Consider the following 57059-nt stretch of genomic DNA (forward strand, 5'->3'; position numbering starts at 1 on the left):
CGGAAATATCCACGCCGTTTCGGCTCATCAGGTCCACCGCATGCGGATCCGCCGCGTGCCCGGACAGCGCGCCAAGGCCGGCGGAAACCACCTCTCCGTCGGGCAGCGCCTGCCGGAGCAGCCCCTGTGCCATCGGGCTGCGGCAGATATTGCCGATGCAGACCACGAGTACGGTCTTGATCATTTGACTGCGTTCGCGGTGGAGGTGAAGAAGTTGCCGCTCGGCACCAGCTGGTTGATCACGCGGCTCCAGCGCACCACGCCCGCGGCATCGACATAGACCACGTCGCGCGGCTTCAGCTCGAAGGCCTCGGCCAGGGCAAAGGCGACCGGCGACTTGCCGTCGAGGTGGAACACCTCGGCCTCCCCGTCGGCGGCCTTGCGGATCACGTAGAGCTCCTTGGCGTTGGCCGAATTGGGGTTGAGGCCGCCGGCTTCACCGATCGCTTCGCTGAGCGTGAGCCGGCCGTTGCGCGGCATCACCGGCGTCGGCTTGACGACTTCGCCGGTGACGAAGACCTTGCTGTCCTCGCGCTGCTCCACGCGCACGATGTCGCCGTTGCGCAGCAGGATGCGCGCCGGGTCGATGCCTTGCTGCAGCAGCGCCGGCAGGCTGACGTAATAGATCTTGCCCTCGCGCGAGATGCGGATGCGGCTGTTGTCGCCGGTCAGCACGTTGATGCCGCCGGCGCGGTTGAGCGCCTCGACCAGCGTCATCGGCACGTCGTCGATATTCTGCGGGCCCGGCGTCTTCACTTCGCCGTCGAGGTAAACACGCTTGCTGCGAAACGCCAGCACGCGCACCGTGACCTGCGGCATCGTGACCACCGGCTTGAGCTGGGTGCTGAGCTGCCCGCGGATCTGGTCCGGGGTCTGGCCGAGCACCTTGAGCACGCCGGCATAGGGAAACTGGATGGTGCCCGCCGGACTGACCACATAGCCCGGAATGTTGGCCGCGCCGCTGTAGCTCGGGATCTCGTAGGCGGCGCCGATCGAGTAGGTCTGCGTGGGGAACACCAGCTCCGGGTGATCCCACACCACGATCGAGAGAATGTCGCCGACGCCTACGGTATAGGGCCCGGGCTCGCCGAACAGGGCTTCGACGCCAGCGTTCGCGGGCGGCGTCGCGGCCTTCAGCGTACGCACCAGCGCCGGCGTGATCTGCGTGACCTTGGGCACCGACTGCGGGTCCTCCGGATCCAGCGGGCGCTGCGGGTCGAAGCGCATGCCCGGCGCCAGCGCGCACGATGCCAGCAACGGAACGATCCCCAGGCACATGACGGCCCTGCCAAACCTCAAGCTGCTTGAAAGCTTTAGCACTCTCGATGATTCCCTTGTTTGCAAGAAGACCCGCATGGCCCGCCGCCACCCTGTCGTAACGCACAGTGGTGACCCCGCTGGTTCGGCATGGCACCGGTGGCGCCTGTCCGCTTGTCTGCACGGCTGCGGAACTGAACCTGGCGGTGTTGACTGGTTGTGCCCGGCGCGCTGGGCGCGCTCTTTTCCGCACTGCGTCATCGCCAAATGACGGGCGAAGTTTATGGCTCGCGGGACTACATCTTCAAGGCGCGGCCGGCGTTTTTGCCAAGTTTCCGATCCCCCCATCGGAGTGGAAACAAATTCCGTCCCAACGCGTGAGGGGTACCGCGGGTGGTGCGACGCAGCACAATCGCCGGTGGCACCCCGTGCCGACTTAAGGGTGTAGGCGATTGATTCCCTGTTGCGCCTACACCCTCTTTCTTTGCCGGCGGATGCAGCAGACATCGCCGCCATCGCACCGAGCGTTGCCGAACCTTTGAAGGGAACCACTCAAATGACAAGTCGCGTTAGCAAGGCCGTCTTCCCGGTCGCAGGCCTGGGCACCCGCTTCCTGCCGGCCACCAAGGCCAGCCCCAAGGAAATGCTGCCGGTGGTCGACAAGCCGCTGATCCAGTACGCCGTGGAAGAAGCCATCGCCGCCGGCATCACCGAGATGATCTTCGTCACCGGCCGATCCAAGCGCGCCATCGAGGACCACTTCGACAAGGCCTTCGAGCTGGAGGTGGAACTCGAAGCCAAGAACAAGCGCGCTTTGCTGGACGTGGTGCGCTCGATCAAGCCGGCCAACGTCGAATGCTTCTATGTACGCCAGTCCGAAGCCCTGGGCCTGGGCCACGCGGTGCTGTGCGCAGCCAAGCTGGTGGGCGACGCCCCGTTCGCGGTGATGCTGGCCGACGACCTGATCGACGGCAATCCGCCGGTGATGAAGCAGATGGTCGACGCGTACGACCACTACAACTGCTCGGTGCTGGGCGTCGAAGAGATCCTGCCGGAACAGAGCCGCTCCTACGGCGTGGTCGAGGGCCGCGAGTGGGCCGAGGGCGTGATCAAGGTCTCGGGCATCGTCGAAAAGCCCGCGCCGGAAGAAGCCCCGTCCAATCTCGGCGTGGTCGGCCGCTACATCCTGACGCCGCGCATCTTCGACCACCTGCGCGCACTGAAGCCCGGCGCCGGCGGCGAATTCCAGCTCACCGACGCGATCCAGTCGCTGCTGAGCCAGGAACAGGTGCTGGCCTATCGCTACCAGGGAACGCGCTATGACTGCGGCAGCAAGCTGGGCTATCTGAAGGCGACGGTCGAATACGCGCTCAAGCACCACGAAACCGGCGCGCAGTTCCGCCGCTACCTTGAGGAGCGCGAGCCCCAGCTGCTCCACAGCCTGGCGGCCTGACGGTCCCCCGGCTCCGCGCCCCTTCGAACCGCACCGCAACCACGAGGCAGCCGCCACATGATCGACTGGATCCACCTGGGCAAGGCATTCTTTCTCGGCCTGCTCGAGGGCCTAACGGAATTCCTGCCCATTTCTAGCACCGGGCACCTGATCCTGGTCGGCGACTGGATCGACTTCACCTCGCACGAGGCGCGCGTGTTCGACGTGGTGATCCAGCTGGGCGCGATCCTCGCCGTGTGCTGGCTGTACCGTGCCAAGATCACCGACCTGTGCGAGGGCGTGGTGCGGCGTGATCCCGACGCGTTGCGCTTCGCCACCGCGGTGCTGGTCGCCTTCCTGCCCGCCGCGATCATCGGCGCGCTACTCATCGGTCCCATCAAGCACCATTTGTTCGATCCGGCGGTGGTCGCCGCCGCCCTGATCGCGGGCGGCCTGGTCATCCTCTGGGTCGAGCGCCGCAGCGCCGTGCCGCGCATCCACGCCATCGAAGATTTCGGCTGGAAACAGGCGATCGGCATCGGCTTCGCCCAGTGCGTGGCGATGATCCCCGGCACGTCACGCTCGGGCGCCACCATCATCGGCGGCATGCTGGCAGGCGTATCGCGCCAGGCAGCGACCGAGTTCTCGTTCTTCCTGGCCATCCCCACCATGCTGGGCGCCGCCACCTACGACGCCATGCGGCACTACCACCTGCTCAGCCTGCAGGACATCTGGTCCATTGCCGCCGGCTTCACCGCCGCGTTCCTGTCCGCGCTGTTCGTCGTCAATGCGCTGGTGCGGCTGGTGGCGCGCCATTCGCTGCGGGTATTTGCGTGGTATCGGATCGGGCTGGGGGTGGTGATCGGGGTGGTGAGTCTGGGGTGGTCGGTTTGAGTGGTGGGCACTCGCGACGAATTGCTGCACCCTCTACTACCGGTGCTCCCAGGGGTTGATCACCGTGAGTCCGGCTGCCTCGAACGGGCTGGTATCACGTGTGGCTACGATAAAGCCCCTGGAGGCGGCAATGGCGCCAATATATCCATCAGGCGTCGGAAAACCCTTTCCCGCCGCCCGCGCCTTCACTGCGAGTTCGGCATAATGCCGCACCGCTTCGGTATCGAACATCAACAGGCGCGCGCCGAACAGCTCGATCAGGCCGTCCAAGGCTTCACCGAGGCCCTTCTTGCGCTTGCCGTCCGGCAGCGCGCCGATGCCGAAGAGCAATTCGGCAAGCGTCACGCTGGACAGATACAAAGTTTCCGCCACCTGCGCATTCAACCAGGCGCGTACGGCCGGGTCGGGTTCCGGTTTCATCGCCTCGGAGACGACGTTCGTATCCAGGACGATCATTTGAACTTCATCGGCTTTGCCGGCACCTTGTCACGTAACTGATCCAATTCAGCGAAATCCTCGTTCGTCAGCCCGGCACGGCGACCGACCTCCGCCAACGCATCGCCCATGCGGACGCGCTGGCCGGACTTCACCGCACGCTCAAGAATCTCGCGCACCTCAGCCTCCGTGCTGCGGCCATGCTCGGCGGCACGCAAGCGCAGGGCACGATGTACCTCGTCGGGCACATTTCGTATTGTCAGGATTGGCATAGTCACGATTCCAATTATGCATTCAATGACTGCAAATTTACTAAATTGACAGCATGTATACAAGGGCGCGGGCTCGCATCCGCACAGCGCTGCCGAAATTGAAAAAGGCCCGCGGTGACGCGGGCCTCGAGGCAGTCTTGTGCGCCTTGGCGCCGGACTAGGCCGTACGCGCAATCACTCCCACTCAATCGTCGCCGGCGGCTTCCCCGACACGTCATACACGACCCGGTTCAAACCCCGGACTTCGTTAATGATCCGGTTCGAGCAACGACCCAGCAACGCATACGGCAGGTGCGCCCAGTGCGCGGTCATGAAGTCGGTGGTCTGCACCGCGCGCAGCGCGACCACGTAGTCGTAGGTGCGGCCGTCGCCCATCACGCCGACGGACTTGACCGGCAGGAACACGGCGAAGGCCTGGCTGGTCAGGTCGTACCAGCTCTTGCCGACCTGATCGGGCTCGCACAGCCCGGCGGCGGCGTCGTGTTCGGTGGCGATGGTCTTGCGCAGTTCTTCGATGAAGATGGCATCGGCGCGGCGCAGCAGGTCGGCGTAGTCGCGCTTGACTTCGCCGAGGATGCGCACGCCCAGGCCCGGGCCCGGGAACGGGTGGCGGTAGACCATTTCGGGCGGCAGGCCCAGCTCCACGCCCAGCTCGCGCACTTCGTCCTTGAACAGGTCGCGCAGCGGCTCGAGCAGCTTCAGGCCCAGCGTCTCGGGCAGGCCGCCGACGTTGTGGTGGCTCTTGATGGTGGTGGCCTTCTTGGTCTTGGTGCCGCCCGATTCCACCACATCCGGGTAGATGGTGCCCTGCGCCAGCCACTTGGCGTTGGTCAGCTTGCGCGCCTCGGCCTGGAACACCTCGACGAACTCGCGGCCGATGATCTTGCGCTTCTGTTCGGGATCGGTGACGCCAGCCAGGTGGCCGAGGAACTGCTCGGAGGCGTCGACATGGACCACCTTGGCGTGCAGGCGGCCGACGAACATCTCCATCACCAGCTTGCCTTCGTCCTGGCGCAGCAGGCCGTGGTCGACGAACACGCAGGTCAGCTGGTCGCCGATGGCGCGATGGATCAGCGCCGCGGCCACCGACGAATCGACGCCGCCGGACAGGCCCAGGATGACTTCCTCATCGCCAACCTGCTCGCGGATCTTTGCGACCGCTTCCTCGATATGGTCGCGCATGACCCAGTCAGGCCTGCAGCCGGCGATCTGCAGCACGAAGCGCTCCAGCATCTGGCGGCCCTTGACCGTGTGCGTGACCTCGGGGTGGAACTGCACGGCGTAGTAGTGGCGCGTTTCGTCGGCCATGCCGGCGATCGGGCAGCTCGGCGTGGACGCCATCAGCTTGAAGCCGGGCGGCAGGCCGGTGACCTTGTCGCCATGGCTCATCCATACCTTTAGCATGCCGTGGCCTTCCGGCGTGCGGAAGTCCTCGATGTCCTTGAGCAGCTCGGTATGGCCATGGGCGCGCATCTCGGCGTAGCCGAACTCGCGATGGTCGCTCCACTCGACCTTGCCGCCCAGCTGCACCGCCATGGTCTGCATGCCGTAGCAGATGCCCAGCACCGGCACGCCGAGGTCCCACACCGCCTGCGGCGCGCGCAGCTGGTGGTCTTCATAGGTGCTGGCGTGGCTGCCGGACAGGATGATCGCCTTGGGGGCGAATTCGCGCACGAACGCGTCGCTGACGTCGTTCGGATGGATTTCGCAATAGACGTGCGCCTCGCGGACGCGGCGGGCGATCAGCTGCGTGACCTGCGAGCCGAAATCAAGAATGAGGATTTTGTCGTGCATGATGGGCCGATGGCGTGTCTTCCGGGATGGGCTCGGTCACGACTTCCGTGCCGGGGCCATAGCCCGGCGGCGGCGTGATGACCGGCTCGCGCCGGTATTCTGGGGTATTCATGGGGCGCGCCGCGGGGGCGACGCCGGGTTCCTTCCTGCTTTCCTGTTCCTGCAGCGCGCGTTCCATCTTCCGTTGCTGTTCGCGCACGCGCACGCGCTTGGCCGCCGGGATCTGCACCACGGCAAAGAACAGCAGCACCACCGCCATGGTCGGCAGCCAGATCTTGCCGGCGCCTTCCAGCGGCAGCTCCAGGAACACCATCCAGCCGATGATGAGCACCGCGCTGGCCAGGTTCACATAGCCTGCCGTGCGCGCCACCGGCACAGTCAGCTGGCCGTTGAAGGCGGCCTGCCACAGCAGCACCGACAGTCCCACCAGCGCCACGCCCAGCAGCTGCCCGAACAGCGCAGGCTGCGGCTGCGGCAACTGCAGCGCCGCGTACAGCGTGGTGAACGGGGACATCAGCAGCAGGATGCCCAGCAGCAGGTCCACCAGGGCATCGAAAAACAGCACGGCTCGCAGCAACACCTTCATTGGCGCTCCTCGTCTTGGCCCCGGCCGGTGGTGCGGCGGGCATCAGGACAACGCCTGCATGGCGCGCGGCCAGGTTCGGATGGCATGGCGGATCGGGCGCGGGCACGAGCTGGCGCGCGCCCGCCCGGATGCCGGCGGCCGCGCACCGCCTGCAGGGACGGTGCGCGGCCATGGGGGCATCAGTCGATATGGTAGTTCGGCGCTTCCTTGGTGATCTGCACGTCGTGCACGTGCGATTCACGCATGCCGGCCGCCGTGATCTGGACGAACTGGGCGCTCTCGTGCCAGTCGGCAATCGACTTGCTGCCGCAATAGCCCATCGAAGCCCGCACGCCGCCGGTCAGCTGGTGGATGATGGCCATCACCGAGCCCTTGTACGGCACGCGCCCTTCGATGCCTTCGGGCACCAGCTTGTCGACGTTGGCGGTGTTGTCTTCCTGGAAGTAGCGGTCGGCCGCGCCGTCCTTCATCGCGCCCACCGAACCCATGCCGCGGTAGCTCTTGAACGAGCGGCCCTGGAACAGGAAGGTCTCGCCCGGCGCTTCCTCGGTGCCCGAGAACATGCCGCCCATCATCACGGTGTGCGCGCCGGCCGCAAGTGCCTTGGCCACGTCGCCGGAGTAGCGCACGCCGCCGTCGGCGATCAGCGGCACGCCGGTGCCCTTGAGCGCTTCGGCCACGTTGGAGACGGCGGTGATCTGGGGCACGCCGACGCCGGCAACGATACGCGTGGTGCAGATCGAGCCGGGGCCGATGCCGACCTTGACGCCGTCGGCGCCATGCTCGACCAGCGCGCGCGCGGCGTCGCCGGTGGCGATGTTGCCGCCCACCACCTGCACCTGCGGGAAGTTTTGCTTGACCCAGCGCACGCGGTCCAGCACGCCCTGGCTGTGGCCGTGCGCCGTATCGACCACAATCACGTCGACGCCGGCCTTGACCAGCAGCTCGACGCGCTCGTCGTTGTCCGGGCCCACACCGACCGCGGCGCCGACGCGCAGCTGGCCGTGGTCGTCCTTGCTGGCGAGCGGGTTGTCCACCGCCTTCTGGATGTCCTTCACCGTGATCAGGCCGCGCAGCTCGAAGGCCTGGTTCACCACCAGCACGCGCTCGAGGCGGTGGCGGTTCATCAGCCGCTTGGCTTCTTCCAGCGGCGCGCCCTCGGCCACGGTCACCAGCTTGTCGCGCGGCGTCATCTTGGCGCGCACCGGGGCGTCGAGCTCTTCCTCGAAGCGCAGGTCGCGGTTGGTGATGATGCCGACCACGGCCTTGCCCTCGACCACCGGGAACCCGGAAATGCCGTGCTGCTGCGACAGCGCAATCACATCGCGGATCTTCATGTCCGGCGAAATGGTGATCGGATCACGCAGCACGCCCGACTCATACCGCTTGACGCGCGCGACTTCGCGGGCCTGGTCGGCGGGCTTCAGGTTCTTGTGGATGATGCCGATGCCGCCGGCCTGCGCCATGGAAATCGCCAGGCGCGCTTCCGTCACGGTGTCCATCGCCGCGGACACCAGCGGGATGTTCAGGTCGATGGAGCGGGTCAGGCGGGTGCGGAGGGAAACATCCCGGGGAAGGACGGCCGAATAGGCCGGGACGAGCAGCACGTCATCGAATGTGAGTGCTTTCTGGACAAGACGCATAGCAATTCCTCTAGGCGCAAAACCGAATTATACAGGAATGCGCGATTTGCTGATGCCCGCCAACGGCTTTCCCAGGTGCTGTCTGCTATGCTCGTTGTCTTTTTATCCGGGGCACGGCGAAGTATGGGAATCGGCGTATTGTGCGGGCTGCTGGCTGGTGCGTTCTGGGGCATGGTCTTCATCGCCCCCAAGCTGCTGCCCGCGTTTTCGCCGTGGGAGCTGGCCATCGGCCGCTACCTGGCCTACGGGCTGGTGGCCTGCGTGGCGGCGCTGCCGCTGCTGCGGCGCATCGCGCGCAAGCTGACCCGCGCCGATTGCGTGGCGCTGCTGCGCCAGGCCTTTACCGGCAACCTGCTCTACTACGTGCTGCTCGCCTTCGGCGTGCAGCTGGCCGGGGTCGGCCCGACCTCGCTGATCATCGGCATCCTGCCGATCTCGGTCACCATCATGGGCCGGCGCGACCACGGCGCGGTGCCGCTGTCGCGGCTGCTGTGGCCGCTGCTGGTGGTGGCCGCGGGCATTGCCTGCATCAACATCGACCTGTTCGGCGGCGGCCAGAGTACCCATGCGGCGGCGGCCGGCGCCGTGGCGCGGCCGGTGTGGCAGAAGCTGGCCGGGGTCGCCTGCGCCGCCGGGGCGCTGGTCTGCTGGACCCTCTACGCGGTCGACAACGCGCGCTACCTGCAGCGCAACCCACATTACAGCGGCAATGAATGGTCGGCGCTGTACGGACTGTCGACCGGCGCGGTGTCCGCGGTGCTGGCGCTGGCCGGCTGGCTGATCGCCGGCGACGCCCTGGGCGCCGCCGACAGCGGCCGCGACTGGCAGTGGTTCTGGATGGTCAACGCCGCGGTGGCGCTGGGCGCCTCGCTGATCGGCAACAACCTGTGGAATATCGCCAGCCGGCGCCTGCCGCTGACGCTGTCGGGGCAGATGATCGTGTTCGAAACGCTGTTTGCGCTGGCCTATGGCTTTATCTTCGAGCAGCGCTGGCCGCGCGCGCTGGAAATCGCCGCGATCGTGTTGCTGATGGTCGGCGTGGCGTGGTCGGTGCGCTTGCACGCCACGGACAAGTCTGCGTAGACTAGCGAACCATGGCGCGGGGGTCACACGCGCCAGCTAAAAATACAACCACACCCAGGGTCAAACCGGCGCTACGCATTGCCTTGCATGCGAGGCGCCCAGGCGGTCGCCGCGGTGGTCTGCCGCGGCATCGCCATGCATGCAGCCGGCGGCCCGTGCTTCCAGAGCCACTTTGAGACGTCCCGCCATGCTACGATCGTCCGCGCCGTGCCTGCTTGCCGCCGCCCTTGCCACCGTCCTGGCCGTGCCTGCGCCGGCCCTCGCCTACTGGCAGTGGCGCGACGCCAACGGCCACATGGTGTACAGCGACGTGCCGCTATCGACGGCCGCGGCCAGGGTCCTGCGCGCCCCGGGGCGCCCCGCCGGCGACTTCCAGCCGGTCCAGTCGGCGCAGCCCGCGGACGCCGCCGGCGCCGCACCGGCTCCCGCCAAAGCCTCGGCCAGGCCCGCCGCGCCGACGCCCGAAGAAGCGTTCCAGAAGCGCCGCGAAGCCAGCCTGAAAGCCGCTGCCGAGGAAGCCCGCAGGGAAACCGAGGCGGCCGAGCGCGCCGCGCGCTGCGCGCAGCTGCGCAACTACGCCACCGGACTGCAACAGGGCATGCGCGCCGCGGTCGCCGGCCCGGACGGTTCGCTGCAGCACCTGAACAGCGAGCAGCGCCAGGCGGAACTCCTCAGGACCAGCGCCAACCTGGAAAAGCACTGCAACTGAAGCCACGAAAAACGGGGCCCGGGCCCTGTTTGGCTGGCGGCGAGGCGCGGCTCAGCTGTTGCCGCGCAGCCATTTCTGGCCCTCGCGCGTGCCGCTGGCGCGCTGCTTCTGCACCCGCTTGCGGCGCGCCTGCTTCGGATCCGCCGTCAGCGGCCGGTACACCTCGACGCGATCGCCATCGCGCACCACCGTCTCCGGGGTCTTGAGCTTGCCGAAAATGCCCACGCGCATGGTCGCCGGATCGACCTCCGGGCACGCCTGCTGCAACCCGGAGCCGACGATGGCCGCGGCAATGGTGGTGCCGGCGGGCACGTCGATGTCCTTCAGGAACACGGCATCCGGACGCGCGTAGCAGACCGCGATATGCACCGTGCCGGCGCTGCGTTCAGCTGGTGCCATAGACCACCTCGGCGCGCTTGACGAAGGCATCGACAAAGGTATTGGCGATCATGCTGAAGACCGGGCCGATGAGCTTCTCCAGCAGCAGGCTGGAAAACTCGTAGTGCAGGTGGAACTCGATCTTGCAGGCGTCTTCGCGCAGCGGCGTGAAGCGCCATGAGCCGTTGAAGGTCTTGAACGGCCCGTCGGCAAAGGTCATGTCGATACGGGTGGGGCGCTCCTGGGTATTGCGCGTATGGAAGAACTGCTGGATGCCCTTGAAGTGGATATGGATCTTGGCGTCGAGCCTGGTCTCGGTCTGCTCGAACACCTCCACGCCGCCGCACCATGGCAGGAACTTGGGATAGTCCTCCACGCGGGTGACCAGGTCGTACATCTGCGCGGCGGAGTAACCGAGCAGGACGGATTTATGGACGTCTGCCATGTAAGGGGAAATCTGGCTTGCGGCCATGCCGCGCGCGCTGCGCGGCAGGCATGCGCCTGTGCCGGGGGCTGGTTTGCTAGAATCCCGATTTTAGCCGACCCGCGCGCCCCGCGGCATCCCGCCATGCGGCGCTGCAGCGAACCGGCCAGCATCCACCCTACCGCATCCTACCCGCACGCATGACCATTGCAGACAACAAGAAGGCCTTCTTCGACTATTTCATCGAGGAACGATACGAGGCCGGGATCGTGCTGGAAGGCTGGGAGGTCAAGGCGATCCGCGCCGGCCGCGTACAGATCAAGGAAGGCTACGTGGTCGTGCGCGACGCCGAGATGTTCCTGATCGGCGCCCATATCAGCCCGCTGCAAAGCGCCTCCACCCACGTCAAGCCCGATCCGGTGCGCACGCGCAAGCTGCTGCTCAAGGCCGACGAAATCAAGAAGCTGATCGGCAAGGTCGAGCAGCGCGGCTACACGCTGGTGCCGCTGAACCTGCATTACACGCGCGGCCGCGTGAAATGCGAGATCGGGCTGGCCAAGGGCAAGAAGCAGTTCGACAAGCGCGAGACCGAAAAGCAGCGCGACTGGCAGCGCGAGAAGGCCCGCATCATGAAGGGCGACACCAAGCACTGAGCCGCAGCGCCGCGGCCCCGCTTGCGGCCGCCCTTGATTCCTTGCCCCTTCAAGCGGCCTTCTGCTGCCCCTTCACGATCTGCAGCGCCGTGGCGATCATGCTGCTCATGTCACCCATATTGCCCGGCACGATCAGCGTATTGCCCTGCTTGGCCAGGTTGCCGAACGCGGCCACGTATTCCTCGGCCACCTTCAGGTTGACCGCATCCATGCCGCCCTCGGTGCGGATCGCATTGCCGATCTTCTGGATCGCCTGCGCATTGGCCTCGGCCACCGCCAGGATCGCGCTGGCCTCGCCCTGGGCCTTGTTGATCGCCGCCTGGCGCTCGCCCTCCGACTTCTGGATCGCCGCCTCGCGCGCGCCGGTGGCCAGGTTGATCTGCTCCTGGCGCTTGCCTTCGGAAGCCGCGATCAGCGCGCGCTTTTCGCGCTCGGCGGTGATCTGCGCCTGCATCGCATGCAGGATCTCCTTGGGCGGGGTCAGATCCTTGATCTCGTAGCGCAGCACCTTCACGCCCCAGTTGGACGCGGCTTCGTCTAGCGCGTTGACCACGCTGTGGTTGATGAACTCGCGCTCCTCGAAGGTCTTGTCCAGCTCCAGCTTGCCGATCACCGAGCGCAGCGTGGTCTGCGACAGCTGCGTGATCGCGACCACGAAATTGCTCGAGCCGTACGAAGCCTTCATCGGGTCGGTGACCTGGAAGTACAGCACGCCGTCGACCTGCAGCTGCGTGTTGTCCTTGGTGATGCAGACCTGGCTGGGCACGTCCAGCGGGATTTCCTTGAGCACGTGCTTGTAGGCGACGCGGTCGACGAACGGTACTACGATCGACAACCCCGGCGTCAGGGTCGCGTGATAGCGTCCCAGGCGCTCCAGCACCCAGGCATGCTGCTGCGGCACGATCTTGATGCCCTTGGCAATCAGCACGATAACGGCGATAAGGATGATCAGCGGCAGCAAACCAAGCTGAAAAGCAAGCATGTAACGATCCTCCAGGCAGAACACATCGGTACGGCGCCGCCGGTCGGCGGCAGGCGGAACACACCGCGGCCGCGGCCGCGATGCGCACAAGACTTGGCAGACAGGGCTTCAGCGCGGCGACACCACCAGCGTGCTGCCGCGCACCGCGACGATGCGGTAGCGGCCCGGCGCCAGGGCGCGATCGGGGGGGCAATCGGGCGCCAGCTCGACGGTCCAGTCGGCGCCGCGGTACGGCACGCGCGCGCGCCCGTTGGCGTCCCACGCCGGCACGTCGAGTTCCTGGCCGATATCGAGATTGACGTTGGGATCGGCCGCGGCATTGCCGCGCCGCAGCTTGCCGAAGCGGGTGCGGCGCAGCCCGGCGATCAGCACCGCCGCCACCAGCGCCCCGACCAGGGCCTGCGCCGCGGACGATGCGCCGAGCCAGGCCGCCACCCCGGCGGCGGCCAGGCCCACCGCCACCATCAGCAGATAGAACGTGCCGGTGTTCAGTTCGACGATCACCAGCAGCACCGCTGCCACGAACCAGATGTAGTACGCCATCCAAGCTCCCGTTCGCCTACGGACTTCCCGAAAAAGTAAAAACCCCGCAGCGCCATACAGCGTCTGCGGGGCTTTGTAACACCTGACGCAGGGCCGGTGCCTCCGCCGGCTGCCCGAGGGCGCCGGCAGTCGTTATTGTGACGTCAAAGGCCTCAGGAAGCCAGCTGTTGCCAGGTCTCGACCACCGAGTCCGGATTCAGCGAGATCGACTTGATGCCTTCCTTGGCCAGCCAGGCGGCAAAGTCCGGATGGTCCGAAGGGCCCTGGCCGCAGATGCCGACGTACTTGTCCAGGCGGATGCACGCCGAGATCGCGCGCGACAGCATGAAGCACACCGCCGGGTCGCGCTCGTCGAAGTCCTTGGCCAGCAGCTCCATGCCCGAGTCGCGGTCAAGGCCCAGCGTCAGCTGGGTCAGGTCGTTCGAGCCGATCGAGAAGCCGTCGAAGAACTGCAGGAACTCTTCGGCCAGGATCGCGTTGGACGGCACTTCGCACATCATGATGATGCGCAGGCCGTTCTCGCCGCGCTTCAGGCCGTGCCTGGCCAGCAGCTCGATCACCTTCTCGGCCTGGCCGAGCGTGCGCACGAACGGCACCATGATCTCGACGTTGGTCAGGCCCATTTCGTCGCGCACGCGCTTCATCGCCTTGCACTCCATCTCGAAGGCTTCGGCGAAGTCTTCGGCGATGTAGCGCGAGGCGCCACGGAAGCCCAGCATCGGGTTTTCTTCATCCGGCTCGTAGCGCGAGCCGCCGATCAGCTTCTTGTACTCGTTCGACTTGAAGTCCGACAGGCGCACGATCACGGGCTTCGGGTAGAACGCCGCGCCGATGGTGGCGATGCCCTCGGCCAGCTTGTCGACATAGAACGCGCGCGGGCTGGCATGGCCGCGGGCCACGCTTTCGACGGCCTTCTTCAGGTCGGCGTCGACCTGCGGGTAGTCGAGGATGGCCTTCGGGTGGACGCCGATATTGTTGTTGATGATGAATTCCAGGCGCGCCAGGCCGACGCCGTTGTTCGGGATCTGCGCGAAGTCGAACGCCAGCTGCGGGTTGCCGACGTTCATCATCAGCTTGACGTCGATTTCCGGCATCTCGCCGCGCTGGACCTCGGTCACTTCGGTTTCCAGCAGGCCGTCGTAGATGCGGCCTTCGTCGCCCTCGGCGCACGACACCGTCACCAGTGTGCCGTCCTTGAGCACGTCGGTGGCATCGCCGCAGCCGACCACAGCCGGCACGCCCAGTTCACGCGCGATGATGGCGGCGTGGCAGGTACGGCCGCCACGGTTGGTGACGATGGCCGAGGCGCGCTTCATCACCGGCTCCCAGTTGGGGTCGGTCATGTCGGCCACCAGCACGTCGCCGGGCTGCACGCGTTCCATCTCGGACGGGTCGTTGATCACGCGCACCGGGCCGGTGCCGATCTTCTGGCCGATGGCGCGGCCGCTGGTCAGCACGGGTGCGGTGCCCTTGAGCTTGAAGCGCTGCTCGGCCTTGCCGGCCGACTGGCTCTTCACCGTTTCCGGGCGGGCCTGCAGGATGTAGATCTTGCCGTCCTTGCCGTCCTTGCCCCACTCGATGTCCATCGGGCGGCCATAGTGCTTCTCGATGATCATCGCGTAGCGCGCCAGCTCGGTCACGTCTTCGTCGGTGATCGAGTAGCGGTTGCGCAGTTCGCCGGGCACGTCGACGGTCTTCACGCGGCCGGCTTCGCCCGGCTTGGTGAATTCCATCTTGATCAGCTTGGAGCCGATCGAGCGGCGGATGATCGGGTACTTGCCGGCCTGCAGCGTCGGCTTGAAGACGTAGAACTCGTCCGGGTTGACCGCGCCCTGCACCACGGTTTCGCCCAGGCCATAGCTGGAGGTGATGAAGACCACGTCGGGGAAGCCCGATTCGGTGTCGATGGTGAACATCACGCCGGAAGCGGCCAGGTCCGAGCGCACCATGCGCTGGATGCCGGCGGACAGCGCCACCACGTCATGGGCGAAGCCCTTGTGCACGCGGTAGGAGATGGCGCGGTCGTTGTACAGCGAGGCGAACACGTGCTTGATCTTGTCGAGCACGTCGTCGATGCCGCTGACGTTCAGGTAGGACTCCTGCTGGCCGGCGAACGAGGCGTCGGGCAGGTCTTCTGCCGTGGCCGACGAACGCACCGCGAACGAGGCCTCGGCGCCTTCGCGCTCGGACACGCGGGCATAGAACTCGCGGATTTCCTGTTCCAGGCGCGGCTGGAACGGCGCGGTCGCGACCCAGTCGCGGATCTCGGCGCCGGCCTCGGCCAGGGCCTTGACGTCGTCGACGTTCAGGGTCTTCAGCCGTTGCGAGATGCGCTCGGTCAGGTTGTTGTGGGCAAGGAAGTCGCGGAAGGCGAGCGCGGTGGTGGCAAAGCCGCCCGGAACCCGGACGCCGGCTTCCGCCAGCTGGGAGATCATCTCGCCCAGCGACGAATTCTTGCCGCCGACGATTTCCACGTCAGCCATGCGCAACTGCTCGAACGGCAGCACATAGGCGCCGTTATCTGCCTGGTTAGTCATGAGAGCCTCAAAACAAAGTAGAAAACTGGTTGCGCATGCCCGGTATGTTGTGGATGTTCTGTTCCCGGACGGATCGCTTGGCTAAGCAACCCCGAACTGGCGCTGCGGACCTGGCGCTACGGCTCTCATCGCGTAGCGCGCATTGTCGACAATTCCGGCGCGGTTTGTGGCGTGGGCATGTTGCGGAGCCGGCCACCCTCTGGAATTGCTTAGCGAAAAGATCGCCGCTATTCTACCGTGCTGCGCCGCACTTTTCTGCGGAAGATTCAATCTATTTATTCCACCCTCCCCATGTCCCAGCCAGAAGCGCCCGGAACGGCGACACCCGGGTCCCAGCCTGGAACGCAACCCGAAAGCCCTGCGGCGCCGGCGCCCCAGGCCGCCGAGCGCCCCGCGGTGCGCACCGTGTTCATCGTCTCGGATGGCACCGGCATCACCGCCGAGACCTTCAGCCACTCCATCCTGGCGCAGTTCGAGATGCGCTTCCGCAAGGTGCGCATGCCCTTCGTCGATACCCCGGAAAAGGCACATATCGCCGTCGGCAAGATCAACGAGGCGTTCCACAACGAAGGCGTGCCGCCGATCGTCTTCACTACGCTGGTCAACCAGGAAGCGAACAAGGCGCTGCGCCGCGCCAAGGCGATGATCCTGGACATGTTCCAGACCTTCATCGAGCCGCTCGAGAAGGAACTGGGCCTGAAATCCACCCACGCCATCGGCCGCTTCCACCAGAATGCGGACACCGAGGCCTACAAGAACCGGATCGAGGCGATCAATTTCTCGCTGGCGCATGATGATGGCCAGTCACACAAGAACCTCGAAGAAGCCGATGTGATCCTGGTGGGTGTGTCGCGCAGCGGCAAGACCCCGACCAGCCTCTACCTGGCGATGCAGTACGGGCTGAAGGCCGCCAACTATCCGCTGATTCCCGACGACTTCGAGCGCGGCAGGCTGCCGTCTGCACTCTATGCGTTCAAGCCGAAGATCTTCGGCCTGTCGATCGACCCGCAGCGCCTGACCGAGATCCGCAACGAGCGCCGCCCCGGCAGCAAGTACGCCGCGCTGGAAAACTGCCGCTACGAGGTCAACGAGGCCGAGGCGATGATGCGCCGCGAAGGCATCAAGTGGCTGTCGTCGACGCACAAGTCGATCGAGGAGATCGCGACCACGATCCTGCAGGAGATCAAGGTCGATCGCGACAACTACTGAAGCAGGAAAAAAGCGGCCGCATGGGCCGCTTTTTTTATGGGTCGCGCCGCCGCCCGCGCTCAGCCGGCGCGCCGCTGGCGCACCGCCTCGAACAGGCAGATCGCGGTCGCCGCGGCGACGTTCAGCGACTCCATCCCGCCGGGTTGCGGAATGCCGACCTTGCGGGTCACATGCGCCATCCAGCCGTCGCTGACCCCTGCCCCTTCGTTGCCGACCACCCATGCCACGGGTCCGCGCAGGTCGGTATCGAACACCGCGGCCTCGGCGTGCGAAGAGGTCGCCAGCAGCGGGATCGCCAGCCGCGGCGCCAGCGCCTCGAGCGTGCAATGCTCGACGATGTTCAGGTGGAAGTTCGCGCCCATGCCGGCGCGCAGGGTCTTGACCGACCACGCAAAGGCACAGCCGGTGGCGAGGAAGGCGTCGCGGATGCCCGCCGCGGCCGCGCTGCGCAGGATCGAGCCGACATTGCCCGCGTCCTGCACGCCGTCCAGGATGATGCAGTCCTGCTCGATGCGCGCCGGCAGGTGGCCCGCCGGCGTCTCGATCACCAGCATCAGGTCGATGCCGTTGACCACGCCGCTGATCTGCGTGAACAGCGCATCGGCCAGCACCACCACGCGCTCGCTGTCCACCCGGGCCAGCAGTGGCGCCACTTCGGCGTGGTCGTAGTGGCGCTCCGACACCACGCAGGTCACGGGCTGGCCGCGCGCGGCCACGTAGGCCTGCGCCAGGTGCACGCCGTCGAGCAGCGACTGGCCCGCCTTGCGGCGCTGGTGCGTGGAACCGGCAAGCGCCTTCAGGTGCTTGAACAGCGCGTTGTCGCGCGAGGTGACGTGCTTCACGATGCTTCGGGTGGGAGGAAAGTGCCGCGCTGGGTAGCGGCCTCGGTCGCGGCACCGGCGAAGATGCCGGTGTCAGCGGCCGCGATGTCTTCGGTCACCGGCGCGGCGGCGGCGATGGCGGCAAACACCGGCCGTTGCGCCAGCGCCTCGCGCACCGGCGCGAACGAGCGGCGATGGTGCGGGGTCGCGCCGAACTCGGCCAGCGCCGCCATATGCTGCGGCGTGCCGTAGCCCACGTGCGAATCGAAGCCGTACTGCGGGTAGGCCGCGTGCAGTTCCATCAGGGCGCGGTCGCGCGCCACCTTGGCCAGGATCGACGCGGCCGAGATCGCCTTGACCAGCGCATCGCCCTTGACGATGGCTTCGACCGGGTACGCAACCTGCGGGCAGCGGTTGCCGTCGACCTGCACCAGGTCCGGCACCACGCCGCTGGCGGCCAGGCCCTGCACGGCACGCTGCATCGCCAGCATGCTGGCGTGCAGGATGTTGATGGTATCGATCTCCTCGACCGTGGCAAAGGCGATATGCCAGCCCAGCGCGCGCTCGCAGATCTTCTCGTACAGCGCCTCGCGCTTGGCCGCGGTCAGGATCTTGGAATCGGCGAGGCCGCGGATCGGGCGTTTCGGGTCGAGCACCACCGCGGCGGCATAGACCGGTCCCGCCAGCGGGCCGCGGCCGGCCTCGTCGACGCCGCACAGGCGCTGGATGGCGCCGGCCGCCGGCGCCAGGTCCAGTCCCAGCTGCGGTGATGCAGCATTGCGCCGTGCCATCAGACGGTCCCCCGGCTGCGCATCAGGTCGACCACGACATCGGCCGCCAGCTGCGCGGTATTGCACTTGAGCGTCTCGTGCATGCGCGTGAAATGCTCGTACAGGAAGGCGGTATTGCCCTCGTCGTTGAGCTGCAGCAGGGTCTCGCGCGCCAGCGCCTCGGGCGTGGCGTCGTCCTGCAGCAGCTCGGGCACGACAAAACGCCCTGAAAGGATATTAGGCAATCCCACGTAGGGCAGATAACCCTGGCGCTTCATGATCTGCGCGGTCAGCCAGGGCACCTTGTACGAGATCACCATCGGCTTCTTGTACAGCGCCGCCTCGAGCGTGGCGGTGCCGCTCGCCAGCAGCACCACGTCGGCGGCTTCCATGGCCTGGTGCGACTTGCCGTCGACAATGGTGAGGCACAGTTCCGGATGCTGTTGGTGCAGGTCTTCGACGATGGCGCGCAGCGGCGCGCTGGCCGCCGGCAGCACGAACGCCAGCTTGGGATCCATGCGCTGCATGCGAGCCATCGCGGCGAAAAAGGTGGCGCCGAGGTTGCGCACCTCGGACTGGCGGCTGCCCGGCAGCACCGCCACCACGCGGTGCCCGGGCGGCAGCTTGAGCGCGGCGCGCGCGCCGGCCACGTCGGGCACCATCGGGATCACGTCGGCCAGCGGATGGCCCACGTAGGTGGCCGGAATGCCGGCCCGGGCGTAGATCTCGGGCTCGAACGGGAACAGGCACAGGATGTGGTCGACCGCGCGCGCGATGGTGCGGATGCGCCCGCCGCGCCAGGCCCAGATCGACGGGCTGACGAAATGCACCACCGGGATGCCGGCGCGGCGCAGCGGCACTTCCAGGCCGAAATTGAAGTCCGGGGCATCGACCCCGATAAAGCACAGCGGCGGCTCGGCCAGCAGCCAGTCGCGCACCGCGCGCCGCGTCGCGAGGATCTCGCGCAGCGAGCCCAGCACCTCGACATAGCCATTGACCGACAGCGTCTCCATCGGCCAGCGCGAGGTGAAGCCCTGCGCCATCATGCGCTTGCCGCCGATGCCGGCGTAGTCCACCGCTGCGCCGGCTTCGGCCAGGCGCGTCTGCAGGCCGCTCATCATCAGCGAAGCCAGCAGGTCGCCCGAGGCCTCGCCGGCCACCATGGCGATGGTGCCGCGCTTGCCCGCGGCGCTACCGTTGCCCGCGGGCAGGTCCTTGCGAATCGCGGCGTCAGCCATGTGGGTCCGGTCTCAGCGCACGATGCCGCGCTGGGTGGCGGCAAGGAAGTCGACAAAGGCCTGCAGCGGCGCCGCGGTGCCGGCATCCACCTGGGCCAGCAGTGCGGAAATCTCGTTGCGCGCCTCGTCGAAGCTGAGGTCGGATTTGTAGAGCAGCTTGTAGGCCTGGCGCAGCGCGGCGATCTGGCCGGCGTCGAAGCCACGCCGGCGCAGCCCTTCGACGTTGATGCCGTGCGGCGTGGCCTTGTTGCCGCTCTTGTCGCTGGCCGCGATCACGAACGGGGGCACGTCCTGCACCAGCGCCGAGGCGCCGCCCAACATGGCATGGGCGCCGATGCGCACGAACTGGTGCACGCCGCTCATGCCGCCCAGGATGGCCCAGTCACCCACCTCGACGTGGCCGGCGATCTGCGCGTTGCTGGAAAACACGGTGTGGTTGCCGACCGTGCAGTCATGGGCGATATGGACATAGGCCATGATCCAGTTGTCGTTGCCGATGCTGGTCAGGCCGCGGTCCTGCACCGTGCCGGTGTGGATCGTGGTGAATTCGCGGATGGTGTTGCGGTCGCCGATCTCGAGCCGGGTCGGCTCGTTGCGGTATTTCATGTCCTGCGGCACGCCGCCGACCGAGGCATAGGGGCCGATGTTGTTGCCCGCGCCGATCGTGGTATGGCCCTCGACCGTCGTATGCGAGCCGATCCGGGTGCCGCTGCCGATCCGCACGTTGGGGCCGACGATGGAGAACGGGCCGACGCTCACGTCGGCGGCCAGCTCTGCCTTCGGGTCGACCAGTGCGGTGGGGTGGATTTGCGTCATGCGTACTGTCCTGTGATGGGTCTGGTGAAGGATGGGCCAATGCGCCGGGCAAAGGTTCCCGTCCGGGCCGTCCGCCCCCGCGAAGCGGGAGCGCGGCAGTCAGCCCGCGGCGGCGCCGCGGGCCGCGGGCGGCCTCACTCGGCCTGCTTCACGGTGCACATCAGCTCCGCCTCGCAGGCCACCTTGTCGTCGACCGTGGCGAACGCCTTGAACTTCCAGATGCCGCGAATATAGCGCTCGACCGTCACGTTCATGTGCAGCTGGTCGCCGGGGTACACCACCTGCTTGAAGCGCGCGCCGTCGATGCCGACGAAGTAGTACAGCGCGCCTTCCTTGCGCTCCATGTCGGCGCCGAAGGTCAGCAGGCCGGCCGACTGCGCCAGCGCTTCCAGGATCATCACCCCCGGCATCACCGGCTGTTCGGGGAAATGGCCCTGGAAGTACGGCTCGTTGATGGTGACGTTCTTCAGGGTCTTGATCCGCTTCTGCGCCTCGAACTCCAGCACGCGGTCGACCAGCAGGAACGGGTACCGGTGCGGCAACAGCTTGAGGATCTTGCGGATATCGATTTCGGCCGCGCTCATGATGATTTCTCTTTAGTCTTGTGAGGTTTGGGACCCGGCGGCCTGGCCGCGCAGGCGGCGTTCCAGCGCCACCACCCGTTCGCGCAGCTTGCTCAGGCCGCGCACGATGGCTGCATTGCGTTCCCACTCACCGTGCGGCAGGAACGGGAAGACGCTGGTGAAATGGCCACCGGGCTTGGTAATGGATTTGGTGATCGAGGTGCCGCCCGACACCGTGGTGCGGTCGGCAATGGTCAGGTGGCCGGCAAAGTTGGCCGCGCCGCCGATCACGCAGAAGCGGCCGATGCGGGTGCTGCCCGACACCGCGGCACAGCCGGCGATAACCGTGTGCGCGCCGACCCGCACGTTGTGCGCGATCTGGACCTGGTTGTCGATCTTGCAGCCGTCCTCGATCACGGTGTCGGCCATGGCGCCGCGGTCGATCGCGGTATTGGCGCCGACCTCGACGTCCTGGCCCAGCACTGCGCGCCCGGTTTGCGGGATCTTCACGTATTCGACGCCGCTCGCGCTGATGTCCGGCGCAAAGCCGAAGCCGTCGGCACCGATCACCACGCCGCTGTGCAGGATGGCGCGGGCGCCGACCACGCAGTGGTGGTAGACCGAGACATTGGCGTAGAGCAGCGCATCGTCGCCGATCTCGGCGTGCGCGCCGACATAGCCGTTGGCCAGGATGCGCACGCGCTCGCCCAGGCGCGCGCCGGCTTCGATGACCACGTTGGGACCGATGTAGCACGAGGCCGGCACCACCGCGTCGGGCGCCACGGTGGCGCGCGCATCGATGCCGGTGCGCGCGTCGGTATTGGCGGCGCGGTCGAAACGCTGCGCCACGCGGGCAAAGCAGACGTAGGGATTGCGCGCCACCAGCCAGTTGCGGCCGTCGGCCCTGCCTTCGGCGCGCACGCGCTCGAGGTCGGCGGCCGAGACGATCACGGCGCCGGCCCTGGCATCCAGCGCCTGCTGCAGGTAGAGCGGATTGGACAGGAACGAGAGCTCGCCCGGTCCGGCCTGGTCCAGGGGGGCCAGGCCGGTGATCGCCAGGTCGGGGTCACCCACAACCTGCGCGCCGTTCTCGGTGGCGAGCTGACCCAGTGTGGGTGTCTGCATGGCGGTACTTCCTGAAGAAAGAACGAACGAAGGAACGAAGCAGCGGCGGCTTACTTGCTGCCGGCGTTCAGCACCTTCATCACGTCGTCGGTAATATCGATGCGCGGATTCACGTACACCGCTTCCTGCACGATCAGGTCGTACTTGCGCTGTTCGGCGAGCTGGCGGATCACGCGGTTGGCGCGCTCCAGCACCTGGGCCAGTTCCTCGTTGCGGCGCTGGTTCAGGTCCTCGCGGAACTCGCGCTGCTTGCGCTGGAACTCGCGGTCCAGGTCAGCCACTTCGCGCTGGCGGCGCTGGCGGTCGGAATCGGCCAGCACGGCCGTGTCCTTGTCCAGCTTGTCGGCCATGCCCTTGATCTTCTGGGCCATGTCCTGCAGCTCGCGGTCGCGCTTGGAGAACTCCTGCTCCAGCTTGACCTGGGCCGCCTTGGCCGGCTGCGAATCGCGCAGGATGCGCTCGGAATTGACCGCGGCGATGCGCGCTTCCTGGGCAGCGGCCGGCAGCGCGGCACAGATCGCCGCGGTGGCGAGCGCGGCGGCGCCCAGGGACTTGACCAGTTTGGATGTTGTAGTCATGAAAACAGATCCTTTTTCAGAATCAGAATGCCGTGCCGATCTGGAACTGGAAGCGCTGGACCTTGTCGTTGGGGTCGCGCCTGAGCGGGAAGCCCATGCTGAGCTTCAGCGGCCCGATCGGCGACAGCCAAGACATGCCGAAGCCGGTCGAGTACTTCAGGTCGCTGAAGCTCAGCGGCTCGCCTTCCTGATAGACGTTACCGAAGTCGAAGAAGGTGAACAGGCGCAGCGTGCGGTCCACGCCCGAACCCGGCAGCGGGAAGATGAACTCGACGTTGCCGATCATCTTGGAGGCGCCGCCCACCGGGTTGCCGTTCTGGTCCTTCGGGCCCAGCGTGCTGGTCTGGTAGCCGCGCACCGAGCCGATACCACCGGCGTAGAAGTACTTGAACACCGGGAACGGCGTGTTGCCGTAGCCGTGGCCGTAGGCGACCTCGCCGTTCAGTGCCAGCGTGAAGGCCTTCGAGATCGGGTAGAAGTACTGCTGCTGCACGCTGGCGCGGTAGTACTGCGTATCCCCGCCCGGCAGGCCGACTTCCAGGTTGGCCTGGGTGTACGGGCCCTTGGTCGGAACCAGCGCGCTGTCGCGGCGGTCGCGCGCCCAGCCGATCGTGAACGGGAAGTTGTTGATGCCGTCGCCGGAGTTCTTGCCGATCTGGCTCAGCCAGTTCTTGTACTGGTTCGGCGTGTTGACCGAGGTGTACACCTGGGTGCGTTCGTAGCCGATGCCGAAGAACACGGTATCGACTTCCGAGAACGGCACGCCGAACTTGAAGCCGCCGCCGGCCGAGACGATCTTGTAGTCCTGGTCGCCGGTGTAGTACAGCGGGCGCGAGGTACGGTAGTAGATATCGGTCGAGCGGCTGATGCCGTCCACCGTGAAATACGGGTCGTACTGCGTCAGCGCAATGGTGCGGAACGACTTGGCGGTGTTCACGTCCAGGCCCAGGCTGGTGCCCGAGCCGAACACGTTGTCCTGGCGCAGGCCGGCCTGCAGCACCAGCTTGTCGGTCGACGAAAAGCCCACGCCCAGGCTGATCTGTCCGGTCGGCTTCTCGGTCACGTTGACGTTCACATCGACCTGGTCGGGCGCGCCCGGCACGTCCTCGGTGGTGATGTTGGTGTCGGTGAAGTAGCCGGTACGGTTGATGCGCGCCTGCGACTGCTGCAGCTTTTCGCTGTCGAACCACGAGCTTTCCATCTGGCGCATCTCGCGCCGCACCACTTCGTCGCGGGTCTTGCTGTTGCCGACCACGTTGACGCGGCGCACATAGACGCGGCGGCCCGGATCGACCATCAGGGTCAGCGCGACTTCACGCTTTTCCTTGTCGATCTGCGGTTGCGGGTTGATGGTTGTGAACGCGTAGCCGTAGGTGCCGAGCAGGTCGGTAATGGCCTTGGTGCTCTGCGTCAGCTTCTCGGACGAGAAAATATCGCCCTTCTTCAGCTGCAGCAGCTTTTCCATTTCCTCCTGCTTGCCGAGCAGCTCGCCCGCCAGGCGCACGTCGGAAACCTTGTACTGCTCGCCTTCCTTGATGTTCAGCGTCAGGAAGATGTCTTTCTTGTCGGGCGTGATCGAGACCTGGGTCGATTCGATGGCGAATTCCAGGTAGCCGCGGTTCAGATAGTACGAGCGCAGCGCTTCCAGGTCGGCGGTCAGCTTCTGCTTCGAGTACAGGTCGTTCTTGGTGTACCACGACAGCCAGTTCGGCGTGGACAGCTGCATCTCGTCGCGCAGCGTGCTTTCCTTGAACGCCTTGTTGCCGACGATATTGATCTGGCGGATCTTGGCGACCGGGCCCTCTTCGACATTGAACACCACCGAGACGCGATTGCGGTCCACCGGCGTGATCGTGGTCTGCACGTCGGCGGCATAGTAGCCGCGCGCGACGTACTGGCGCTTGAGCTCCTGCTCGGCCTTGTCGATCAGGGCCTTGTCGTAGTAGCGGGCCTCGGCCACGCCGACCGCGCGCAGCGAGCGGCGCAGCGTGTCCTTGTCGAATTCCTTGATGCCGACGAACTCGAGCTGCGAAATCGCCGGGCGTTCCTCGACCTGCACCACCAGCACGCCTTCCTCGGCGCGGATCTGCACGTCCTTGAAGAAGCCGGTATTGTAGAGGGCACGGATGGCATCGGCGCCCTTGTCATCGGTGAAGGTTTCACCGACGCGCACCGGCAGGTAGCCAAACACGGTACCCGGTTCGACGCGTTGCAGTCCCTCAACGCGGATGTCCCTGACGACGAACGGATCGGCAGCCCAGCCCGCCGGGCTCCAGGCTGCAATAACGGCACTCGCCAGCAAACCCAGCGAAATGCGCTTATGTCTGATCAATGTTGATCCCCTCTTTGATTCCATCCAGGATTGCGCTCCGATGCCTCATTGGACTGCGCCTGGCAAATGGCGTCCCCGGCGACGGTGTCCGACGACACCACCACCCCTTGCCGACACACGTTTCTAGCCGTTCGCCAGAAACATTCGGCTGACGTCATTGAACAAAGCGAGCGAAGTCAGGAGCAAGATGCAGGCGATGCCAACCTTCTGCAGCATTGCCTGCCAGTGGTCTGGGACGGGCCGGCCAGTCAAAAATTCCACGCAATAATACAGCAAATGCCCCCCATCCAGAACCGGAATGGGTAACAAATTGAGTACGCCAAGACTAACGCTGACCAGCGCCAGGAAGCTGACAAAGGCCTGTATGCCGAGGTTTGCGGCACGTCCGGCGTAGTCCGCGACGGTCAGCGGACCGCTCAGGTTCTGCAGCGAAGCCTGCCCCACCAGCATCTTGCCCAGCAGCTTGAGCGACAGCGCGCTGGTATCCCAGACCTGCCCCGCCGCGCGTGCCAGCGCCTGGTCCGGCCGGTAGCGCACGGTCTCCATCTGCACCGCCTGGCTGAGCGCGGCGCCCAGCTTGCCAGCGGGCGCCGGCGCGGCGCCGCTGGCATCGGTGGCGCCATCGCGCGCCGCGGCCGTGTCGAGCGTGACCGGTACGTCCAGGCGCTGGCCGTCGCGTTCGATGCCCAGCGTCACGGCCTGGCCTGGCTGGCTGCGCACCGCCTTGATCAGCGCGCTGGCCTGCGTCAGCGGGCTGCCCTGCCAGGCTACGATGCGGTCGCCCTTGCGCAGGCCGGCGCGTTCGGCGGCCGAATCGGGAAGCACCTCGGTGATCGTCACCGGCCCGCCCTTCAGGTTCAGGCCGAGCGTGGCCAGCGGATCCTGCTCGGGGTTGCCGCCGGTATTGGGCAGGCGCGGCAGCGTGACGTCGCGCTCGGCACCGTCGGCGCCGCGCACGCGCAGCACCGCGCGCGCGTCGCCGAAGCCTTCGGCAAACACCGCCATGCGCAGGTCGTTCCAGGAACGCACCGGCTCGGTGTGGCCGTTGGCGGTCAGCGACAGCACCCGGTCGCCCTCGCGCACGCCGGCCTGCGCCGCCATGGTGCCGGCCGCGGGCGCCGCCACCACCGGCACGGGTTCGCGCATGCCGCCGGCGAACAGCGCGAAATACAGCACGATCGCCAGCGCGAAGTTGGCCAGCGGACCCGCCGCGACGATGGCGAAGCGCTTGCCCACCGGCTGGCGGTTAAAGGCGCGCGGCAGGTCGGCCGGGTCGATCGGGGCGTCGCCCGCGGGATCGAGCTCGCGCTCGTCGAGCATCTTGACGTAGCCGCCCAGCGGAATCGCCGCCACGGTCCATTCGGTGCGGTCGCGGCTTTTCGAGATCCAGCGCAGCAGCGGCCGCCCGAAGCCGATGGAAAAGCGCAGCACCTTCACGCCGCAGGCGCGCGCGGCCAGGTAGTGGCCCATTTCGTGCACGTAGATCAGCACGCACAGGGCAACGATGAAAGCGAGTACGGTTTGCATGGTGCGGGGACGTCGGTAAGGTCGCTGGGCCGGCCCGCGCGGTCCTGGAAGGACCGGCCGGCGCAGCCGCTATTGTCGCAGATGCGGCAGACCGCCCCGCCGCATCAGCGGGCGATGGCCCGCGCGCTGACGCCGGCCCTGGCCGCCTCGCGCGCCAGCGCGTCGGCACGGAGCACGGCCTCGAGCGTATCGGCTGGGCCGTTCGGTGCTTCGTCCAGCACCTGGCGCACGATGCCGGCGATATCGGTAAAGCGCACCTGACCGGCCAGGAATGCCTCTACCGCCACTTCATTGGCGGCGTTGAGCACCGCCGGCGCCACTCCCGCCGCGCGCAGCGCGTCGAAGGCCAGCCCCAGGCATGGGAACCGCACCAGGTCTGGCTTTTCGAAATGCAGCCCGCCGGCGACGGTCAGGTCGAGCGGGGTCACGCCCGCGTCGATCCGCTCAGGATAGGCGAGGCCATAGGCGATCGGCGTGCGCATGTCCGGGTTGCCCAGCTGCGCCAGCACCGAGCCATCGGCGTAGGCCACCATCGAATGCACGATGCTCTGCGGGTGGATCAGCACCTCGATGCGTTCGGCCGGGGCGCCGAACAGCCAGTGCGCCTCGATTACCTCGAGGCCCTTGTTCATCATGGTGGCGGAGTCGACCGAGATCTTGCGGCCCATGACCCAGTTGGGATGGGCGCAGGCCTGGTCGGGCGAGATATCGTGCAGCGTGGCCGGGTCGCGCGTGCGGAACGGCCCGCCCGACGCGGTCAGCAGCACCTTGGCCACGCCGCGGCCGTAGCGCGGGTCGTCGGCGGGCAGGCACTGGAAGATGGCGTTGTGCTCGCTGTCGATCGGCAGCAGCGTGGCGCCATGCTCGCGCACCGCGTCCATGAAGATGCGCCCGGACATGACCAGGGCTTCCTTGTTGGCCAGCAGCACGCGCTTGCCGGCGCGCGCCGCCGCCAGCGTCGGACGCAGGCCCGCCGCGCCGACGATGGCGGCCATCACCGCATCGGTCTGCGCATCGGCGGCGATGGATTCCAGTGCGGCCTCGCCGTAGCTGACCTCGGTGGCGACGCGGGCAGCGCGCAGCAGCGTTTCCAGCTCGCGCGCCGCCTCGGCCGTTCCCACCACGGCGCGCGCCGGGCGGAACTCGATGCACTGGTCGGCCAGCTTGCGCACCTGCCGATGGGCGCTGAGCGCATGCGCCACGTAACGGCCGGGATGGCGCCGGATCACGTCGAGCGTGCTGTCTCCGATGGAGCCGGTGGCGCCCAGGATGGTGATGCGATGCATAGCAGACGGCTTCAGAGAAAAATCAGCATCAGGGCCGCCAGCGGGAACACCGGCAGCAAGGCGTCGATGCGGTCCAGCACGCCGCCATGGCCGGGCAGCAGCCGGCTGCTGTCCTTCTTGCCGACCTGGCGCTTGAGCAGGGATTCGAACAGGTCGCCCACCACGCTCGCCACGACCAGCAGCGTGGTCAGCGCGGCGACGAAGCCCAGCCCGCCGCGGTCGCCCATCACCGAGAACCAGGTCGGGGCAAAGGCGTGGGTGGCGGCCAGCGCGAGGCCGATCGCCAGCGCCAGTACCCAGCCGCCGATGGCGCCTTCCCACGACTTGCCGGGGCTGATGCCGGGCGCCAGCTTGCGCCGGCCGATCGCCTTGCCGGTGAAATACGCGCCGATGTCGGCGGCCCACACCAGCACCGCGGCGGTCAGCAGCACGCCGATGCCGGCGCCGCGCAGGATCATGGTGGCATGGGCAAACGCGGGCAGCATCACCAGCCCCAGCACCGCGCCCAGCGCGGTGAAGGACGGCGTGGCGGTGCGCACGCCGCGCGCCAGCAGCACCACCGCGACGCCCCAGCACACCACCGCGGCCTCGAGCAGCCAGGTGGTGGCGTGGCGCTGCGGCAGGTCATGCCAGGCGATGGTGGCGATCAGGCAGGCCAGCGCATAGACGTAGGGCCAAGGCCCGCGCAGGCCGATCATGCGGCCGAATTCCCAGCCGGCCAGCAGCACGATCACGCCGAGCAGTCCCGCCAGGCCCGCCGGCGGCGCCAGGAACAGGATCGGCAGGATCAGCAGCAACAGGCACAGGGCGGTGATGACGCGGGTGAGGAGCATGCGCTGCGGTCCCGTGAAAAGTTGGAGTGGCCGGCCTCAGGCCGTACCCGAGAGTCCGGGCGCGACCAGTTGCGCGCTGGTGCGGCCGAAGCGGCGTTCGCGCTGGCGGTACGAGGCAAAGGCCTTGTCGAGTTCCGCGGCGTCGAAATCCGGCCAGTAGACGTCGGTGAAGTACAGCTCGGAATAGGCGAGCTGCCACAGCAGGAAATTGCTGATGCGCTGTTCGCCGCCGGTGCGGATGAACAGGTCCGGCTCGGGCGCATAGGCCATCGCCAGGTGCGGGGCCAGCAGCGATTCGTCGATGGTTTCGGGATCGAGCATGGGCGAGCGCGCCAGCATCTTGCGCATGGCCTGCAGCAGGTCCCAGCGCCCGCCGTAGTTGGCGGCGATGGTGACTGTCAGGCCGGTATTGCCGGCGGTGCGCGCCTCGGCATCCTTGATCAGGCGCTGGATGCGCGGGCTGAAGCGGCTCAGGTCGCCCACCACCCGCAGCCGGATGTTGTTGGCGTGCATCTTCACCACTTCGCGCCGCAGCGACATCATGAACAGCCGCATCAGGAACGAGACCTCGTCGGCCGGACGGCGCCAGTTCTCGGAACTGAACGCGAACAGCGTCAGGTACTGCACGCCCCTGGCGGCGCAGGCTTCCACCACCGCGCGCACGGCGTCCAGCCCGCGGCTGTGACCCGCCACGCGCGGCAGATGCCGCTGGGTCGCCCAGCGGCCGTTGCCGTCCATGATGATGGCAACGTGCCTGGGCACGTAGGAAGTATCGGGTACGGCAAGCGTCGAGCTGATGTGCTGCATGGGCGTGAGACGGTCGCTGACAGTCCCGGCAAGGCCGGGACGGGCGTCAGACCGTCATGATCTCCTTCTCTTTTTCCGCGACCATCTTGTCGATCTCGGCCACGTACTTGTCGGTCAGTTTCTGCACCTCGTCCTGGCCGCGGCGCTCTTCGTCCTCGGAAATGGTCTTGTCCTTGACCAGTTTCTTGAACTGCTCGTTGGCATCGCGGCGCAGGTTGCGCACCGCCACCTTGGCACCCTCGGCCTCGCCCTTCACGACCTTGGTCAGCTCCTTGCGGCGCTCTTCGGTCAGTGCAGGCATCGGCACACGGATCACTTCGCCCATGGTGGCCGGATTCAGGCCCAGGTCGCAATCGCGGATGGCCTTTTCGACCGCGCCCACCATTTTCTTTTCCCACGGCTGCACCGTGATGGTACGGGCATCGGCCAGCCCGATCGCCGCGACCTGGCTGATCGGCACCATCGAGCCGTAGTAATCCACCTGAACGTGGTCGAGCAGGCCGGTATGGGCACGGCCGGTGCGGATCTTAGCCAGATCGGCCTTGAAGGCTTCGATCGACTTCTGCATTTTCTGCTCGACGCTCTTCTTTGTGTCGGCGACGCTCATTTTTACCTCCGGAAATCAGCCAACCAAGACCCCAATGGTAGGGATCGAAAATGAATCATTCTACTCTTTGCCCGGCCGGATACCAGCGCCGCGGCGCGGCATCCGTTACCGGACTCACAGATGCGGCTCACACGTGTACCAGCGTACCCTCATCCTCGCCCAGGATGACGCGCTTGAGCGCGCCCGGCTTCACGATCGAGAACACCTTGATCGGCAGCTTCTGGTCGCGGCACAGCGCGAAGGCGGTGGCGTCCATCACCTGCAGGTTGCGCGAGATGGCCTCGTCGAAGCTGATGGTGGTGTAGCGCGTGGCGCTCGGATCCTTCTTCGGGTCGGCGGTGTACACGCCGTCGACCTTGGTCGCCTTCAGCACGATCTCGGCGCCGATCTCGGAGCCGCGCAGCGCGGCCGCGGTGTCGGTGGTAAAGAACGGGTTGCCGGTGCCGGCGGCGAAGATCACCACCTTGCCTTCTTCCAGCTGGCGGATCGCGCGCGGGCGGATATAGGGCTCGACCACCTGGTCCATGCGCAGCGCCGACTGCACGCGGCCTTCGATATTGGCGTGGCGCATCGCGTCCTGCAGCGCCAGCGCGTTCATCATGGTGGCCAGCATGCCCATGTAGTCGGCGGTGGCGCGGTCCATGCCGGCAGCGCCGCCGGCGACGCCGCGGAAGATATTGCCGCCGCCGATCACCACCGCCACCTGCACGCCGAGCTTCACGATCTCGGCAATGTCGTTCACCATCGCCTCGATGGTGGAGCGGTTGATGCCGAAGGCATCGTCGCCCATCAGGGCTTCACCGGACAGTTTCAGAAGGACGCGCTTGTAGGCTGGCATGTTCACCCTCGGAAGGAGCAGTTCGCTCGGTTGAGACGGCTCGGTTGAGACGACTCGGTTGAGACACACTGGGACGTATGTTTTGGCACCGGCGGCACGGATCAGCGTGCCGCCGGCAGGAGAAAAGCCGGTTTTCGGGGTACCCCGGCCTGACCGGACCACCGCGGAAACGGACTGCTGCAGTGCAAGGCACGGCGGCGCCGTGCTGCACTACTTATGCAGAGGGGCACCTTGCGGCGCCCCTGCGGCATTATAGGCGCCCGGGCCGGCCATGACGGCCAGTCCCCGGCGCCCCCGACATCAGCCCTTCTGGGCAGCGGCCACCTGGGCGGCCACTTCAGCGGCGAAGTCGTCCTGCTTCTTCTCGATGCCTTCGCCCACGACGTACAGGGTGAAACCCTTCACGGTCGTGTTGGCGGCCTTCAGCATCTGCTCGACGGTCTGCTTGTCGTTCTTCACGAACGGCTGGTTGAACAGCGAGACTTCCTTCAGGTACTTCTGCACCGAACCCTCGACCATCTTGGCGGCGATCTCGGCCGGCTTGCCCGACTCGGCAGCCTTCTGCTCGGCGATGCTGCGCTCCTTGGCGATCAGGTCGGCGGGGACCTGCTCGGCCGACAGCGACACCGGCTTCATCGCGGCCACGTGCATGGCGACGTCCTTAGCGGCAGCTTCGTCGCCGTCGAACTCGACCATCACGCCGATGCGGGTGCCGTGCAGGTACGAGACCAGCTTGCCGCCGTTGGCGTAGCGGGCAAAGCGGCGGATCGTCATGTTCTCGCCGATCTTGCCGATCAGGGCAGCGCGGGTGGCTTCGACGCTGACGCCGTCGATTTCCAGCGCCGACAGCGCGGCCACGTCGGCCGGGTTCTGCTTGGCGATCAGTTCAGCCACCTTGGCCGAGAAGGCCAGGAAGTCGTCGTTCTTGGAGACGAAATCGGTCTCGCAGTTCAGTTCGACCAGCACGCCAGTGGTGCCGTCGATGAACGATGCGACCACGCCTTCGGCGGTCACGCGCGAGGCGGCCTTGCTGGCCTTGTTGCCCAGCTTGACGCGCAGCAGCTCTTCGGCCTTGTTCAGGTCGCCGTCGGCCTCGGTCAGGGCCTTCTTGCATTCCATCATCGGCGCGTCGGTCTTCGCGCGCAGTTCTGCAACCATGCTTGCGGTAATTGCCGCCATTTGTCACTCCTTGAATGGTTCGCGCCGGCTGCCGGCAGTCGCCCGCGGCACCCGGTCGGTGGGTCTTCAGCGCACCCGCGACAGATCTTGCCTGCGGCGGATGACAACAATTCAAATTCGAAAAAAGGGGGCGCCAGAAGTGCCCCCTTTTTTTGCCCTGCCGCCGACGTTCCCCGGCTTGCGCCCTGCGCGCTGCCCGGCGTGCCGGGCGGCAGGCGATGCCTGCCTGTCGTGTGTTGACGTGCGCGCTATCGGGTTCCTTTCAGCAGCGGGCCGGGAGGCTATCAGCCTTCCTGCACTTCGACGAATTCGTCGTCGCCGCGGGCGGCTTCAACGACTTCCTGCACGGCGTTGGCACGGCCTTCCAGGATGGCGTCGGCCACGCCGCGCACGTACAGGGCGACAGCCTTGCTCGAGTCGTCGTTGCCCGGGATCACGTAATCGATGCCTTCCGGCGAGTGGTTGGTATCGACCACGCCGATCACGGGGATGCCCAGCTTGTTAGCTTCGGTCACGGCGATCTTGTGGTAGCCGACGTCGACCACGAAGATCGCGTCAGGCACGCCGCCCATTTCCTTGATGCCGCCGATCGACTTTTCCAGCTTGATCATCTCGCGCTCGAACATCAGCGCTTCCTTCTTGCTCATGGTTTCCAGCGCGCCGGCTTCCTTGGCGGCTTCCATGTCCTTCAGGCGCTTGATCGAGGTCTTGACCGTCTTGAAGTTGGTCAGCATGCCGCCGAGCCAGCGGGCGTCGACGTAGGGCATGCCGGCACGGCCAGCTTCTTCAGCCAGGATTTCGCGCGACTGGCGCTTGGTGCCCACGAAAAGGATGGTGCCGCGATTGGCCGCCAGCTGACGCACGTACTTCATGGCGTCCTGGAACATCGGCAGCGTCTTTTCGAGGTTGATGATGTGGATCTTGTTGCGGTGGCCGAAGATGAAGGGGGCCATCTTCGGGTTCCAGAAGCGGGTCTGGTGGCCGAAGTGGCAACCGGCTTCCAGCATTTCGCGCATGGTCACGGACATGTAAATCTCCAAAGGGTTAGGTCTGAAGCCCGCCCCGACATTCCTGAAAAGGAACACCCCGGATAGGCGGGCCAGCGATTTCCAGCGGCAGGAAAGGACCTGCCAAAATAACCGACCTGGCCGGCGCAATTCGCAATTGCTGCGGCGCAACCAGATCAGCCCGCTATTGTAGCAACAAAAGTGTCGCCCGCTCAAGCCGCCCCGGCCTCTTCCGCCTCGGGCGCACTGGCACGGGCGCCCCGGAACAGGCTGCGATCCGGCCTCGATGGTGCGATAATCCCACTTTGAACGTTCGATTCCGGCGCGGCCAGTGGCCCCGCCTTCACTTTTTCTGGCGACGCAGCATGAGCATTTACCTGAACACCGCCGAAGACATCGCCCACATGCGCGTGGCTTGCCGCCTTGCCTCCGAAGTCCTCGACTACATCACGCCCTTCGTGCAGCCCGGCGTCACCACCGGCGAACTTGACCGCCTGTGCCACGCCTATATGCGCGACGTGCAGGGCACCGTGCCGGCGCCGCTGAATTATGCGCCCCCGGGCTACCCGCCCTTCCCCGGCGCGATCTGCACCTCGGTCAACGACGTGATCTGCCACGGCATTCCCGGCGAGCGCGTGCTCAAGAGCGGCGACGCCGTCAATCTCGACATCACCGTCATCACCAAGGACGGCTACTACGGCGACACCAGCCGCATGTTCATCGTCGGCGAAGGCTCGATCCTCGCCAGGCGGCTGGCGCAGGTGACCTACGAGTGCATGTGGAAGGGCATCGCGCAGGTGCGCCATGGCGCGCGCCTCGGCGATATCGGCCACGCCATCCAGGTGCACGCCGAGGCCGCCGGCTACAGCGTGGTGCGCGAGTACTGCGGCCACGGCATCGGCAAGAACTTCCATGAAGACCCGCAGATCCTGCACTACGGCCGCCCCGGCACCGGCGCCGAGATCAAGGCCGGCATGATCTTCACGGTGGAGCCGATGATCAACGCCGGCAAGCGCGAGATCCGCACCATGCCCGACCAGTGGACCGTGAAGACCCGCGACCGCAGTCTGTCGGCGCAGTGGGAGCACACGGTGCTGGTCACCGAGACCGGCTACGAGGTGCTGACGGTGTCCGCCGGCACCCCGGCGCCGCCGGCCTTCATTACCGATTCCGTGGCGGCCTGACGCCGCGCAGAGCCAGGGCGCCTGACCGGGCGCCCTTCTTTTTCCAGCCGTGCCCACGAACCCTTCCGCCCTCTCCATGGACACCACGCCGGAACTGCTGCTGGCCGCGCGCGTGCGCGACCGGCTCAAAGCCGACAAGCAGGTGCTGTTTGCGGACTTCCACGCCAGCGCCAATGCCGGTACGCTGACCACGCGGCTGCGCCGCGCCGTCGATGCCGCACTGGGCGAGGCCTGGCGCGGGCTGGCCATGCCCGCCGACGCGGCGTTGGTGGCGGTGGGCGGCTACGGCCGCGGCGAGCTGTTCCCGTACTCGGACGTCGACGTGCTGCTGTTGCTGCCCGCCGAGCCCGACCGGGATACCGCCGGCAAGCTGGAACGCTTCATCGGCCTGTGCTGGGACCTCGGGCTCGAGATCGGCTCGGCGGTGCGCACGGTCGACGACTGCATCCGCGAATCGCGCCAGGACGTCACCATCCAGACCTCGCTGCTCGAGGCGCGCCTGCTGACCGGCAACCGCAAGCTGTTCGAGGCACTGCGCAGCCGCTACCAGGCCGACCTGGACCCGGCGGCATTCTTCCAGGCCAAGCTGCTGGAAATGCGCCAGCGCCACGCCAAGTACCAGGACACGCCCTACGCGCTCGAGCCCAACTGCAAGGAGAGCCCGGGCGGCCTGCGCGACCTGCAGGTGATCCTGTGGATGACCAAGGCCGCGGGCCTGGGCGACAGCTGGAAGGAATTGTTCGAGAAAGGCCTGCTGACGCAGCGCGAAGCGCAGGAACTGGCCCGCAACGAGCGCCTGCTCAAGACCATCCGCGCGCGCCTGCACCTGGTCGCCGGGCGCCGCCAGGACGTGCTGGTGTTCGACCTGCAAACCGCGCTGGCCGAGGCCTTCGGCTACCGCCAGAACGCCCACAAGCGCGCCAGCGAACAGCTGATGCGCCGCTACTACTGGGCCGCCAAGGCAGTGACCCAGCTCAACAGCGTGCTGCTGCTCAATATCGAGGCGATGCTGTTCCCGAGCGAGTCGCAGGTGACGCGCGTGCTCAACGAACGCTTTGTCGAGCGCCAGGGCATGCTCGAAATCACCAGCGACGACGTCTACGAGCGCGACCCGCACGCCATCCTCGAAACCTTCCTGCTGTACGAGCGCACGCCGGGCGTGAAGGGGCTGGCGCCGCGCACGCTGCGCGGACTGTACAACGCGCGCACGGTGATGGACGCGCGCTGGCGTAACGATCCCGAGAACCGCCGGCTGTTCCTGGCCATCGTGCAGGAGCCGCAGGGCATCACCCACGCGCTGCGGCTGATGAACCAGACCAGCGTGCTGGGCCGCTACCTGATCAACTTCCGGCGCATCGTCGGGCAGATGCAGCACGACCTGTTCCACGTCTACACCGTGGACCAGCACATCCTGATGGTGGTGCGCAACATGCGCCGCTTCGCCATCGTCGAGCACACCCACGAGTTCCCGTTCTGCAGCCAGCTGATGGCCAGCTTCGACAAGCCCTGGGTGCTGTGGGTGGCGGCGCTGTTCCACGACATCGCCAAGGGCCGCGGCGGCGACCATTCGCGGCTCGGCACCGTCGACGCGCGCCGCTTCTGCAGGCAGCACGGCATTGCGCGCGAGGACGCAGACCTGATCTGCTGGCTGGTCGAGCACCACCTCACCATGAGCCACGTGGCGCAGAAGCAGGACCTGACCGATCCGGACGTGGTCCATGCCTTCGCCGAAGTGGTCGGCAGCGAACGCTACCTGACCGCGCTCTACCTGCTGACCGTGGCCGATATCCGCGGCACCAGCCCCAAGGTGTGGAATGCGTGGAAGGGCAAGCTGCTGGAAGACCTGTACCACATCACGCTGCGCGTGCTGGGTGGCGCGCGGGTCGACTCGCATTCGCTGTGGTCGCAGCGCAAGCAAGACACCATCTCGGAACTGCGCCTGAAGGCGTTCGACCCGGCGCTGGGCAAGTCGCTGTGGGCGCAGCTGGACGTGGCCTTTTTCCTGCGCCACGATTCGCACGATATCGCCTGGCTGACGCGCCACCTCTACAACAAGGTCGACAGCCCGGTGCCGGTGGTCAAGGCGCGCGTGTCGCCGGCCGGCGAAGGGCTGCAGGTGGCGGTCTACATCAAGGACCAGCCCGACCTGTTCGCGCGCATCTGCGGCTATTTCGAGCGCAAGGCGTTCTCGATCCAGGACGCCAAGATCCACACCACGCGCCACGGCTACGCGCTCGATACGTTCCAGGTCACCGACCCCGGCATGGCCGGCGATGGCGGCAACTACCGCGACATCATCGCGCTGGTCGAGCACGAGCTGTGCGAACGGCTGCGGCTGCAGGGCGCGCTGCCCGAGCCCACGCAGGGGCGGCTGTCGCGCCAGTCGCGCAGCTTCCCGATCAAGCCGCGCGTCGACCTGCGCCCGGACGAGCGCGGCCAGTATTACCTGCTGTCGCTGTCCGCCAACGACCGCACCGGCCTGCTGTACGCCATCGCCCGCGTACTGGCACGGCATCGCGTGTCCGTGCACACGGCACGCATCAACACCCTGGGCGAACGCGTCGAAGACGTGTTCCTGGTAGACGGCAGCCGCCTGGCTGCCGACAACCGATTGCAGATTCAGCTTGAACAGGACTTGCTCGCCGCCCTCGCCATCTGAGGCGGGCGGGCAGCATCAACATATGACCGACAGCAATTCGCCGAAGCGCAAGACGCTAGGCATCAAGGCCGCCAGCGACAGCGGCACGGCCGCGCGCAAGGGCGGCACCCGCCCCGTGCGCGTGTCCGACCTGAACCGCAAGCGCGTGCAGGCCGTTTCCGAGGGCATCAAGCGCGCCCAGCAGCGTGCCGGCGGCAAGAGCGGTACCAGCGCAACCCAGGGCGAGGCGCCGGCGCAGCCGCGCCAGCCACGCGCGCCCCGCCCTGCCGACGGCGAACGCCAGGCGCGCCCGCGCCGTGCGGATGCCGGCGAGGCACGCCCGCGCCGCTTCGAAGGCGGCGAGTCGCGTCCGCCGCGCCGCTTCGGCGACGACGACAGCCGTCCGCGCCGCCCTGGCGCCGACCGCGGCGAAGCGCGTCCGCGCCGCTTCGAAGGTAGCGAATCGCGTCCGCCGCGACGCTTCGGCGACGATGACAACCGTCCGCGCCGCCCTGGCGCCGACCGCGGCGAAGCGCGTCCGCGCCGTTTCGAAGGCGACGAATCGCGTCCGCCGCGACGCTTCGGCGACGATGACAGCCGTCCGCGTCGCCCCGCAGGCGACCGTGGCGAAGCTCGGCCGCGCCGTTTCGAAGGCGGCGAATCGCGCCCGCCGCGCCGTTTCGGCGACGACGAGAATCGCCCGCGCCGCTTCGAAGGCGCCGACTCGCGCCCGCGCCGCCATGGCGATGACGACAAGCGGCCGCGCCCCGCGCCATCGGGCGAGCGCCGCCGCGAAGGCATGGCGCCGGCACGCCGCTTCAGCGACGCGGCCGACCGTATCCGCACCGCCGGCCCGGCGCGGACACCCGCGCCAGCCGCGCGCCAGGAAAAGCCCGCCCCGGTGCGCGACGAGTCCACCCACGACGACGGCCTGGTACGCCTGTCCAAGCGCATGTCCGAGCTCGGCCTGTGCTCGCGCCGCGAGGCCGACGAGTGGATCCCGCGCGGCTGGGTGCTGGTCGACGGCAAGCCCGTGACCGAACTCGGAAGCCGCATCCGCCCCGACGCCGAGATCGAGATCCTGCAGGAAGCGCGCTCCGAGCAAGGCGAGCGCGTCACCGTGCTGCTGAACAAGCCGGTCGGCTACGTTTCGGGCCAGGCCGAGGACGGCTACGAGCCCGCCGCGGCGCTGTTTGCCCCCGAGAACCAGTGGGAAGGCGACCCCACGCGCAAGCGCTTCGCGCCGTGGCAGCGCAAGAACCTGGCGCCGGCCGGCCGCCTCGATATCGACTCCACCGGCCTGCTGGTGCTGACGCAGGACGGCCGCGTCGCGCGCGCGCTGATCGGCGAGGATTCGACCGTCGAGAAGGAATACCTGGTGCGCGTGGTCTGGCATTCGCCGCACGGGCCGGTCGAGCGCAACATCAGCGCGGAATTCCCGGCCGATGACCTGGAACTGCTGCGCCACGGCCTGTCGCTCGACGGCGTGCCGCTCAAGCCGGCCAAGGTCAGCTGGCAGAACGAAGAGCAGCTGCGCTTCGTGCTGCGCGAGGGCCGCAAGCGCCAGATCCGCCGCATGTGCGAGCAGGTGGGGCTGCAGGTGGTGGGCCTCAAGCGCGTGCGCATGGGGCGCGTGGTGCTGGGGGATCTGCCGCCCGGCAAATGGCGCTTCCTGGGGCAGTTCGAGAAGTTCTGAAGTGAAAAAGCGGCCGCAATGGCCGCTTTTTTGTTTCAGGCGTTTCGGCAAATCGCCACCGCCTCACCTCTCTACCGCTGTTGTACTCCCTCTCCCGCTTGCGGGAGAGGGTTGGGGTGAGGGCCGGCATGTCGACGAAGTAAAGCCGTCGGTATGCCAGCGCCTGCCCTCTCCCCCTGCCCCTCTCCCGCAAGCGGGAGAGGGGAGCAAACCAGCAGCGTGCCGATTGGCATCGCCATTCAATCGTCGCTGTTCGCCGGCAAATCCGGAAACAGGATCTCGGTAAACCCGAACTGCCGGAAATCCCTGATCCGCATCGGATAGAGAATCCCCTGCAGATGGTCGCATTCATGCTGCACCACGCGCGCATGGAAGCCCTCGGCCACGCGTTCGATGCGGTTGCCCATCAGGTCGTAGCCGCTGTACTTCAGCCGCACGTGCCGCGGCACCACGCCGCGCAGGCCCGGTACCGACAGGCAGCCTTCCCAGCCGTCCTCCATCTCGTCGGACGGCATTTCCAGCACCGGGTTGATCAGCACCGTCTTGGGCACGGTGGGCGCGTCCGGGTAGCGCGGATTGCGGTCGAAGCCGAAGATCACCACCTGCAGGTCCACGCCGATCTGCGGCGCGGCCAGGCCCGCGCCGTTGGCGTGGTCCATGGTGTCGAACATGTCTTCGATCAGCGTGCGCAGCTCCGGCGTATTGAAGCGCTCCACCGGCCGCGCCACCTGCAGCAGGCGCGGATCGCCCATCTTGAGAATCTCGCGGATCATGGTCCTGTTCCCGGTTATTCCTCGGCCGGCGCGGCGCCGGCTTGCGCCAGCAGCGCCAGCATGCCGGCCTCGTCCAGCACCGGCACGCCCAGCGCCTCGGCCTTGTCCAGCTTGCTGCCGGCCTCGGCGCCGGCGACCACGTAGTCGGTCTTCTTCGACACCGACCCCGCCACCTTGGCGCCGGCGGCTTCCAGCAGTTCCTTGGCGGCTTCGCGCGACAGCGTCGGCAGCGTGCCGGTCAGGACAAAGGTCTTGCCCGACAGCCGCGCCGGCGCCTTTGCCACCGGCTCGCTTTCCGGCCAGTGTACGCCGGCGGCGCGCAGTTGCTCGATGACCTCGACGTTGTGCGGCTCGGCGAAGAAGTGCGCGATCGACTGCGCCACGACCGGGCCGACGTCGTTGACCTCGAGCAGCGCGGCCTCGTCGGCCGCCATCAGCGCGTCGAGCTTGCCGAAGTGGCGGGCCAGGTCCTTGGCGGTGGCCTCGCCGACGTGGCGGATGCCAAGCGCGAAGATAAAGCGGTTCATGGTGGTCGCGCGCGACTTGTCGATCGCCGCGACCAGGTTGGCGGCGGACTTGTCCGCCATGCGCTCGAGCGCTGCCAGCTTGGCGACGCCGAGCTTGTACAGGTCGGCCGGCGTGCGCACGATGCCCTGGTCGACCAGCTGCTCGACCAGCTTGTCGCCCAGGCCTTCGATATCCATGGCGCGCCGCTGCGCGAAATGCAGCAGCGACTGCTTGCGCTGCGCCGCGCAGATCAGCCCGCCGGTGCAGCGGGCAATGGCCTCGTCCTCGAGCTTCTCGATATGCGAGCCGCACACCGGGCAGGCGCTCGGCATCACGAAGGCGCGGGCGTCAGCCGGGCGGCGCTCGGCCACCACGGCGACGACTTCCGGGATCACGTCGCCGGCGCGGCGCACGATCACGGTGTCGCCGACATGCACGTCCTTGCGGCGGATCTCGTCCTCGTTGTGCAGCGTGGCATTGGTCACGGTCACGCCGCCGACAAACACCGGCCTGAGCCGCGCCACCGGCGTGATCGCGCCGGTGCGGCCGACCTGCACCTCGATGTCCTCGACGATGGTGGTCATTTCCTGCGCCGGGAACTTGTGCGCCAGCGCAAAGCGCGGCGCGCGCGAGACAAAGCCCAGGCGCTCCTGCTCGGCCAGCGCGTTGACCTTGTAGACCACGCCGTCGATGTCATAGGGCAGGTCGTCGCGGCGCTTGCCGATCTCGCGGTAGAAATCGAGCAGCCCCTGCGCGCCCTTCACCACCGCGCGCTCCTTGCACACCGGCAAACCCAGCGCGGCGAAGCCGTCGAGCATGGCGCTGTGGGTCGGCGGGCGCTCCACGCCCTGCAGCTCGCCCAGCCCGTAGGCGAAGAACGACAGCGGGCGCCGCGCGGTGATGCGCGGGTCGAGCTGGCGCAGGCTGCCGGCGGCGGCGTTGCGCGGGTTGACGAAGGTCTTCTCGCCGGCCTCGGCCTGGCGCGCGTTGAGCTTGTCGAAGTCGCGGCGGAACATGAAGACCTCGCCGCGCACCTCCAGCACCGCGGGCGCCTGGCCGCGCAGCTTCAGCGGGATCGCCTTGATGGTGCGCACGTTGACGGTGACGTCCTCGCCGGTCTCGCCATCGCCGCGCGTGGCGGCTTGCACCAGGCGGCCGTCTTCATAGCGCAGCGACATGGCGAGGCCGTCGAACTTCAGCTCGCACGCGTATTCGACCGCGTCGGCAGCGCTGAACAGGTCGGCCTCGCCCGCCGCGGGCGCGCTGCGTCCCAGCCCCTGCGCGCAGCGGCGGTCGAAGTTGAGCACGTCGTCGTCGGCGAAGGCGTTGTTGAGCGACAGCATCGGCACGCGGTGCCGCACCGAATCGAATGCCGCCAGCGGCTCGCCGCCCACGCGCTGGGTGGGCGAGTCCGGCGTCTGCAGCTCGGGATGCTCGAGCTCCAGCGCCATCAGCTCGCTGAACAGCGCGTCGTATTCGGCATCGGGAACGGTGGGCGCGTCCAGGACGTAATACTGGTAGTTGTGGCGGTCCAGCTCTTCGCGCAGCCAGGCAACGCGGCTGGCGGCGGCGGCGGCCGGCAAGGCGCCGGCGGGCGCGGAGGCATCTGCCTGCGCGCCGCGGTGTTTCGCGGTCATGGCAGGCTCCGGCTAGTTGCTGAACAGGCGCAGCGCCACCGGCGAACCGGCCGGCATGCCGCGCGCTTCCAGCTTCTGGTACAGCGCTTCGAGCTGGTTGAAGATGGCGACGAACGAGGCTTCGGTCAGCGGCCGCATGTTGTCGTCGACCAGTTGCGCGCCCATGCGCTGCGCCAGCGTATGGCCGTATTCGCATACGGTCTTGAACGGCCTGGCGCCCTGGTCGGCCACCGGCACGTCGAGCAGCAGCGTGATCTGGCGGCCGGCCTTGACGGTGAGGTCGTCGCGCAGGAAGTTGGTGTCGCCGAACTGCAGCGTGAACAGCGGGCGCTGCACGCCCTCGGCATTGGCCTGGTAGCGGATAAAGCGGGTGCCGTCGCGCGACAGCACCAGCCCGTCCTGCGTCGCCACGTTCTGCACATAGGCGGCCGACCACGGCGCGCCGTCGGAGATCACGTTGACGCCCAGCTGCACGTCGCAGGCGGCGGCAAAGGCGTCGAGCTCGCGCGCGTTGGCGACGGTCTCGCCCATGTCGGGCAGGTCGGCCGAGGCGTCGAGCGACTCGGCCAGCGATTCGACCGCGGTGATGAATTCGGAGAACTCCAGCGCGTTGAGCGGGCCGCCGCGGTTGGCCAGCTGCACGCCGACCTGCAGGTCTTCGTACTGATGGCCGGCGGTGACGGGCTCCCACGCGTTGGCTTCGGCGCGCAGGCCTTCGATATGGACCGGCTTGGTGCCGGCGCGGCGCAGCCGGCCGGTCAGCGGCAGGATGCGGTCGCCGGACGCCTTGCGCTCCAGGTGCAGCGGCACGATGCAGTCGATCAGCGGATCGACGACCGCGGGCGCGGGCTCGCCGTCCGGTACGGCAGCGACAGGAGCCGGTGCGGGCGCCGGCGCCGGGGCAGGCACAGGCGCGGGTGCCGGAGCAGATGCGGGCGCCGGTGCCACGGCGATAGCGGCATCCGCCTCGTCCGCCGACGCACGCGTCGCCGCGGCCCCGACGGCGACTTCCTCGGCGACCGCTTCGTCCGCATCGGCGCTGCTGGCCGCCGCGGCCGCCGCGGCAGCGGCGTGGTTGTTGTCAGCCACGGCGGCGCCGGCGCCCGCTGGTGCCTGCGACAGCGTGGGCTCGCGCCGCGGCGGCTGCTCGGCGGCGGCTTCGTGCAGGCGTGCGGCGGTTTCCGGCGCAGTGCTCTGGCCGACCACCGGCTCGCGCATCGGCGGCAGGTCGTCCTCGGGCCGCAGCTCGCGCGGACGGCGCGCCTTGCGGATCTGCCACTGGTTGTAGCCGAACACCAGCACCACGAAAACCAGGCCCGCGACGATCAGCGCGGTCTGCAGGTCCATGTTGAGCTTCATGCTGCCTCCGCCATCGACACTGCAGCGTCCATATCTACCGCCACGATCCGGGAAACGCCCTGCTCCTGCATGGTCACGCCAATGAGTTGATGAGCCATTTCCATGGCGATCTTGTTATGTGAGATGAAAACGAATTGGGTCTTGTCCGACATGCGCGCCACCATATTGGCGTAGCGCTCGGTATTGGCATCGTCCAGCGGCGCGTCGACCTCGTCCAGCAGGCAGAACGGCGCCGGGTTCAGCTGGAACATCGCGAACACCAGCGCGATCGCGGTCAGCGCCTTCTCGCCGCCCGACAGCAGGTGGATGGTCGAGTTCTTCTTGCCCGGCGGCTGCGCCATCACCTGCACGCCGGCGTCGAGGATTTCCTCGCCGGTCATGATCAGGCGCGCCTGGCCGCCGCCGAACAGCGACGGAAACAGCTCGCCGAAATGATGGTTGACCTGGTCGAAGGTGCCCTGCAGCAGCGCGCGGGTCTCCTGGTCGATCTTGGCGATGGCGTCCTCGAGCGTGCCGATGGCGTCGTTCAGGTCGGCCGACTGCGCGTCCAGGAAGGTCTTGCGCTCGCGCGCCGCGGCCAGTTCGTCGAGCGCGGCCATGTTGACCGGGCCCAGCGCGTTGATGGCGTTGTTGATGCGCGTGACTTCGCCCTGCAGGTACGACGGCTTCAGGTCGCCGGTCAGCTTGTCGGCCAGCGCGGCTTCGTCCACCGCGGCGGCGCTCAGCTGCTCGCTGAACTGCTCCTGGTTCAGGCGCGCGGCCTGTTCCTTGAGCTGCAGCTCGGTGATGCGGTCGCGCAGCGGCTGCAGGCTGCGCTCGGCGGCCAGGCGCTGCTCGTCGTGCTGGCGCAGCTGCGCCGACAGCGCATCGAGCTCGGTGCGCGCGATGGTGAGCTTTTCTTCCTTCTCGGCACGGCGCTCGAGCGCTTCCTGCAGGCCGGTATGCGCGGTCTGCTCGTTGATGGTCTCGAGTTCGGTGCGGGCGTTTTCCAGCGATTTGGCGATGCGCTCGGCCTGGTCCGCCGCCACCTGGATATTGCGGCGCAGCTCGTCGATGCGGCTGGCCAGGTTGCGCTCGGCAAACAGCGCCTCCTGCGCGGCGCGCTCGAGGTCGCGCAGCTGGTGGCGCGCGCCCGAGAGCTTGCTGTCCAGCGCCTCGAAGGCCATCTGCTGGTCTTCGTGGGTGGCCTGCATCTCGGCCAGCGCGGCGTCGTGCTGCTCGAAGCTGGCTTCGGATTCGGCGCGGATGGCGCGCTGTTCTTCGATCTGCGCGTGGATCTCTTCCAGTTCCTCGCGGATCTGCCCGCTGCGGGCGGCATAGCGCTCCATCGCCTGCGACAGCTTGAGCACGTCCATCTGCAGCGTGTGCACGCGGCGCGTGGCCTGCTCGGCGCGCGCACGCGCTTCGCCCAGCGCCTGGCTGGCCTGGGTGTAGGCCGCTTCGGCGCGCACCGCCTCGGTCTTGGCTTCATCGGACAGCAGCAGCTGCGCGCGCGCCTGCTTCTGCAGGTTTTCGATTTCCTGCTCGCGCGCGAGCATGCCGGCCTGCTCGGAATCGGCGGCGTAGATCTGGATCGCGTTGCGGCCCACCAGGTGGCCTTCGGCGACCACGAACGAGGCGCCGTCGGGCAGCGTGTTGCGCGCGGCCAGCGCCTGCGCCATGTCGGTGGCGACATAGACGTCGGCGAGCCAGTCCTGCATCACCGCGCGGATACCGGGCTCGGTGATCTGCACCAGCGCCATCAGCGGGCGCAGGCCGGCCGGCGTTTCCAGCGGGCGCGCCGCGGCCGGCGGCGAGTAGAACGCCAGCTTGGCCGGCGGCGCGTCGGACAGAAAGGCCTTGACCCAGTCCAGGTTCGACACTTCCAGCGCGGCCAGCTTCTCGCGCAGCACGGATTCGAGCGCGTTTTCCCAGCCCGGCTCGATATGGACCTTCTTCCACAGCCGCGGCAGCTCGGCCAGTTCATGTTTGGCGAGCCACGGCTGCACCTTGCCGTCGGTCTGCACGTTTTCCTGCAGCTGGCGCAGCGCCGACAGCCGCGCCTCGAGCGTGGCGATGGCGGCGGCTTCGCTGTGCACGCGCGCCTGCGCGGCGCGGCGCGCCTCGTCCAGCCGCGGCACGTTCTCTTCGGCGTCGGCGAGCACGGCCTGGGCTTCCTCGACCAGCGCTTCCTGCTCGGCCAGCTCGGCCCGGGCCTGCTCCAGCCGGGTTTCGTCGGGGCGGTCCAGGCCCTTGTCTTCGGCCGACAGCCGTTCGCGGCGCTGTTCCAGCTGCTGCAGCATCTGGTCGGCGCTGCGCTGCTGCGCGGCTTCCAGCTTCAGCGCCTGCTCGGCCTGCATGATGCCGGCGCGCTGCTCGTTGAGCAGCTGCTGGGCGTCGCGCCACTGTGCTTCCAGCGTCGGCAGCTCGTCGTTCTTGTGCGCGACGGCCTCCTGTGCCTCGACCGTGCGGCCTTCGGCCACGGCCAGGTTTTCCTCGGCCTGCGCGAGTTCGTCGGTGGCCTGCCCGGCCTTGCCCTGCCACTGCTCGCGCTGCGCGGCCAGCGCGGCGATCTGGGCCTGCACGCGGTTGCGCGACTCGACCACGTAGCGGATCTCGGCCTCGAGCTTGCTGACCTCGGCATTGGCCTCGTACAGCGCGCCCTGCGCGGCGTGCATGCCATCCGAGGCGGCATAGTGCGCGGCGCGCATGGTTTCCAGCTCGGCCTCGACATGGCGCAGCTGCGCGGTCTGCGCTTCCAGGTCGATCTGGGCCTGCTCGATGGCGCGCTGGTGGCGTTCCTGCTCCTGCTGGGCCTCGCGCTTGCGCAGCAGCCACAGCAGGTGCTGCTTCTCTTCGCCGTCGGCCTGCAGCGTCTTGAAGCGCTGCGCCACTTCGGCCTGGCCCTCGAGCTTTTCGAGGTTGCTGCCGAGCTCGCGCAGGATGTCTTCGACCCGGGTCAGGTTTTCGCGGGTGTCGGACAGCCGGTTCTCGGTCTCGCGGCGGCGCTCCTTGTACTTGGACACGCCCGCCGCCTCTTCCAGGAAGATGCGCATGTCATCGGGCTTGGCCTCGATGATGCGCGAGATCATGCCCTGGCCGATGATGGCGTAGGCGCGCGGGCCCAGGCCCGTGCCCAGGAAGATGTCCTGGATGTCGCGCCGGCGCACCGGCTGGTTGTTGATGTAGTAGGACGAGGTGCCGTCGCGCGTCAGCACGCGCTTGACCGCCACTTCGGCGTACTGGCTCCACTGGCCCGCGGCACGGCCTTCGGCGTTGTCGAACACCAGTTCGACGCTGGCGCGGCCGGCCTGCTTGCGCGCGGTCGAGCCGTTGAAGATGACGTCCTGCATGGATTCGCCGCGCAGCTCGGACGCGCGTGACTCGCCCAGCACCCAGCGCACCGCATCGATGATGTTGGATTTGCCGCAGCCGTTGGGACCGACGATGCCGACCAGTTGGCCCGGCACCTGGAAATTGGTGGGATCGACGAAAGACTTGAAGCCCGCCAGCTTGATCGAGGATAGTCGCACGGTTTCTCGTGTGGTATCGGCCACTCCGGCAGCAAAGCGGGAGCGGCCTGGTATCGGATATCGGGGCTATTGCTCGGTTCGGAAAAGCCGGGCTGCGCGGGAGTCGGCGCGGCGTGACGCCGGCACCTCAAAATACCCCCCAGGCCCGTGAATTGGGGCTAATCATACCATCGCAGATGCCTTCGCCGGCCCGTTTGGGGTCGACCCCGGGGCGGTCGCCGGCGCCGGAATTTCCTTGCCTTTCCGACCCTTACAAGCGGTTTCGCAAGCACTTTGATACCCGCGCGTGGGCAGCCCGCCACGCTGGCCCGGCCCTCGCCCCTGAAACTAATTAGGGTAAATGCTAGTCTCTGCTCTGTCGGCGTGATGCCGGATGCGCTCCGGCCCCACGCACCATGAACGCCCCTTGAGCCTTTGGCCAACCAGGAGGACAGAGCATGAGTGAACCGTCAGCGGCCGCCCGGCCGTGGTCTGTCAACGACATCCGATACGAGGCGATCGACGTCGCGCGCGTGCGCGGCGACCGCGACCTGTTCTACCTGCTGGTGTCGGCCTCGTTCATCGAGAGCGGCTCCGACACCTATGCCGGCAACCTGGCCACCTATTACGCCCGCGTGCCCGAAGCCGCCGGCTGGCTGTCCGAGCACTGGGAAGCCGAGGAGCTGCAGCATGGCCTGGCGCTGCGGCGCTATGTCGAGCATGTCTGGCCGGAATTCGACTGGGAGCGCGGCTACGCGCGCTTCTTCGCCGAGTACAGCCAGACCTGCTCGATCGACCAGTTCGAGCCCACCGAGGCGCTCGAGATGGCGGCGCGCTGCGTGGTCGAAACCGGCACCGCGGCCTACTACCGGGCGCTCGAGCAGGCCAGCGACGAACCGGTGCTGCGCGACCTGACGCGGCGCATTTCCAACGACGAGGTGCGCCACTACAAGCACTTCTTCCACTTTTTCAACCGTTTCGCCGAAGCCGAGCGCCCGGGCCGGCTGCGCGTGCTGGGCGCGCTGGCGCGCCGGCTGCTGGAAATCAAGAACGAGGACGCGGCGATCGCGCTGCGCAATGTGCTGCGCATGGAACGCGGCGTCGACGCGGTGCCCGAGGCGGAAGTGCGTGCGCTCAATACGCGCGTGTCAGGCGTGATCCGCCGCAACATCCCGATCGAGATGACCGTCAAGATGCTGCTGCGGCCGCTGCAGCTGCACCGCGGCGTGGAGCGCGCGGTGCGCGCGCCGCTGGTGGCGATGGTGTCGCGGGTGATCCTGCATTGAGCCGCGCCGGGCTGGGCTAGTGGCAGGCCGCGGCCTCGGCGCCCGGGGCCGGCGCGGGCGCGGCGCGGCTGCGGTGCACCAGCCCGGACAAGGCGCCGGCGGCGATGATGCACAGGCCGCCCGCGGCCTCCTTCCAGCTCAGCACCTCGGTCGCCAGCCACCACGACGACACCGCGGCGATGACGATCTCGAACAGCATCAGCAGCGACACGCGGTTGGCCGGCAGCCGCTGCAGCCCGTACTGCACCACCGAGTTGCTGACCACCAGCACTGCCGCCAGCCCCAGCACCAGCATCGCCGCGCTGACCTGAGCGCCCGGCACCACTGCCACCGCCGGGCCGTCGAGCAGCAGCGCGGCCGGCACGCCGACCACGGTGCAGCCCAGGTAGACCACCACCGTGCGCACGCGCGCGTCGGCGTCCGGAAAGCGCTGCCCGGCGCGGCGCGACAGCACGTTGTTGACGGCAAAGCCCATGCCGCCGATCAGCCCGGACCATTCCGCGGCGGAGCCCGGCAGCGGCACGCCGACCGCTGGCGTCCACAGCATCAGCCCGGCGCCGAACAGCGCCAGTCCCACCAGCGCCAGCCCGGCCGCCGACAGGCGCTCGCCCAGGAACAGCCGCGCGAACAGCGCGGTCCAGACCGGCGTCAGGTAGAACAGCAGCAGCACCCGCATCACGTGCCCGTTGACGCTGCCCCAGACGAAACCGGCGTTGGTCACGCCCGCCGCCAGGCTGATCGCCAGGAACAGCCAGTGCGGGCGCAGCCCGCCCAGGTGCCGGCGGAACGCCAGCAGCGACAGCACCGCCGCGACCGCGCTGACCAGCGCCGCGGCATGCATGCCGCCCAGCCCCCAGCCGGCCAGCACCCGGTACGGGAACCAGGCGATGCCCCACACCGAGGCGCCGATCAGGATGGAAAGCGATGCCTTGACCGCATGGCGGTCGGCCGGCGCCAGCGGCGCCGCAACTGAATTTGTGCTCATAAAGGAATCGGTGCGAGGCGAGCCGGAGCGCCCGCCATGCGCGGCGGGCAGCGTCCGGACGGCGCCGGCGGCATCACCGTGGCGTGATGCCCGCCATCCGTGGCGGCCCACCCCCCAAAGACCGCCTGGCGGGCCGGGCCGGCGCACGGAAACCCGCGCCGTTCCTCTATAATGCGTCGTTTTAACCGGCCCCGACTGACACTGTGAATCCGCGCCTCGACCTGCTCCAGCCCTACCCGTTCGAGAAACTGCGGGTGCTCTTTGCGCAAGTAAAGGCTGCCGACAAGCCGGCCATCAGCTTCGGCATCGGTGAACCCAAGCATCCGACGCCTGCGTTCATCAAGCAAGCGCTGGCAGAGTCGCTTGCGGGGCTGGCGAATTATCCCACAACGGCCGGTTCCGATGCACTACGGCAGTGCATCGCGGGCTGGCTGGAGCGCCGCTACGGCCTGCCCAAGGTCAACGCCGCCACCGAGGTGCTGCCCGTGACCGGCTCGCGCGAGGCGCTGTTCGCCTTTGCCCAGACCGTGGTCGACGGCACCCGGCCGGGCGCCCTGGTGCTGTGCCCGAACCCGTTCTACCAGATCTATGAAGGCGCGGCGCTGCTGGCGGGCGCCACCCCGGTCTTCGCCAACAGCGACCCGGCGCGCAATTTCGCCCCGGCCTTCGACCGCATTGCCGACGAGGTCTGGCAGCAGGTGCAGCTGCTCTTTGTCTGCACGCCCGGCAACCCGACCGGCGCGGTGCTGTCGCTGCAAGACTGGCAGCAGCTGTTCGCGCTGTCCGACCGCTACGGCTTCGTGATCGCCTCGGACGAGTGCTATTCCGAGATCTATTTCGACGAGGGCCGCGCGCCGCTGGGCGCGCTCGAGGCCGCGCACAAGCTGGGCCGCGCGAACGGCCCCGACCGCTTCGAGCGCCTGGTGGTGTTCTCCAGCCTGTCCAAGCGCTCCAACGTGCCGGGCCTGCGCTCCGGCTTCGTCGCCGGCGACGCCGCGCTGCTGAAGCAGTTCCTGCTCTACCGCACCTACCACGGCGGCGCGATGAACCCGGCGGTGCAGAGCGCCAGCATCGCCGCGTGGAACGACGAATCGCATGTGCGCGAGAACCGCGCCGCCTATGTGCGCAAGTTCAGCGAAGTCACGCCGATGCTGGCGGAAGTCCTCGACGTGGCGCTGCCCGATGCCGGCTTCTACCTGTGGGCCGATGTCTCGCGCACCGGCCTGTCCGATACCGAATTCGCCGCGCGGCTGCTGGCCGAGCAGAACGTCACGGTGCTGCCGGGCAGCTACCTGGCGCGCGAGGCCGACGGCATCAACCCGGGCGCCAACCGCGTGCGCATGGCGCTGGTGGCGACACCGGAGGAATGCGTGGAGGGGGCGCGGCGGATCGTGGAATTCTGCAAGGGACTGGGCTGAGGGCCAGGCTTGTCCCATTGTGTTCTCCCTCTCCCGCTTGCGGGAGAGGGTTGGGGTGAGGGCCGGCGTGTCCACCAGGCGACGTGTGTCGGCATGCCACCGCCTGCCCTCACCCCCGGCCCCTCTCCCGCACGCGGGAGAGGGGAGCAAACAAGCGGTCGAGGCTGAAACGCCCGAGGCTCGACTCCCGAACATCAACATTCATCACCTGAGAACCTAACATGACGCAAGCTCTGCAAGCCCTGATCGACCAGGCCTGGGAAGACCGCACCAGCCTGTCGCCGAAGTCCGCCCCCAACGACATCCGCGAGGCCGTTGCCAATGTCATCGGCCAGCTCGATGCCGGCACGCTGCGCGTGGCCGAGAAGCAAGGCAAGGACTGGATCGTCAACCAGTGGGTCAAGAAGGCCGTGCTGCTGTCGTTCCGCCTGGAAGACAACGCGCCGATGAGCGCCGGCGGCTTTGCCCAGTTCTACGACAAGGTCCCGACCAAGTTCGCCAACTGGAGCGGCGACGACTTCGCCAAGGCCGGCTTCCGCGTGGTGCCGCCCGCCGTGGCGCGCCGCGGCTCGTTCATCGCCAGGAACGCGGTGCTGATGCCGTCGTACGTCAACATCGGCGCCTACGTCGATGAAGGCACCATGGTCGACACCTGGGCCACGGTCGGTTCGTGCGCGCAGATCGGCAAGAACGTGCACCTGTCGGGCGGCGTGGGCATCGGCGGCGTGCTGGAGCCGCTGCAGGCCAACCCGGTGATCATCGAAGACAACTGCTTCATCGGCGCGCGTTCGGAAGTCGTGGAAGGCGTGATCGTCGAGGAAAACTCGGTGATCTCGATGGGCGTGTACCTGGGCCAGTCGACCAAGATCTACGACCGCGAAACCGGCGAGATCCACTATGGCCGCGTGCCGGCCGGCTCGGTGGTGGTGGCGGGCAACCTGCCGTCCAAGGACGGCAAGTACAGCCTGTACTGCGCCGTGATCGTGAAGAAGGTCGACGCGCAGACCCGCGCCAAGACCAGCCTGAACGACCTGCTGCGCGGCGACTGATCGCCGTTCGCGGCCCGCTTGGGCCGCGACGCCCCGGGCCTCCGGAAACGGGCCCCGGGGCAGATTTGCCGTCGTCACCCGCCTGGCCAGGCTGAACATGCCCTCCCTCCGCAAGCGACTCATGGCCCTGGATCCCACCACCGTCAGCACCGTGCTTTCCCTGCTGCCCACCATTCTCGAGCAGGCCAACAAGACCCTCGAGAAACTGAAGAAGAACAAGCGCAAGGACGGCACGCCCGACGCCGCGGTGGCCGACGCCCGCGACCCCGCGGCCCGCATCGCCGAGCTCGAAGCCGCGCTCGTGCAGCAGGCCGAGGCGGTCAAGCTGCTGGCCGAGCAGCATGCCATCACCATCGACGCGCTGCGCAAGGAAGCCGCCCGGCTGGACCGGCGCCTGCGCCTGATGACCGCGGTGGCGATGGGCGGCGTGGCGCTGGGCCTGGGCAGCCTGGTGATCGCGCTGAACCTGCTGTTGCGCTGAACCCGCCGGCTTCCCGAGCGGATTCCGCATCGACTTACCCGAGACCTGCCATGACCGTCCTGCTCTACGGCATTCCCAACTGCGATACCGTCAAGAAGGCCCGCACCTGGCTCGATGCCAACGGCGTGGCCTACACCTTCCACGACTTCAAGAAGCAGGGCGTGGATGAAGCCATGCTGCGCGGCTGGCTGCGGCACGTGCCGCTGGCCACGCTGCTCAACCGCAAGGGCACCACCTGGCGCGCGCTGACCGATGCCGACAAAGCCCGCGCCGACGAAGAAGCCGGCGCGATCGCGCTGATGCAGCAAAGCCCGTCGCTGATCAAGCGCCCGGTGCTGGCCCACGATGGCAAGGTGATGGTCGGCTTCTCCGCCGACCAATACGCCAGCCAGTTCTGATTTCCGATTCCGCCGTCCGATGAACCCGACCCTCGCCCTTACCGAAGACCTGATCCGCCGCCGCTCCGTCACGCCCGCCGACGAAGGCTGCCAGGCCATCCTGGAAACCCGCCTGAAGGCAATCGGCTTCGACTGCGAAGCGCTGGTCAGCGGGCCCGACGATTTCCGCGTGACCAACCTGTGGGCAGTCAGGCGCGGCACCCAGGGCAAGGACGGCAAGCTGCTGGTGTTTGCCGGCCATACCGACGTGGTGCCGACCGGCCCGCTGGAGCAGTGGCATTCGGACCCGTTCGCGCCGACCCACCGCGACGGCAAGCTGTACGGCCGCGGCGCCGCCGACATGAAGACCTCGATCGCCGGCTTCGTGGTGGCGGTGGAGGAATTCGTCAAGGCCCATCCCGCGCATGCCGGTTCGATCGGCTTCCTGATCACCAGCGACGAGGAAGGCCCGGCGCACGACGGCACCGTCAAGGTGGTCGAGGCGCTGGCCGCGCGCGGCGAGCGCCTCGACTACTGCGTGATCGGCGAGCCGACCTCGGTCAACGCGCTCGGCGACATGGTCAAGAACGGCCGCCGCGGCTCGCTGTCGGGCAAGCTTACGGTGAAGGGCATCCAGTGCCATATCGCCTACCCGCACCTGGGCCGCAACCCGATCCATGACGCCGCCCCGGCGCTGGCCGAGCTGGCCGCCGAAACCTGGGACCAGGGCAACGAATACTTCCCGCCCACCAGCTGGCAGATGTCGAACATCCACGGCGGCACCGGCGCCACCAACGTGATCCCGGGCCACGTCACCATCGACTTCAATTTCCGCTTCTCGACGGCGAGCACGCCCGAGGGCCTGAAGGCGCGCGTGCACGCCATCCTGGACCGCCACAGCCTCGACTACACGCTCGACTGGACCCTGGGCGGCGAGCCCTTCCTGACCCCGCGCGGCGAGCTGTCCGAAGCGCTGTCGTCGGCGATCCGGGCCGAGACCGGCTTCGACACCGAGCTGTCGACCACCGGCGGCACCTCCGACGGCCGCTTCATTGCGAAGATCTGCCCGCAGGTGATCGAGTTCGGCCCGCCCAACGCCAGCATCCACAAGATCGACGAGCACGTCGAAGTGCGCTTCATCGAGCCGCTGAAGAATGTGTACCGCGGCGTGCTGGAACGCCTGATCGCCTGAACTTTTCGCAAAGACCACCCTCATGGCAACACCCTCCCCCCTGCGCACCGTGCGCGACCTGCTGCGCCTGGCCGTGTCGCGCTTTACCGCCGCGCGCCTGTCCTTTGGCCATGGCAGCGCCAACGCCTATGACGAGGCGGCCTACCTGGTGCTGCATACGCTGAACCTGCCGCTGGATACGCTCGATCCCTTCCTCGATGCGCGGCTGCTGCCCGAGGAAGTCGAGGCCGTGCTGAAGGTGATCGACCGCCGCGTCAACGAGCGCGTGCCCGCGGCCTACATCACGCACGAGGCCTATATGCACGGGCTGCGCTTCTACGTCGATTCGCGCGTGATCGTGCCGCGCAGCTTTATCGGCGAGCTGCTGCAGGAAGGGCTGGAGCCCTGGGTCGGCGAAAGCAACAGCATCGGCCCGGTGCTGGAGCTGTGCACCGGCTCCGGCTGCCTGCCGATCCTGGCCGCGCATGTGTGGCCGAACGCGAAGATCGATGCGGTCGACATCTCGCCCGATGCGCTCGCCGTGGCGCGCCGCAACGTCACCGACTACAAGATGGACGACCGCATCCGTCTCTACCAGGGCGACCTGTACGCGCCGCTGCCGCATGGCGCGACCTACGATGTGATCCTGACCAACCCGCCCTACGTCAATGAAGCGTCGATGCAGGCGCTGCCGGCGGAATACCAGGCCGAGCCGCGCATCGCGCTGGCCGGCGGGGACGATGGCATGGACGTGGTACGGCGGATCATCGCCGGCGCCAGGGCGCGGCTGAACCCGGGCGGCGTGCTGGTGGTCGAGATCGGCAACGAGCATGCCAATGTGGAAGCGGCATTCCCGGAACTGGAGATCGTGTGGCTGCCGGTCAGCGCGGGCGACGAGCAGGTGTTCCTGCTGACGTACGACGCGCTGCCGGGCTGATGCGGTAAATCCCGCGCCGGTTTGCTCCCCTCGCCCGCTTGCGGGAGAGGGAGCACCCAAGCGCCAGCGCAGCTCCGTGCCCGCGCAATCTGGGCGAACACCGGCCAACCGTTGATCCGGCAACGCGCGCAGGCCCTACACTCGCGGCAGAGACAGCGCCACTGACGCCGTGACCCCCAGCAATAACCCCCCTCCCGGATCGCCTCCAGGCGCCGCCGCCATGCCCGCGCGCAGCACGGCCACGTATGCCGTGCGCGGCATCGCCGTCCTGACCTTTGCCTTCGCGCTCAGCCAGTTCTTCCGCTCGTGCCTGGCGGTGATGGCGCCCGAGCTGCAGCACGATTTCGGCCTGTCGCCGGCGGGCTTCGGCGCGCTGTCGTCGTCGTTCTTCCTGGCCTTTGCGGTGGCGCAGATCCCGGTCGGCATCGCCTTCGACCGCTATGGCGTGGGCCGGCCGACCGCGCTGCTTCTGGCGGTGGGCGCGCTGTCGTCGATCCTGTTCGTGCTGGCGCCCAACGGCGCCGCGGCCACGCTGGCGCAGGTGGGGCTGGGGCTGGCGTGCGCGCCGGTGTTCATGGGCCTGCTGCATTTCGCCTCGGAGCAGCTGTCCGAACGCGACTACACCCGCGTGGTCAGCCGCTCCAACGCCACCGGCATGATCGGCTCGCTGTGCGCGACCGCGCCGCTGGGCTGGGCCATCTCGCTGGTGGGCTGGCGGCCGTCGATGGCGGTATCCGCACTGGGCATGGTGGGGGCCTGCTATGGCGTGTGGCGCTGCGTGCGCGACCATGGCCATGCCGAGGCCCGCGGCGCGTCGTGGCCGGCGATGCTGGCGCAAAGCCTGCAGTTGCTCAGGCTGGCGCCGCTGTGGACGCTGATCCCGCTGTGCGTGGCGATGGCCGCCGGCACCGCCTTCCGCAATGCCTGGAGCGGGCCCTACCTGGCCGACGTGTTCGGCCTGGGCTCGGCGACGCGCGGCGTGGCGCTGACGCTGCTGAGCCTGGCCGGCTTCCTGACCGCCTTCCTGCTGCCGGTGCTGGTGCGGCGCAGCACACTCAAGACCACCATCGCCGGCTGGTCGTGCCTTGCCATGGCCGGGGGCGTGCTGGTGGCGCTGTGGCCGGACCGCGGCGTCGGCCATGGGGTGGCGATGATGGCGCTGCTGTCGACCATCGGCATGCTGCATCCGCTGGTGATGGCGCAGGGCCGCGGGCTGATCCCGCCGTCGCAGCGCGGGCGCGGGCTGGGGCTGCTCAATACCTTCGTGTTCCTGGGCTCGGCGCTGGCCTCGTGGGCCTTCGGGCTGATCGCCAATGCCGGCCATGTGCGCGGCTGGCCGCTGCCGTCCACCTATGCCGCCATCTTCCTGTCGGCGGCGGTGCTGGTCGCCGCCGCGCTGGTGCCCTACTGGTTCAGCCCGCCGCATCCGACCAGCCATCCGGCCCGCCATTAGCCGGAACCGGATGCCGGTCCAGGATTCCCCGGACCGCTTCGCCGGCAAAAAGCCAGACTTATCGATTTAAGAATTCCGCTGGCGGCCTTACGCCATTACCGTTGGTCATCCACTTCCCCGCCGGATCCGGCGCAGGGACCCCGGCTGCGTGCGCGGCCGGCACAACCAGGAGACAACCGATGGCATCCACTCCGCGCCTCGCCCGGGGCCGCCGCGCGTGGCTGGCGGCGATGCTGGCCACCGCCGCCGCAGCCGCCCTGCCAGGCGGCGCCGGCGCCGAGAGCTGGCCGGCGCGCCCGATCCAGCTGCTGATCCCCTACCCGCCCGGCGGTAGCGCCGACCTGCTGGCGCGCCCGGTCGCCGCGAAGCTGCAGGAGCGGCTGGGCCAGCCAGTGGTGCTCGAGTACCGGCCCGGCGCCGGTGGCACCATCGCCAGCCAGGCGCTGGCGCGCGCCAAACCCGACGGCTACACGCTGATCATGGTGCTGGCCGCGCATGCCATCAACGCGAGCCTGTATCCCAAACTGCCGTACGACACGCGCAAGGATTTCGCGCCGGTGTCGCTGGTGGCCAACCTGCCCATGATCCTGGCGGGCAGCCCGTCGCTGCAGGCCACCAATGTGAAAGAGCTGATCGCCGAGGCCAAGGCCGCGCCCGGCAAGCTGACATTCGCCTCGGCGGGCAACGGCAATACCGGCCACCTGGCCGGCGAGTTGTTCGATTCCGTGGCCGGCATCAAGATGACCCACGTGCCGTACAAGGGCAGCGCGCAGGTGGTCACGGCGATGCTGTCGGGCGAGGTCCAGCTCACCTTCGACAGCATCTCGACCACGCTGCCGCACGTGAAGAGCGGCAAGCTGCGCGCGCTCGCCGTCACCGGCAGCCAGCGCGCCGCCGTCGCCCCCGAGGTGCCGACGCTGGCCGAGGCCGGCGTTCCCGGCATCAGCATCACCGGCTGGTACGCGATGCTGGCGCCGGCCGGCACGCCGCAGCCGGTGATCGACCGGCTCAGCACCGAGATTGCCACCGTGCTGCGCCAGCCCGAGCTCAAGGCCACGCTGGCGGCCAACGGCTATGAACCGGTGGGCTCGACGCCCGCCGCGCTGCGCACCCATATCGACGCCGAGATCAACCGCTGGAGCAAGGTGGTGAAGGACTCTGGCGCGCAGATCCAGTAAGGCTTGCCGCATCCAACCCATCGCCCGACATGACCCGACCGACTCCGCTCCAACGTCCCTTCACCACCATGTCCGTGCTCGTGCGCGAGCACGCCGCGCAGCGCCCCGGGCAACGCGCGCTGATGCACGGCGAGCGCGTGCTCGACTACGCCGGGCTCGACGCCGCCATGGACCGCATTGCCGCGGCGCTGGCGCGCGACGGGGTGCGGCCCGGCGCAGCCATCGCCATCTGCGCCGCGTCGTCGATCGAATATGCCGCGGTATACCTGGGCGCGGTGCGC

The 57059-nt window shown here is 67.8% G+C and carries 52 protein-coding genes (2 of these 52 cut by a window edge); 19 read left to right on the top strand and 33 right to left on the bottom strand.

Annotation, left to right across the window (positions count from 1 at the left end):
• On the bottom strand, window positions 1–184 hold the start of the coding sequence (locus A3AG_RS0112155) for a low molecular weight protein-tyrosine-phosphatase (protein ID WP_018005664.1). Its footprint begins 254 nt before the window's first position; the window shows 184 of its 438 coding nt (coding positions 1–184); its start codon is at window positions 182–184; the stop codon falls past the left edge of the window.
• Window positions 181–1320: a polysaccharide biosynthesis/export family protein gene (locus A3AG_RS0112160; RefSeq protein ID WP_018005665.1), complete on the bottom strand. Its 1140-nt coding sequence runs from the start codon at window positions 1318–1320 to the stop codon at window positions 181–183. Before A3AG_RS0112160 ends, A3AG_RS0112155 begins: the two co-directional genes overlap by 4 nt.
• 493 nt (window positions 1321–1813) lie before the next feature.
• On the opposite strand from A3AG_RS0112160, the gene galU reads away from it, so the two are divergent.
• Window positions 1814–2710 carry a UTP--glucose-1-phosphate uridylyltransferase GalU gene (galU, locus tag A3AG_RS0112165; RefSeq protein ID WP_018005666.1) on the top strand — a complete coding sequence of 299 codons (897 nt, stop codon included), beginning with the start codon at window positions 1814–1816 and terminating at the stop codon, window positions 2708–2710.
• A gap of 57 nt (window positions 2711–2767) precedes the next feature.
• A complete protein-coding gene (locus A3AG_RS0112170) occupies window positions 2768–3583 on the top strand; it encodes an undecaprenyl-diphosphate phosphatase (protein ID WP_018005667.1) in 816 nt (271 codons plus the stop codon).
• Between the two features lie 36 nt (window positions 3584–3619).
• On the opposite strand, the gene A3AG_RS0112175 is transcribed toward A3AG_RS0112170, so the two are convergent.
• The 5 genes from A3AG_RS0112175 to guaB all read right to left on the bottom strand — a co-directional run bounded on the left by A3AG_RS0112175 (window position 3620) and on the right by guaB (window position 8313).
• Entirely contained in the window at window positions 3620–4039 is a 420-nt protein-coding gene (locus A3AG_RS0112175; protein ID WP_018005668.1) for a type II toxin-antitoxin system VapC family toxin, read from the bottom strand.
• Complete coding sequence (locus A3AG_RS0112180) at window positions 4036–4290, bottom strand: FitA-like ribbon-helix-helix domain-containing protein (RefSeq protein WP_018005669.1); 255 nt, start codon at window positions 4288–4290, stop codon at window positions 4036–4038. Before A3AG_RS0112180 ends, A3AG_RS0112175 begins: the two co-directional genes overlap by 4 nt.
• 174 nt (window positions 4291–4464) lie before the next feature.
• Window positions 4465–6084 carry a glutamine-hydrolyzing GMP synthase gene (gene guaA / locus A3AG_RS0112185; protein WP_018005670.1) on the bottom strand — a complete coding sequence of 540 codons (1620 nt, stop codon included), beginning with the start codon at window positions 6082–6084 and terminating at the stop codon, window positions 4465–4467.
• A complete protein-coding gene (locus A3AG_RS0112190) occupies window positions 6059–6670 on the bottom strand; it encodes a hypothetical protein (protein WP_018005671.1) in 612 nt (203 codons plus the stop codon). Before A3AG_RS0112190 ends, guaA begins: the two co-directional genes overlap by 26 nt.
• Before the next feature lie 179 nt (window positions 6671–6849).
• Window positions 6850–8313: an IMP dehydrogenase gene (gene guaB, locus A3AG_RS0112195; protein WP_018005672.1), complete on the bottom strand. Its 1464-nt coding sequence runs from the start codon at window positions 8311–8313 to the stop codon at window positions 6850–6852.
• Between the two features lie 123 nt (window positions 8314–8436).
• Here guaB and A3AG_RS0112200 point away from each other — a divergent pair, with 123 nt between their 5' ends.
• Together A3AG_RS0112200 and A3AG_RS0112205 are read left to right on the top strand one after the other, a co-directional pair.
• Window positions 8437–9396, top strand: a complete 960-nt coding sequence (locus A3AG_RS0112200; protein ID WP_018005673.1) for a DMT family transporter — start codon at window positions 8437–8439, stop codon at window positions 9394–9396.
• Between the two features lie 187 nt (window positions 9397–9583).
• Entirely contained in the window at window positions 9584–10105 is a 522-nt protein-coding gene (locus tag A3AG_RS0112205) for a DUF4124 domain-containing protein (RefSeq protein WP_018005674.1), read from the top strand.
• A gap of 51 nt (window positions 10106–10156) precedes the next feature.
• Here A3AG_RS0112205 and A3AG_RS0112210 read toward each other — a convergent pair whose 3' ends face one another.
• Both A3AG_RS0112210 and A3AG_RS0112215 read right to left on the bottom strand, forming a co-directional pair.
• Entirely contained in the window at window positions 10157–10504 is a 348-nt protein-coding gene (locus tag A3AG_RS0112210) for an RnfH family protein (RefSeq protein ID WP_018005675.1), read from the bottom strand.
• Window positions 10491–10928, bottom strand: coding sequence for a type II toxin-antitoxin system RatA family toxin (locus A3AG_RS0112215; protein WP_012352934.1), 438 nt, complete (start codon window positions 10926–10928; stop codon window positions 10491–10493). The genes A3AG_RS0112210 and A3AG_RS0112215 overlap by 14 nt, the downstream gene beginning before the upstream one ends.
• A gap of 179 nt (window positions 10929–11107) precedes the next feature.
• On the opposite strand from A3AG_RS0112215, the gene smpB reads away from it, so the two are divergent.
• Window positions 11108–11560 carry an SsrA-binding protein SmpB gene (gene smpB, locus A3AG_RS0112220; protein ID WP_018005677.1) on the top strand — a complete coding sequence of 151 codons (453 nt, stop codon included), beginning with the start codon at window positions 11108–11110 and terminating at the stop codon, window positions 11558–11560.
• A 49-nt stretch (window positions 11561–11609) separates the two neighbouring features.
• Here smpB and A3AG_RS0112225 read toward each other — a convergent pair whose 3' ends face one another.
• From A3AG_RS0112225 to ppsA, 3 genes are all read right to left on the bottom strand, one after another.
• The gene (locus tag A3AG_RS0112225) at window positions 11610–12542 is read right to left on the bottom strand and encodes an SPFH domain-containing protein (protein ID WP_018005678.1); all 933 of its coding nucleotides are present in this window, start codon (window positions 12540–12542) and stop codon (window positions 11610–11612) included.
• Window positions 12543–12650: 108 nt separating this feature from the next.
• Window positions 12651–13085 (bottom strand): NfeD family protein, encoded by a 435-nt coding sequence (locus A3AG_RS0112230; RefSeq protein WP_018005679.1) that lies wholly within the window; start codon window positions 13083–13085, stop codon window positions 12651–12653.
• Window positions 13086–13237: 152 nt separating this feature from the next.
• Window positions 13238–15622: a phosphoenolpyruvate synthase gene (ppsA, locus tag A3AG_RS0112235; protein ID WP_018005680.1), complete on the bottom strand. Its 2385-nt coding sequence runs from the start codon at window positions 15620–15622 to the stop codon at window positions 13238–13240.
• A gap of 405 nt (window positions 15623–16027) precedes the next feature.
• Between ppsA and ppsR the strand changes: the two genes are divergently transcribed.
• Window positions 16028–16831, top strand: coding sequence for a posphoenolpyruvate synthetase regulatory kinase/phosphorylase PpsR (gene ppsR, locus A3AG_RS0112240; RefSeq protein WP_010809585.1), 804 nt, complete (start codon window positions 16028–16030; stop codon window positions 16829–16831).
• A 59-nt stretch (window positions 16832–16890) separates the two neighbouring features.
• Here ppsR and A3AG_RS0112245 read toward each other — a convergent pair whose 3' ends face one another.
• The 16 genes from A3AG_RS0112245 to rpsB form a co-directional block, all read right to left on the bottom strand.
• Complete coding sequence (locus A3AG_RS0112245) at window positions 16891–17673, bottom strand: TrmH family RNA methyltransferase (protein WP_018005682.1); 783 nt, start codon at window positions 17671–17673, stop codon at window positions 16891–16893.
• On the bottom strand, window positions 17670–18443 hold the full coding sequence (gene rnhB, locus A3AG_RS0112250) for a ribonuclease HII (RefSeq protein ID WP_018005683.1): 774 nt from the start codon (window positions 18441–18443) through the stop codon (window positions 17670–17672). The genes A3AG_RS0112245 and rnhB overlap by 4 nt, the downstream gene beginning before the upstream one ends.
• A complete protein-coding gene (gene lpxB / locus A3AG_RS0112255) occupies window positions 18443–19660 on the bottom strand; it encodes a lipid-A-disaccharide synthase (protein WP_018005684.1) in 1218 nt (405 codons plus the stop codon). The genes rnhB and lpxB overlap by 1 nt, the downstream gene beginning before the upstream one ends.
• Window positions 19661–19672: 12 nt before the next feature.
• Complete coding sequence (lpxA, locus tag A3AG_RS0112260; protein WP_018005685.1) at window positions 19673–20476, bottom strand: acyl-ACP--UDP-N-acetylglucosamine O-acyltransferase; 804 nt, start codon at window positions 20474–20476, stop codon at window positions 19673–19675.
• A gap of 134 nt (window positions 20477–20610) precedes the next feature.
• A complete protein-coding gene (gene fabZ, locus A3AG_RS0112265; RefSeq protein ID WP_010809590.1) occupies window positions 20611–21060 on the bottom strand; it encodes a 3-hydroxyacyl-ACP dehydratase FabZ in 450 nt (149 codons plus the stop codon).
• A 12-nt stretch (window positions 21061–21072) separates the two neighbouring features.
• Entirely contained in the window at window positions 21073–22164 is a 1092-nt protein-coding gene (lpxD, locus tag A3AG_RS0112270) for a UDP-3-O-(3-hydroxymyristoyl)glucosamine N-acyltransferase (protein WP_018005686.1), read from the bottom strand.
• 50 nt (window positions 22165–22214) lie between these two features.
• A complete protein-coding gene (locus A3AG_RS0112275; RefSeq protein ID WP_018005687.1) occupies window positions 22215–22742 on the bottom strand; it encodes an OmpH/Skp family outer membrane protein in 528 nt (175 codons plus the stop codon).
• A gap of 22 nt (window positions 22743–22764) precedes the next feature.
• Window positions 22765–25098 carry an outer membrane protein assembly factor BamA gene (gene bamA / locus A3AG_RS0112280; RefSeq protein WP_018005688.1) on the bottom strand — a complete coding sequence of 778 codons (2334 nt, stop codon included), beginning with the start codon at window positions 25096–25098 and terminating at the stop codon, window positions 22765–22767.
• Window positions 25099–25197: 99 nt separating this feature from the next.
• Complete coding sequence (gene rseP, locus A3AG_RS0112285) at window positions 25198–26601, bottom strand: RIP metalloprotease RseP (protein ID WP_018005689.1); 1404 nt, start codon at window positions 26599–26601, stop codon at window positions 25198–25200.
• Window positions 26602–26705: 104 nt separating this feature from the next.
• On the bottom strand, window positions 26706–27887 hold the full coding sequence (gene ispC / locus A3AG_RS0112290; RefSeq protein WP_018005690.1) for a 1-deoxy-D-xylulose-5-phosphate reductoisomerase: 1182 nt from the start codon (window positions 27885–27887) through the stop codon (window positions 26706–26708).
• A gap of 11 nt (window positions 27888–27898) precedes the next feature.
• The gene (locus tag A3AG_RS0112295) at window positions 27899–28720 is read right to left on the bottom strand and encodes a phosphatidate cytidylyltransferase (protein ID WP_018005691.1); all 822 of its coding nucleotides are present in this window, start codon (window positions 28718–28720) and stop codon (window positions 27899–27901) included.
• A gap of 36 nt (window positions 28721–28756) precedes the next feature.
• Entirely contained in the window at window positions 28757–29527 is a 771-nt protein-coding gene (locus A3AG_RS0112300) for an isoprenyl transferase (protein WP_012352950.1), read from the bottom strand.
• A gap of 46 nt (window positions 29528–29573) precedes the next feature.
• Window positions 29574–30134, bottom strand: a complete 561-nt coding sequence (gene frr / locus A3AG_RS0112305; protein WP_018005692.1) for a ribosome recycling factor — start codon at window positions 30132–30134, stop codon at window positions 29574–29576.
• Window positions 30135–30261: 127 nt separating this feature from the next.
• Window positions 30262–30972 (bottom strand): UMP kinase, encoded by a 711-nt coding sequence (pyrH, locus tag A3AG_RS0112310; protein ID WP_012352952.1) that lies wholly within the window; start codon window positions 30970–30972, stop codon window positions 30262–30264.
• Window positions 30973–31272: 300 nt separating this feature from the next.
• On the bottom strand, window positions 31273–32151 hold the full coding sequence (gene tsf, locus A3AG_RS0112315) for a translation elongation factor Ts (protein WP_018005693.1): 879 nt from the start codon (window positions 32149–32151) through the stop codon (window positions 31273–31275).
• 284 nt (window positions 32152–32435) lie between these two features.
• The gene (rpsB, locus tag A3AG_RS0112320; protein ID WP_012352954.1) at window positions 32436–33179 is read right to left on the bottom strand and encodes a 30S ribosomal protein S2; all 744 of its coding nucleotides are present in this window, start codon (window positions 33177–33179) and stop codon (window positions 32436–32438) included.
• Between the two features lie 344 nt (window positions 33180–33523).
• Between rpsB and map the strand changes: the two genes are divergently transcribed.
• From map to A3AG_RS0112335, 3 genes are all read left to right on the top strand, one after another.
• The gene (gene map / locus A3AG_RS0112325; RefSeq protein ID WP_018005694.1) at window positions 33524–34342 is read left to right on the top strand and encodes a type I methionyl aminopeptidase; all 819 of its coding nucleotides are present in this window, start codon (window positions 33524–33526) and stop codon (window positions 34340–34342) included.
• 76 nt (window positions 34343–34418) lie between these two features.
• Window positions 34419–37001 (top strand): [protein-PII] uridylyltransferase, encoded by a 2583-nt coding sequence (locus tag A3AG_RS0112330; protein WP_026164141.1) that lies wholly within the window; start codon window positions 34419–34421, stop codon window positions 36999–37001.
• A 22-nt stretch (window positions 37002–37023) separates the two neighbouring features.
• Window positions 37024–38676: a pseudouridine synthase gene (locus tag A3AG_RS0112335; protein WP_018005696.1), complete on the top strand. Its 1653-nt coding sequence runs from the start codon at window positions 37024–37026 to the stop codon at window positions 38674–38676.
• A 239-nt stretch (window positions 38677–38915) separates the two neighbouring features.
• Here A3AG_RS0112335 and def read toward each other — a convergent pair whose 3' ends face one another.
• Genes def through smc form a run of 4 tightly spaced genes read right to left on the bottom strand, consistent with a single transcriptional unit; the run spans window position 38916 to window position 46464 of the window.
• Window positions 38916–39449 (bottom strand): peptide deformylase, encoded by a 534-nt coding sequence (gene def / locus A3AG_RS0112340; RefSeq protein ID WP_018005697.1) that lies wholly within the window; start codon window positions 39447–39449, stop codon window positions 38916–38918.
• A 14-nt stretch (window positions 39450–39463) separates the two neighbouring features.
• On the bottom strand, window positions 39464–41593 hold the full coding sequence (gene ligA / locus A3AG_RS0112345; protein ID WP_018005698.1) for an NAD-dependent DNA ligase LigA: 2130 nt from the start codon (window positions 41591–41593) through the stop codon (window positions 39464–39466).
• Between the two features lie 12 nt (window positions 41594–41605).
• Window positions 41606–42952, bottom strand: coding sequence for a cell division protein ZipA C-terminal FtsZ-binding domain-containing protein (locus A3AG_RS0112350; RefSeq protein ID WP_018005699.1), 1347 nt, complete (start codon window positions 42950–42952; stop codon window positions 41606–41608).
• Window positions 42949–46464 carry a chromosome segregation protein SMC gene (gene smc, locus A3AG_RS0112355; protein WP_026164143.1) on the bottom strand — a complete coding sequence of 1172 codons (3516 nt, stop codon included), beginning with the start codon at window positions 46462–46464 and terminating at the stop codon, window positions 42949–42951. Before smc ends, A3AG_RS0112350 begins: the two co-directional genes overlap by 4 nt.
• Before the next feature lie 437 nt (window positions 46465–46901).
• Between smc and A3AG_RS0112360 the strand changes: the two genes are divergently transcribed.
• Entirely contained in the window at window positions 46902–47729 is an 828-nt protein-coding gene (locus tag A3AG_RS0112360; protein ID WP_018005701.1) for a ferritin-like domain-containing protein, read from the top strand.
• A 16-nt stretch (window positions 47730–47745) separates the two neighbouring features.
• Here the strand turns inward: A3AG_RS0112360 and A3AG_RS0112365 are convergent, their stop codons facing one another.
• The gene (locus A3AG_RS0112365; RefSeq protein WP_018005702.1) at window positions 47746–48714 is read right to left on the bottom strand and encodes a DMT family transporter; all 969 of its coding nucleotides are present in this window, start codon (window positions 48712–48714) and stop codon (window positions 47746–47748) included.
• 203 nt (window positions 48715–48917) lie between these two features.
• Between A3AG_RS0112365 and dapC the strand changes: the two genes are divergently transcribed.
• The 9 genes from dapC to A3AG_RS0112410 form a co-directional block, all read left to right on the top strand.
• Window positions 48918–50132, top strand: a complete 1215-nt coding sequence (gene dapC / locus A3AG_RS0112370) for a succinyldiaminopimelate transaminase (RefSeq protein ID WP_018005703.1) — start codon at window positions 48918–48920, stop codon at window positions 50130–50132.
• A 221-nt stretch (window positions 50133–50353) separates the two neighbouring features.
• Window positions 50354–51181, top strand: coding sequence for a 2,3,4,5-tetrahydropyridine-2,6-dicarboxylate N-succinyltransferase (gene dapD, locus A3AG_RS0112375; RefSeq protein WP_018005704.1), 828 nt, complete (start codon window positions 50354–50356; stop codon window positions 51179–51181).
• A gap of 97 nt (window positions 51182–51278) precedes the next feature.
• The gene (locus A3AG_RS0112380) at window positions 51279–51662 is read left to right on the top strand and encodes a hypothetical protein (protein WP_018005705.1); all 384 of its coding nucleotides are present in this window, start codon (window positions 51279–51281) and stop codon (window positions 51660–51662) included.
• 50 nt (window positions 51663–51712) lie between these two features.
• Window positions 51713–52060 (top strand): ArsC family reductase, encoded by a 348-nt coding sequence (locus A3AG_RS0112385; protein ID WP_018005706.1) that lies wholly within the window; start codon window positions 51713–51715, stop codon window positions 52058–52060.
• Between the two features lie 19 nt (window positions 52061–52079).
• Window positions 52080–53231: a succinyl-diaminopimelate desuccinylase gene (gene dapE, locus A3AG_RS0112390; protein WP_018005707.1), complete on the top strand. Its 1152-nt coding sequence runs from the start codon at window positions 52080–52082 to the stop codon at window positions 53229–53231.
• Between the two features lie 22 nt (window positions 53232–53253).
• A complete protein-coding gene (gene prmB, locus A3AG_RS0112395) occupies window positions 53254–54147 on the top strand; it encodes a 50S ribosomal protein L3 N(5)-glutamine methyltransferase (RefSeq protein WP_018005708.1) in 894 nt (297 codons plus the stop codon).
• Window positions 54148–54316: 169 nt separating this feature from the next.
• On the top strand, window positions 54317–55600 hold the full coding sequence (locus A3AG_RS0112400) for an MFS transporter (RefSeq protein WP_018005709.1): 1284 nt from the start codon (window positions 54317–54319) through the stop codon (window positions 55598–55600).
• A gap of 179 nt (window positions 55601–55779) precedes the next feature.
• Window positions 55780–56778: a tripartite tricarboxylate transporter substrate binding protein gene (locus A3AG_RS0112405; RefSeq protein ID WP_018005710.1), complete on the top strand. Its 999-nt coding sequence runs from the start codon at window positions 55780–55782 to the stop codon at window positions 56776–56778.
• A 29-nt stretch (window positions 56779–56807) separates the two neighbouring features.
• Window positions 56808–57059: the 5' portion of a class I adenylate-forming enzyme family protein gene (locus A3AG_RS0112410; RefSeq protein WP_018005711.1), read on the top strand. It continues 1299 nt past the right edge of the window; the window shows 252 of its 1551 coding nt (coding positions 1–252); its start codon is at window positions 56808–56810; its stop codon lies off the right edge, out of view.

The organism is Cupriavidus neocaledonicus, assembly GCF_000372525.1.
In the GTDB taxonomy this organism is placed as follows: Bacteria; Pseudomonadota; Gammaproteobacteria; order Burkholderiales; family Burkholderiaceae; genus Cupriavidus; species Cupriavidus neocaledonicus.

Bases quoted from the DNA above. Each gene is read 5' to 3' on its own strand.
- galU (WP_018005666.1), top strand. From the start codon at position 1,814: ATGACAAGTCGCGTTAGCAAGGCCGTCTTCCCGGTCGCAGGCCTGGGC.
- A3AG_RS0112170 (WP_018005667.1), top strand. From the start codon at position 2,768: ATGATCGACTGGATCCACCTGGGCAAGGCATTCTTTCTCGGCCTGCTC.
- A3AG_RS0112175 (WP_018005668.1), bottom strand. From the start codon at position 4,039: ATGATCGTCCTGGATACGAACGTCGTCTCCGAGGCGATGAAACCGGAA.
- A3AG_RS0112180 (WP_018005669.1), bottom strand. From the start codon at position 4,290: ATGCCAATCCTGACAATACGAAATGTGCCCGACGAGGTACATCGTGCC.
- guaA (WP_018005670.1), bottom strand. From the start codon at position 6,084: ATGCACGACAAAATCCTCATTCTTGATTTCGGCTCGCAGGTCACGCAG.
- A3AG_RS0112190 (WP_018005671.1), bottom strand. From the start codon at position 6,670: ATGAAGGTGTTGCTGCGAGCCGTGCTGTTTTTCGATGCCCTGGTGGAC.
- guaB (WP_018005672.1), bottom strand. From the start codon at position 8,313: ATGCGTCTTGTCCAGAAAGCACTCACATTCGATGACGTGCTGCTCGTC.
- A3AG_RS0112200 (WP_018005673.1), top strand. From the start codon at position 8,437: ATGGGAATCGGCGTATTGTGCGGGCTGCTGGCTGGTGCGTTCTGGGGC.
- A3AG_RS0112205 (WP_018005674.1), top strand. From the start codon at position 9,584: ATGCTACGATCGTCCGCGCCGTGCCTGCTTGCCGCCGCCCTTGCCACC.
- A3AG_RS0112210 (WP_018005675.1), bottom strand. From the start codon at position 10,504: ATGGCACCAGCTGAACGCAGCGCCGGCACGGTGCATATCGCGGTCTGC.
- A3AG_RS0112215 (WP_012352934.1), bottom strand. From the start codon at position 10,928: ATGGCAGACGTCCATAAATCCGTCCTGCTCGGTTACTCCGCCGCGCAG.
- smpB (WP_018005677.1), top strand. From the start codon at position 11,108: ATGACCATTGCAGACAACAAGAAGGCCTTCTTCGACTATTTCATCGAG.
- A3AG_RS0112225 (WP_018005678.1), bottom strand. From the start codon at position 12,542: ATGCTTGCTTTTCAGCTTGGTTTGCTGCCGCTGATCATCCTTATCGCC.
- A3AG_RS0112230 (WP_018005679.1), bottom strand. From the start codon at position 13,085: ATGGCGTACTACATCTGGTTCGTGGCAGCGGTGCTGCTGGTGATCGTC.
- ppsA (WP_018005680.1), bottom strand. From the start codon at position 15,622: ATGACTAACCAGGCAGATAACGGCGCCTATGTGCTGCCGTTCGAGCAG.
- rnhB (WP_018005683.1), bottom strand. From the start codon at position 18,443: ATGGCACGGCGCAATGCTGCATCACCGCAGCTGGGACTGGACCTGGCG.
- lpxB (WP_018005684.1), bottom strand. From the start codon at position 19,660: ATGGCTGACGCCGCGATTCGCAAGGACCTGCCCGCGGGCAACGGTAGC.
- lpxA (WP_018005685.1), bottom strand. From the start codon at position 20,476: ATGACGCAAATCCACCCCACCGCACTGGTCGACCCGAAGGCAGAGCTG.
- fabZ (WP_010809590.1), bottom strand. From the start codon at position 21,060: ATGAGCGCGGCCGAAATCGATATCCGCAAGATCCTCAAGCTGTTGCCG.
- lpxD (WP_018005686.1), bottom strand. From the start codon at position 22,164: ATGCAGACACCCACACTGGGTCAGCTCGCCACCGAGAACGGCGCGCAG.
- A3AG_RS0112275 (WP_018005687.1), bottom strand. From the start codon at position 22,742: ATGACTACAACATCCAAACTGGTCAAGTCCCTGGGCGCCGCCGCGCTC.
- bamA (WP_018005688.1), bottom strand. From the start codon at position 25,098: ATGGAATCAAAGAGGGGATCAACATTGATCAGACATAAGCGCATTTCG.
- rseP (WP_018005689.1), bottom strand. From the start codon at position 26,601: ATGCAAACCGTACTCGCTTTCATCGTTGCCCTGTGCGTGCTGATCTAC.
- ispC (WP_018005690.1), bottom strand. From the start codon at position 27,887: ATGCATCGCATCACCATCCTGGGCGCCACCGGCTCCATCGGAGACAGC.
- A3AG_RS0112295 (WP_018005691.1), bottom strand. From the start codon at position 28,720: ATGCTCCTCACCCGCGTCATCACCGCCCTGTGCCTGTTGCTGCTGATC.
- A3AG_RS0112300 (WP_012352950.1), bottom strand. From the start codon at position 29,527: ATGCAGCACATCAGCTCGACGCTTGCCGTACCCGATACTTCCTACGTG.
- frr (WP_018005692.1), bottom strand. From the start codon at position 30,134: ATGAGCGTCGCCGACACAAAGAAGAGCGTCGAGCAGAAAATGCAGAAG.
- pyrH (WP_012352952.1), bottom strand. From the start codon at position 30,972: ATGCCAGCCTACAAGCGCGTCCTTCTGAAACTGTCCGGTGAAGCCCTG.
- tsf (WP_018005693.1), bottom strand. From the start codon at position 32,151: ATGGCGGCAATTACCGCAAGCATGGTTGCAGAACTGCGCGCGAAGACC.
- rpsB (WP_012352954.1), bottom strand. From the start codon at position 33,179: ATGTCCGTGACCATGCGCGAAATGCTGGAAGCCGGTTGCCACTTCGGC.
- map (WP_018005694.1), top strand. From the start codon at position 33,524: ATGAGCATTTACCTGAACACCGCCGAAGACATCGCCCACATGCGCGTG.
- A3AG_RS0112330 (WP_026164141.1), top strand. From the start codon at position 34,419: ATGGACACCACGCCGGAACTGCTGCTGGCCGCGCGCGTGCGCGACCGG.
- A3AG_RS0112335 (WP_018005696.1), top strand. From the start codon at position 37,024: ATGACCGACAGCAATTCGCCGAAGCGCAAGACGCTAGGCATCAAGGCC.
- def (WP_018005697.1), bottom strand. From the start codon at position 39,449: ATGATCCGCGAGATTCTCAAGATGGGCGATCCGCGCCTGCTGCAGGTG.
- ligA (WP_018005698.1), bottom strand. From the start codon at position 41,593: ATGACCGCGAAACACCGCGGCGCGCAGGCAGATGCCTCCGCGCCCGCC.
- A3AG_RS0112350 (WP_018005699.1), bottom strand. From the start codon at position 42,952: ATGAAGCTCAACATGGACCTGCAGACCGCGCTGATCGTCGCGGGCCTG.
- A3AG_RS0112360 (WP_018005701.1), top strand. From the start codon at position 46,902: ATGAGTGAACCGTCAGCGGCCGCCCGGCCGTGGTCTGTCAACGACATC.
- A3AG_RS0112365 (WP_018005702.1), bottom strand. From the start codon at position 48,714: ATGAGCACAAATTCAGTTGCGGCGCCGCTGGCGCCGGCCGACCGCCAT.
- dapD (WP_018005704.1), top strand. From the start codon at position 50,354: ATGACGCAAGCTCTGCAAGCCCTGATCGACCAGGCCTGGGAAGACCGC.
- A3AG_RS0112380 (WP_018005705.1), top strand. From the start codon at position 51,279: ATGCCCTCCCTCCGCAAGCGACTCATGGCCCTGGATCCCACCACCGTC.
- A3AG_RS0112385 (WP_018005706.1), top strand. From the start codon at position 51,713: ATGACCGTCCTGCTCTACGGCATTCCCAACTGCGATACCGTCAAGAAG.
- dapE (WP_018005707.1), top strand. From the start codon at position 52,080: ATGAACCCGACCCTCGCCCTTACCGAAGACCTGATCCGCCGCCGCTCC.
- prmB (WP_018005708.1), top strand. From the start codon at position 53,254: ATGGCAACACCCTCCCCCCTGCGCACCGTGCGCGACCTGCTGCGCCTG.
- A3AG_RS0112405 (WP_018005710.1), top strand. From the start codon at position 55,780: ATGGCATCCACTCCGCGCCTCGCCCGGGGCCGCCGCGCGTGGCTGGCG.